This is a genomic window from Streptomyces sp. GbtcB6 (assembly GCF_019091475.1).
Lineage (GTDB): Bacteria > Actinomycetota > Actinomycetes > Streptomycetales > Streptomycetaceae > Streptomyces > Streptomyces hyaluromycini.
The window spans coordinates 424677-481265 of record NZ_JAGXJL010000001.1 but is presented as its reverse complement, the minus strand read 5'-3'; the positions used below and the strand labels follow the sequence as shown (position 1 = coordinate 481265).

53 protein-coding genes and 1 riboswitch (2 of these 54 running past the window's edge) are annotated in these 56589 nt (G+C 70.8%); of the genes, 35 read left to right on the top strand and 18 right to left on the bottom strand.

Going from position 1 to position 56589, the window contains the following annotated elements; all coding sequences use genetic code 11:
• The 3 genes from KVT45_RS02205 to KVT45_RS02195 all read right to left on the bottom strand — a co-directional run.
• Positions 1 to 462, bottom strand: the 5' portion of a protein-coding gene (locus KVT45_RS02205) for a S1C family serine protease (protein ID WP_217544707.1). 618 nt of this gene lie to the left of the window's left edge; 462 of the gene's 1080 nt are visible here — the first part of the coding sequence; the start codon lies at positions 460 to 462; its stop codon lies off the left edge, out of view.
• Between the two features lie 75 nt (positions 463 to 537).
• Complete coding sequence (locus KVT45_RS02200; RefSeq protein ID WP_217544706.1) at positions 538 to 1239, bottom strand: bifunctional 2-polyprenyl-6-hydroxyphenol methylase/3-demethylubiquinol 3-O-methyltransferase UbiG; 702 nt, start codon at positions 1237 to 1239, stop codon at positions 538 to 540.
• Positions 1240 to 1322: 83 nt separating this feature from the next.
• Entirely contained in the window at positions 1323 to 1997 is a 675-nt protein-coding gene (locus KVT45_RS02195; protein ID WP_217544705.1) for a DUF3043 domain-containing protein, read from the bottom strand.
• Between the two features lie 199 nt (positions 1998 to 2196).
• Here KVT45_RS02195 and KVT45_RS02190 point away from each other — a divergent pair, with 199 nt between their 5' ends.
• The 5 genes from KVT45_RS02190 (at position 2197) to KVT45_RS02170 (ending at position 7913) form a co-directional block, all read left to right on the top strand.
• Positions 2197 to 2988, top strand: a complete 792-nt coding sequence (locus KVT45_RS02190) for a PspA/IM30 family protein (RefSeq protein ID WP_217544703.1) — start codon at positions 2197 to 2199, stop codon at positions 2986 to 2988.
• Positions 2989 to 3016: 28 nt separating this feature from the next.
• Positions 3017 to 3295 carry a hypothetical protein gene (locus KVT45_RS02185; protein ID WP_089101626.1) on the top strand — a complete coding sequence of 93 codons (279 nt, stop codon included), beginning with the start codon at positions 3017 to 3019 and terminating at the stop codon, positions 3293 to 3295.
• 98 nt (positions 3296 to 3393) lie between these two features.
• The gene (locus KVT45_RS02180; RefSeq protein ID WP_217544702.1) at positions 3394 to 4650 is read left to right on the top strand and encodes a sensor histidine kinase; all 1257 of its coding nucleotides are present in this window, start codon (positions 3394 to 3396) and stop codon (positions 4648 to 4650) included.
• Positions 4647 to 5330 (top strand): response regulator transcription factor, encoded by a 684-nt coding sequence (locus KVT45_RS02175; protein ID WP_217544700.1) that lies wholly within the window; start codon positions 4647 to 4649, stop codon positions 5328 to 5330. The genes KVT45_RS02180 and KVT45_RS02175 overlap by 4 nt, the downstream gene beginning before the upstream one ends.
• A gap of 357 nt (positions 5331 to 5687) precedes the next feature.
• Positions 5688 to 7913: a protein kinase gene (locus tag KVT45_RS02170; RefSeq protein ID WP_217544698.1), complete on the top strand. Its 2226-nt coding sequence runs from the start codon at positions 5688 to 5690 to the stop codon at positions 7911 to 7913.
• 22 nt (positions 7914 to 7935) lie between these two features.
• Here the strand turns inward: KVT45_RS02170 and nadA are convergent, their stop codons facing one another.
• Positions 7936 to 9120: a quinolinate synthase NadA gene (gene nadA / locus KVT45_RS02165; RefSeq protein ID WP_217544696.1), complete on the bottom strand. Its 1185-nt coding sequence runs from the start codon at positions 9118 to 9120 to the stop codon at positions 7936 to 7938.
• Positions 9121 to 9443: 323 nt separating this feature from the next.
• On the opposite strand from nadA, the gene KVT45_RS02160 reads away from it, so the two are divergent.
• A complete protein-coding gene (locus tag KVT45_RS02160; RefSeq protein ID WP_107906994.1) occupies positions 9444 to 9800 on the top strand; it encodes an iron-sulfur cluster assembly accessory protein in 357 nt (118 codons plus the stop codon).
• Here the strand turns inward: KVT45_RS02160 and KVT45_RS02155 are convergent.
• Positions 9793 to 11646, bottom strand: coding sequence for a hypothetical protein (locus KVT45_RS02155; protein WP_308310618.1), 1854 nt, complete (start codon positions 11644 to 11646; stop codon positions 9793 to 9795). The two genes, KVT45_RS02160 and KVT45_RS02155, sit on opposite strands and share 8 nt — an antisense overlap.
• Positions 11647 to 11750: 104 nt before the next feature.
• Entirely contained in the window at positions 11751 to 11960 is a 210-nt protein-coding gene (locus KVT45_RS02150; protein WP_217544694.1) for a hypothetical protein, read from the bottom strand.
• A gap of 133 nt (positions 11961 to 12093) precedes the next feature.
• Here KVT45_RS02150 and KVT45_RS02145 point away from each other — a divergent pair, with 133 nt between their 5' ends.
• Positions 12094 to 13068, top strand: a complete 975-nt coding sequence (locus KVT45_RS02145) for a carbohydrate kinase family protein (protein ID WP_217544692.1) — start codon at positions 12094 to 12096, stop codon at positions 13066 to 13068.
• 87 nt (positions 13069 to 13155) lie between these two features.
• Here KVT45_RS02145 and KVT45_RS02140 read toward each other — a convergent pair whose 3' ends face one another.
• On the bottom strand, positions 13156 to 14532 hold the full coding sequence (locus KVT45_RS02140; protein WP_217544690.1) for a cysteine desulfurase/sulfurtransferase TusA family protein: 1377 nt from the start codon (positions 14530 to 14532) through the stop codon (positions 13156 to 13158).
• Positions 14533 to 14856: 324 nt separating this feature from the next.
• On the opposite strand from KVT45_RS02140, the gene coxB reads away from it, so the two are divergent.
• The 4 genes from coxB to KVT45_RS02120 all read left to right on the top strand — a co-directional run bounded on the left by coxB (position 14857) and on the right by KVT45_RS02120 (position 19359).
• Positions 14857 to 15819: a cytochrome c oxidase subunit II gene (gene coxB / locus KVT45_RS02135; protein ID WP_217544688.1), complete on the top strand. Its 963-nt coding sequence runs from the start codon at positions 14857 to 14859 to the stop codon at positions 15817 to 15819.
• Positions 15816 to 17549, top strand: a complete 1734-nt coding sequence (gene ctaD, locus KVT45_RS02130; protein WP_217544686.1) for a cytochrome c oxidase subunit I — start codon at positions 15816 to 15818, stop codon at positions 17547 to 17549. Before coxB ends, ctaD begins: the two co-directional genes overlap by 4 nt.
• Positions 17546 to 17944, top strand: a complete 399-nt coding sequence (locus tag KVT45_RS02125) for a cytochrome c oxidase subunit 4 (protein ID WP_217544685.1) — start codon at positions 17546 to 17548, stop codon at positions 17942 to 17944. Before ctaD ends, KVT45_RS02125 begins: the two co-directional genes overlap by 4 nt.
• Positions 17945 to 18096: 152 nt before the next feature.
• Positions 18097 to 19359 (top strand): Ig-like domain-containing protein, encoded by a 1263-nt coding sequence (locus KVT45_RS02120; RefSeq protein WP_217544683.1) that lies wholly within the window; start codon positions 18097 to 18099, stop codon positions 19357 to 19359.
• A 98-nt stretch (positions 19360 to 19457) separates the two neighbouring features.
• On the opposite strand, the gene KVT45_RS02115 is transcribed toward KVT45_RS02120, so the two are convergent.
• Positions 19458 to 19859 carry a hypothetical protein gene (locus KVT45_RS02115; protein WP_217544681.1) on the bottom strand — a complete coding sequence of 134 codons (402 nt, stop codon included), beginning with the start codon at positions 19857 to 19859 and terminating at the stop codon, positions 19458 to 19460.
• Positions 19860 to 20037: 178 nt separating this feature from the next.
• On the opposite strand from KVT45_RS02115, the gene KVT45_RS02110 reads away from it, so the two are divergent.
• The 6 genes from KVT45_RS02110 to KVT45_RS02085 all read left to right on the top strand — a co-directional run bounded on the left by KVT45_RS02110 (position 20038) and on the right by KVT45_RS02085 (position 27308).
• Positions 20038 to 20658, top strand: coding sequence for a heme-copper oxidase subunit III (locus KVT45_RS02110; RefSeq protein ID WP_217544679.1), 621 nt, complete (start codon positions 20038 to 20040; stop codon positions 20656 to 20658).
• Positions 20659 to 20735: 77 nt separating this feature from the next.
• Positions 20736 to 21548, top strand: coding sequence for a cytochrome c (locus KVT45_RS02105; RefSeq protein ID WP_217544677.1), 813 nt, complete (start codon positions 20736 to 20738; stop codon positions 21546 to 21548).
• Complete coding sequence (locus KVT45_RS02100; RefSeq protein WP_217544675.1) at positions 21545 to 22603, top strand: ubiquinol-cytochrome c reductase iron-sulfur subunit; 1059 nt, start codon at positions 21545 to 21547, stop codon at positions 22601 to 22603. Before KVT45_RS02105 ends, KVT45_RS02100 begins: the two co-directional genes overlap by 4 nt.
• Positions 22600 to 24237: a ubiquinol-cytochrome c reductase cytochrome b subunit gene (locus KVT45_RS02095; protein ID WP_217544673.1), complete on the top strand. Its 1638-nt coding sequence runs from the start codon at positions 22600 to 22602 to the stop codon at positions 24235 to 24237. Before KVT45_RS02100 ends, KVT45_RS02095 begins: the two co-directional genes overlap by 4 nt.
• Positions 24238 to 24369: 132 nt before the next feature.
• Positions 24370 to 25434: an anthranilate phosphoribosyltransferase gene (trpD, locus tag KVT45_RS02090; protein ID WP_217544671.1), complete on the top strand. Its 1065-nt coding sequence runs from the start codon at positions 24370 to 24372 to the stop codon at positions 25432 to 25434.
• A gap of 224 nt (positions 25435 to 25658) precedes the next feature.
• Positions 25659 to 25775, top strand: a riboswitch (SAM riboswitch).
• Positions 25776 to 25946: 171 nt separating this feature from the next.
• Positions 25947 to 27308, top strand: coding sequence for an aminotransferase class V-fold PLP-dependent enzyme (locus tag KVT45_RS02085; protein ID WP_217544669.1), 1362 nt, complete (start codon positions 25947 to 25949; stop codon positions 27306 to 27308).
• Between the two features lie 134 nt (positions 27309 to 27442).
• On the opposite strand, the gene KVT45_RS02080 is transcribed toward KVT45_RS02085, so the two are convergent.
• On the bottom strand, positions 27443 to 27724 hold the full coding sequence (locus tag KVT45_RS02080) for an Lrp/AsnC family transcriptional regulator (RefSeq protein ID WP_217544667.1): 282 nt from the start codon (positions 27722 to 27724) through the stop codon (positions 27443 to 27445).
• Entirely contained in the window at positions 27721 to 28464 is a 744-nt protein-coding gene (locus KVT45_RS02075; RefSeq protein ID WP_217544873.1) for a rhomboid family intramembrane serine protease, read from the bottom strand. The genes KVT45_RS02080 and KVT45_RS02075 overlap by 4 nt, the downstream gene beginning before the upstream one ends.
• Before the next feature lie 153 nt (positions 28465 to 28617).
• Here KVT45_RS02075 and KVT45_RS02070 point away from each other — a divergent pair, with 153 nt between their 5' ends.
• The 5 genes from KVT45_RS02070 to KVT45_RS02050 all read left to right on the top strand — a co-directional run bounded on the left by KVT45_RS02070 (position 28618) and on the right by KVT45_RS02050 (position 33996).
• Positions 28618 to 28857, top strand: coding sequence for a hypothetical protein (locus KVT45_RS02070; RefSeq protein WP_189947664.1), 240 nt, complete (start codon positions 28618 to 28620; stop codon positions 28855 to 28857).
• A 40-nt stretch (positions 28858 to 28897) separates the two neighbouring features.
• Positions 28898 to 30241: an NYN domain-containing protein gene (locus KVT45_RS02065; RefSeq protein WP_217544666.1), complete on the top strand. Its 1344-nt coding sequence runs from the start codon at positions 28898 to 28900 to the stop codon at positions 30239 to 30241.
• A gap of 210 nt (positions 30242 to 30451) precedes the next feature.
• Positions 30452 to 31486, top strand: a complete 1035-nt coding sequence (locus KVT45_RS02060) for a C40 family peptidase (RefSeq protein WP_217544664.1) — start codon at positions 30452 to 30454, stop codon at positions 31484 to 31486.
• Between the two features lie 263 nt (positions 31487 to 31749).
• The gene (locus KVT45_RS02055) at positions 31750 to 32769 is read left to right on the top strand and encodes an NlpC/P60 family protein (protein WP_217544662.1); all 1020 of its coding nucleotides are present in this window, start codon (positions 31750 to 31752) and stop codon (positions 32767 to 32769) included.
• 30 nt (positions 32770 to 32799) lie between these two features.
• Entirely contained in the window at positions 32800 to 33996 is a 1197-nt protein-coding gene (locus tag KVT45_RS02050) for a hypothetical protein (protein WP_308310617.1), read from the top strand.
• Here the strand turns inward: KVT45_RS02050 and KVT45_RS02045 are convergent.
• Positions 33981 to 34514 carry a PadR family transcriptional regulator gene (locus KVT45_RS02045; protein ID WP_217544660.1) on the bottom strand — a complete coding sequence of 178 codons (534 nt, stop codon included), beginning with the start codon at positions 34512 to 34514 and terminating at the stop codon, positions 33981 to 33983. The two genes, KVT45_RS02050 and KVT45_RS02045, sit on opposite strands and share 16 nt — an antisense overlap.
• A 91-nt stretch (positions 34515 to 34605) precedes the next feature.
• On the opposite strand from KVT45_RS02045, the gene KVT45_RS02040 reads away from it, so the two are divergent.
• Positions 34606 to 35919 carry an MATE family efflux transporter gene (locus KVT45_RS02040; RefSeq protein WP_217544871.1) on the top strand — a complete coding sequence of 438 codons (1314 nt, stop codon included), beginning with the start codon at positions 34606 to 34608 and terminating at the stop codon, positions 35917 to 35919.
• Here KVT45_RS02040 and KVT45_RS02035 read toward each other — a convergent pair.
• Positions 35880 to 37115 (bottom strand): glycosyltransferase 87 family protein, encoded by a 1236-nt coding sequence (locus tag KVT45_RS02035; protein ID WP_217544658.1) that lies wholly within the window; start codon positions 37113 to 37115, stop codon positions 35880 to 35882. The genes KVT45_RS02040 and KVT45_RS02035 overlap by 40 nt on opposite strands.
• A gap of 114 nt (positions 37116 to 37229) precedes the next feature.
• Between KVT45_RS02035 and KVT45_RS02030 the strand changes: the two genes are divergently transcribed.
• Positions 37230 to 38372, top strand: a complete 1143-nt coding sequence (locus KVT45_RS02030; RefSeq protein WP_217544656.1) for a glycosyltransferase family 4 protein — start codon at positions 37230 to 37232, stop codon at positions 38370 to 38372.
• Between the two features lie 414 nt (positions 38373 to 38786).
• Positions 38787 to 40370 carry a GMC oxidoreductase gene (locus tag KVT45_RS02025; protein ID WP_217544870.1) on the top strand — a complete coding sequence of 528 codons (1584 nt, stop codon included), beginning with the start codon at positions 38787 to 38789 and terminating at the stop codon, positions 40368 to 40370.
• Positions 40371 to 40398: 28 nt separating this feature from the next.
• Here KVT45_RS02025 and KVT45_RS02020 read toward each other — a convergent pair whose 3' ends face one another.
• Positions 40399 to 42195, bottom strand: coding sequence for a long-chain fatty acid--CoA ligase (locus tag KVT45_RS02020; protein WP_217544654.1), 1797 nt, complete (start codon positions 42193 to 42195; stop codon positions 40399 to 40401).
• A 316-nt stretch (positions 42196 to 42511) separates the two neighbouring features.
• Here KVT45_RS02020 and KVT45_RS02015 point away from each other — a divergent pair, with 316 nt between their 5' ends.
• The 6 genes from KVT45_RS02015 to KVT45_RS01990 all read left to right on the top strand — a co-directional run bounded on the left by KVT45_RS02015 (position 42512) and on the right by KVT45_RS01990 (position 47817).
• Positions 42512 to 43309: a metallophosphoesterase gene (locus KVT45_RS02015; protein WP_217544652.1), complete on the top strand. Its 798-nt coding sequence runs from the start codon at positions 42512 to 42514 to the stop codon at positions 43307 to 43309.
• Positions 43310 to 43430: 121 nt separating this feature from the next.
• The gene (locus KVT45_RS02010; protein WP_217544650.1) at positions 43431 to 43874 is read left to right on the top strand and encodes an SRPBCC family protein; all 444 of its coding nucleotides are present in this window, start codon (positions 43431 to 43433) and stop codon (positions 43872 to 43874) included.
• A 246-nt stretch (positions 43875 to 44120) separates the two neighbouring features.
• Positions 44121 to 45275, top strand: a complete 1155-nt coding sequence (locus KVT45_RS02005) for an ArsA family ATPase (protein WP_217544648.1) — start codon at positions 44121 to 44123, stop codon at positions 45273 to 45275.
• A 63-nt stretch (positions 45276 to 45338) separates the two neighbouring features.
• Complete coding sequence (locus KVT45_RS02000; protein ID WP_217544647.1) at positions 45339 to 45800, top strand: DUF5304 domain-containing protein; 462 nt, start codon at positions 45339 to 45341, stop codon at positions 45798 to 45800.
• 134 nt (positions 45801 to 45934) lie between these two features.
• Positions 45935 to 46888, top strand: a complete 954-nt coding sequence (locus tag KVT45_RS01995; protein WP_217544645.1) for an ROK family glucokinase — start codon at positions 45935 to 45937, stop codon at positions 46886 to 46888.
• Positions 46889 to 47067: 179 nt separating this feature from the next.
• Complete coding sequence (locus tag KVT45_RS01990) at positions 47068 to 47817, top strand: endonuclease/exonuclease/phosphatase family protein (RefSeq protein WP_217544643.1); 750 nt, start codon at positions 47068 to 47070, stop codon at positions 47815 to 47817.
• 219 nt (positions 47818 to 48036) lie between these two features.
• On the opposite strand, the gene KVT45_RS01985 is transcribed toward KVT45_RS01990, so the two are convergent.
• From KVT45_RS01985 to KVT45_RS01970, 4 genes are all read right to left on the bottom strand, one after another.
• Positions 48037 to 49041: a CU044_5270 family protein gene (locus tag KVT45_RS01985; RefSeq protein ID WP_308310616.1), complete on the bottom strand. Its 1005-nt coding sequence runs from the start codon at positions 49039 to 49041 to the stop codon at positions 48037 to 48039.
• Positions 49034 to 49657 (bottom strand): RNA polymerase sigma factor, encoded by a 624-nt coding sequence (locus KVT45_RS01980; protein WP_217544641.1) that lies wholly within the window; start codon positions 49655 to 49657, stop codon positions 49034 to 49036. Before KVT45_RS01980 ends, KVT45_RS01985 begins: the two co-directional genes overlap by 8 nt.
• A gap of 184 nt (positions 49658 to 49841) precedes the next feature.
• A complete protein-coding gene (locus tag KVT45_RS01975) occupies positions 49842 to 50432 on the bottom strand; it encodes a hypothetical protein (RefSeq protein ID WP_217544639.1) in 591 nt (196 codons plus the stop codon).
• A complete protein-coding gene (locus tag KVT45_RS01970) occupies positions 50425 to 51204 on the bottom strand; it encodes a carboxylesterase (protein WP_217544637.1) in 780 nt (259 codons plus the stop codon). The genes KVT45_RS01975 and KVT45_RS01970 overlap by 8 nt, the downstream gene beginning before the upstream one ends.
• 199 nt (positions 51205 to 51403) lie before the next feature.
• On the opposite strand from KVT45_RS01970, the gene KVT45_RS01965 reads away from it, so the two are divergent.
• From KVT45_RS01965 to KVT45_RS01950, 4 genes are all read left to right on the top strand, one after another.
• A complete protein-coding gene (locus tag KVT45_RS01965; RefSeq protein ID WP_254646136.1) occupies positions 51404 to 52126 on the top strand; it encodes a 1-acyl-sn-glycerol-3-phosphate acyltransferase in 723 nt (240 codons plus the stop codon).
• Positions 52127 to 52179: 53 nt separating this feature from the next.
• On the top strand, positions 52180 to 53394 hold the full coding sequence (gene macS, locus KVT45_RS57595) for a MacS family sensor histidine kinase (RefSeq protein WP_217544634.1): 1215 nt from the start codon (positions 52180 to 52182) through the stop codon (positions 53392 to 53394).
• A complete protein-coding gene (locus tag KVT45_RS01955) occupies positions 53391 to 54053 on the top strand; it encodes a response regulator transcription factor (RefSeq protein ID WP_217544632.1) in 663 nt (220 codons plus the stop codon). The genes macS and KVT45_RS01955 overlap by 4 nt, the downstream gene beginning before the upstream one ends.
• 150 nt (positions 54054 to 54203) lie before the next feature.
• Positions 54204 to 55232, top strand: coding sequence for a 6-phosphofructokinase (locus tag KVT45_RS01950; RefSeq protein WP_217544630.1), 1029 nt, complete (start codon positions 54204 to 54206; stop codon positions 55230 to 55232).
• Between the two features lie 62 nt (positions 55233 to 55294).
• On the opposite strand, the gene KVT45_RS01945 is transcribed toward KVT45_RS01950, so the two are convergent.
• Positions 55295 to 56589 carry the 3' portion of an anthranilate synthase family protein gene (locus KVT45_RS01945; RefSeq protein WP_217544628.1) on the bottom strand. Its footprint extends 586 nt past the window's final position, so the window shows 1295 of its 1881 coding nt (coding positions 587-1881); its start codon lies beyond the right edge, outside the window; its stop codon occupies positions 55295 to 55297.

Genomic DNA, 56589 nt, shown 5'->3' with positions numbered 1-56589 from the left:
GACCTGGACCTTCTCGGTGTCCCCGAAGGCGGCCGCCCGCAGCCCGTCCGGGACCTTGTCGAGCCTGATGACCGCCAGGTCCTGCTGGGGGTAGGAGTACACCAGCGTCGCGGTGAGCGGTTCCTCCGTGTTGGCGGTCGTCACCTTGAACCTCTTCTCGTTCCCCACGACGTGCGCGTTGGTGACGATGTGTCCGTTGCCGTCGTAGACCACACCCGAGCCCAGGTCGCTGCTGGCCTGGATCTGCACGACCGACGGCAGGACGTCCTTGATGACCTTCTGGTACCGGTTCTGCAGATCGGTCGCCGCCATGGGGACGGCCGTCACCGGGGCGGCCCGGCCGGCCGAGGTGTCCCCGGCCGCGTCGCTCCCGAAGGCGGAACATCCGGAGACGAGAGCGAGGCAGCAGCAGCCGAGCACGGCGGCCGTACGGCGGGTCCGGCGAGCAGGGGAAGCGTCCATGCACCGAGTCTCGCCGTGGCGGTGACGCTCCGGCTCGCGCTGCTGGCCCGAACGAGGAGCGGCACCGGCCGAAGGTCAGCCGCGCACCCCGCACAGGTGCAGCAGCGCCGCGACCGCCCGGTACGGATCCGTCCGCCCGGCCCGCTCCTCCACCGCCAGCAGCGTCCGAATGTCGGGCGGTGCCCCGGCGTCGTCCGCGGCCGTGTCCGTGAACACCCGTACGCCGTACCAGGACTGCAGCGGGGCGCCGATCCCGGCGAGGGCGGCGGTGAGGGTGGCCAGCCGGTCGGCCCGGACGTCCAGGCCCAGCCGGTTGCGATAGGAGACGGTGTCGAAGGCGCCCAGGGCGCCCGCCCAGTCGCCGCTCAGCCCCGGCCGCATGGCCAGCGCGTCGGCGTTGCGCACCAGCAGCGACAGCAGCCCGCCCGGGGCCAGCATCCGGGCCAGCCCGGCGAGCAGCGCGTCCGGCTCCTCGACGTACATCAGCACCCCGTGGCACAGGACCACGTCGAAGCTGCCCGGCAGGAAGTGGACACCCGTGTCCCGCCCGTCCCCCTCGACGATCCGCACCCGTTCGCGGATGCCCTCCGGCTCACCGGCCAGGGCCTCCCGTGCGGCCGCGACCATCGTCGGTTCCCGCTCGACACCGGTCACCTGATGACCGGCCCGGGCCAGCCGCAGCGCCTGCGTGCCCTGGCCCATGCCCACGTCGAGCACGCGCAGCCGCTGCCCGACCGGGAACCGCCCGGCTATCTGCTCGTCGAGCTGGCGGGCCACCAGCTCCTGTCGTACGACATCACGCAGCCCGCCCAGCTTGGTCAGCCAGGCCTTCGCCGCACCCCCGGAGAAAGGCTCTGTGCTCAGGGCCGCTCTCCGCGCTTGACCTGCGGCTTGGGCAGCCGGAGCCGGCGCATCTGGAGAGAGCGGAACAGACCGTAGGTGACGGCGCCCTTGCGGTTCTGGTCCGGGAAGCGCTCGGCGAGGCGCTTGCGCAGCCGGAAGCCGCTGACGGCCGCGTCGAGCACGATGAGCACGATCACGACCAGCCACAGCAGCAGCGCGATGTTCTTGATCGCCGCGTTGTTGACCACACTCATGACCAGGATGACCACGGCCAGCGGCAGGAAGAACTCCGCCACGTTGATGCGCGAGTCGATCCAGTCGCGGGCGAACCTGCGGACCGGGCCCTTGTCACGGGCCGGCAGGTACCGCTCGTCGCCGGTGGCCAGCGCCTGGCGCTGCCGCTCCATGGCGGTGCGCCGCTCGTCGCGCTGACGCTTGGCGGCGTCCTTGCGCGTGATCGGCGTGTTGGCCACACTGCGCCGCTGGGTCTGGGCCTCACTGCGCTTGGGCGTGGGCCTGCCCTTGGGGGCCTGCGGGTCACGGGTCTGCTTGGAGTCGGTCACGCCCGCCTTGTCGGCGGTGGCCTTCTCATCCTTGGCACGGCTACGGAACACAAAACCCAAGGGTACGGGGTGGTGGGGTGTGGGCCCTAGTCCGGCGGGGAACGATCCCGCAACGCCAGACGTCTCCATGGGGGACAGAGGGGACGTTGCAGACGGTTCGCTCAGGGGGACACCTACTACCTGTGCCGGAGCGGAGCAGTCCGTAGTCGTCCTTGGGGATGAGCGCATCGGTCCCCGAACAGTGCGGTAATGGAGGCAGGGCCCGTACTGTGGGTTCTGTCGCAGGATCTGTGAGCTGGAGTCCGTCAGAAGGGGGCGCGCGAAGCCCATGAGCGGTGTCATGAAGCGTATGGGGATGATCTTCCGCGCGAAGGCGAACAAGGCCCTGGACAGGGCCGAGGACCCGCGCGAGACCCTCGACTACTCGTACCAGAAGCAGCTCGAACTGCTTCAGAAGGTGCGCCGCGGGGTGGCCGACGTCGCCACCTCCCGCAAGCGCCTCGAACTCCAGCTGAACCAGCTCCAGCAGCAGTCCACCAAGCTGGAGGACCAGGGCCGCAAGGCGCTCGCCCTCGGCCGCGAGGACCTCGCCCGCGAGGCGCTCTCCCGCCGCGCCGCCCTCCAGCAGCAGGTCACCGACCTGGAGACGCAGCACGCCACCCTTCAGGGCGAGGAGGAGAAGCTCACCCTCGCGGCCCAGCGCCTGCAGGCCAAGGTGGACGCCTTCCGCACCAAGAAGGAGACCATCAAGGCCACCTACACCGCCGCCCAGGCCCAGACCCGCATCGGCGAGGCCTTCACCGGCATCTCCGAGGAGATGGGCGACGTCGGCCTCGCCATCCAGCGCGCCGAGGACAAGACGCAGCAGCTCCAGGCCCGCGCCGGCGCCATCGACGAACTGCTCGCCTCCGGCGCCCTCGACGACCCGACCGGCACGGCCAAGGACGACATCGCCGCCGAGCTGGACCGCCTCTCCGGTGGTACGGATGTGGAGCTGGAGCTGCAGCGCATGAAGGCCGAGCTCGCCGGCGGTTCGCCCCAGCAGGCGATCGAGGGCGGCACCGGCCAGGGCCAGCAGGCGCAGCAGCCGCAGGACACCCCGCGCTTCGACAAGCAGTAGCCGACGCCTGGAGGGCGACATGGCCGACATGGTCGTGAGGATCATGGGGGAGGGCCAGGTGAGGCTGGCCGACAGCCACCTCACCGAACTGAACAAGCTGGACGACGAGCTCCTCGCGGAGACGGAGTCCGGCGACGAGGCAGCCTTCCGCCACACCCTGGGCGCCCTCCTGGACAAGGTCCGGGAACTGGGCGCCCCGCTCCCGGACGACGCCCTGGAACCCTCCGACCTGATCCTCCCGTCCCCGGACGCGACCCTGGAGGAGGTCAGGGCACTGCTGAGGGACGACGGTCTCATTCCGGGCTGACGGTTGGAAAACAGCCCGTCCGGCGTTCGAGGACGAGGCCGTTCAGGCCGAAGCGGGGGTCTGGGGGCGGCAGCCCCCAGAGACGTACTGTTCACACTGTGAGCCCATTCGAGAGAGCCCGCTGCAGAGCCGGCGCCCATCCACTCGCCGTGGACGCGGTCATCGCCGCGGGCGCCCTCGTCTGCATGGTCGTGAGCTCTTTCGCCGCCCCGCACGGCACGCACGGCGTCGCCTGGGGCATCCGCACCCCGGAACCCCTCAGCCTGCTCCTGATGACGCTCGCCGCCGCGGCCCTGGTCTTCCGCCGGCAGGCCCCGAAGACCGTCCTGGCCGTCACCGGCGCCGCCTCCGTCGTGGAGTGCGTCACCGGCGACCCCCGCGCCCCCGTCGCGATGGCGGCCGTGATCGCCCTGTTCACCGTCGCCGTCACCACCGACCGCCGCACCACCCTGCGGGCCGGCCTGCTCACCATGACCGTGCTGACCACCGCCGCGATGGCCGCGGGCCCCCTGCCGTGGTACGCCCAGGAGAACCTCGCGATCTTCGCCTGGACCGGCATCGGCGCCACCGCCGGGGACGCGGTCCGCAGCAGAAAGGCCGTCGTCCAGGCCATCCGCGAGCGTGCCGAGCGCGCCGAGCGGACCCGGGAGGAGGAGGCCCGCCGCCGGGTCGCCGAGGAGCGCCTGCGGATCGCCCGTGACCTGCACGACGTCGTCGCCCACCACATCGCCCTGGTCAATGTGCAGGCCGGGGTCGCCGCGCACGTCATGGACAAGCGGCCCGACCAGGCCAAGGAGGCCCTCGCCCACGTCCGCGAGGCCAGCCGCTCCGCGCTGAACGAACTGCGTGCCACCGTCGGCCTGCTCCGCCAGTCCGGCGACCCCGAGGCGCCGACCGAGCCCGCCCCCGGCCTGCACCTCCTGGAAGAGCTCGCCGACACCTTCCGCAACGCCGGCCTCCAGGTCGAGGTCGCCCGCGCGGACCAGGGCACCACCCCGCCCGCTGCCGTCGACCTGGCCGCCTACCGGATCATCCAGGAGGCCCTGACCAACGTGCAGAAGCACGCCGGACCCGACGCCAAGGCCGAGGTGAGCGTCGTACGCGTCGGACCGCACATCGAGGTCACCGTCCTCGACAACGGCTCCGGCGAGGACACCGCCCCCGAGGCCGGCGGCGGCCACGGCCTGCTCGGCATGCGCGAGCGCGTCACCGCCCTGCGCGGCACCCTCACCACCGGCCCCCGCTACGGCGGCGGCTTCCGCGTCCATGCGATCCTGCCGGTCAAGACCGACACCGACGACCGTACGAGCGGTCGTACGAAGGACCGTTCGGCCGCCCTGGGGGATTCCGTATGACGATCCGTGTCCTGCTCGCCGACGACCAGGCACTGCTGCGCAGCGCGTTCCGGGTGCTCGTCGACTCCGAGCCCGACATGGAGGTGGTCGGCGAGGCCTCCGACGGCGCCGAGGCGGTGCGGCTCGCCAAGGAGCGGGAGGTCGACGTCGTCCTGATGGACATCCGGATGCCGGGCACCGACGGACTGGCCGCCACCCGGCTCATCGGCGCCGACCCCTCCCTCGCCCACGTCCGCGTCGTGATCCTCACGACCTTCGAGGTCGACGACTACGTCGTCCAGGCGCTGCGCGCGGGCGCCTCCGGCTTCCTGGGCAAGGGCAGCGAACCCGAGGAACTCCTGAGCGCCATCCGCCTCGCCGCCGGCGGCGAGGCGCTGCTCTCCCCGACGGCCACCAAAGGCCTGATCGCCCGCTTCCTCGCCCAGGGCGACCTCGGTGACGACGGCCGCGACCCGGCCCGCACCGATCGGCTCGACGCGCTCACCTCACGGGAGCGCGAGGTCCTGGTCCAGGTCGCCGGCGGGCACTCCAACGACGAGATCGCCGAACGCCTGGAGGTCAGCCCGCTGACCGTGAAGACCCACGTCAACCGGGCCATGGCCAAGCTGGGCGCCCGGGACCGGGCGCAACTCGTGGTGATCGCGTACGAGTCGGGGCTGGTGCGCCCCAGGACGGACTGACCCCCACCCGGGTCTCCTACTCCAGGAGCAGGACCGGGGCGCGGAATGGCTACCGGGGGGCCGACCCGGAATGGCCAGGGGACCGACAGAGCAGAACCCGCGGACGGGCCAGAGTCGTCGTGGGCGGCACGCCGCCGCCCTGCCGCTACCGGAGAGGGACCCGGGAAGCGGGCGGCGAGGACGGGCCGGGGTTCCGCGGAGTCCGCCCCGGCGCCCGAGGAGCCGCAGCACGCGGCCATGTGACGGTCCCGCGAACGGCGGCCGGTTCCCGGAACACCTCCGGGAACCGGCCGCCCGTGCCTGGCCGTTCCGTATGCTGACGCCGCGAACTGCCGGTCGGCGAAGGGGAGTTTGGGAGTGCCGCTGCACAAGGACGACCCGCGGTCCCTCGGCGGCTACAAGCTGGCCGACCGGCTGGGGGCCGGCGGGATGGGCATCGTCTACCGGGGCCGGTCGCGCTCCGGGCGCGAGGTCGCCGTCAAGGTGGTGCACGCCCAGTACGCCGAGGACCCCGTCTTCCGGGCCCGGTTCCGGCAGGAGATCGAGTCCGCCCGCCGGGTGAGCGGTGCCTTCACCGCCCCCGTCCTGGACGCCGACCCGGACGCGGCGACGCCCTGGATGGCCACCCAGTACGTGCCCGGCCCCTCTCTCGCCGCCCGCATCCGGTCCCAGGGCGCGCTCCGCGTCACCGAACTCCGGCCGCTGGCCCTCGGTTTGGTGGAGGCGCTGCGGGACATCCACCGGGCCGGGGTGGTGCACCGCGACCTGAAACCGGCCAACGTCCTGATCGCCGAGGACGGCCCCCGCGTCATCGACTTCGGCATCTCCCGGGCCGCCGAGAACCACAACACCCTCACCGAGACCGGGCAGATGGTCGGCACGCCGCCGTTCATGTCCCCGGAACAGTTCACGGACGCCCGTACCGTCGGCCCCGCCTCCGACGTCTTCTCGCTCGGGGCGCTGCTGGTGTACTGCGTCACCGGACGCGGCCCCTTCGACGCCGACAGCCCCTATCTGACCGGCTACCGGGTGGTCCACAACCAGCCCGTCCTGGACGGGGTCACCGGCCCGCTGCGCACGGTCCTGGAGCGCTGCCTGGCCAAGGACCCCGCCGACCGGCCCGGACTCGACGACCTGGCCCGGGAGTTCGCGGCGGCCCTGCCGGAGCCGGAGTCCGCCGAACCGCAGACGATGACCCTGCGCCTGCCCTCCGCGCGGCCCGGCCATGCCCCGGCCCCCCAAGTCACCACCCCGCCGGTCACCGGCCGCCGCCCCCGTCGGCGCACCCCCCGCCTGCTGCTGGCCGCGGCCGTGGTGACCGCCCTGGCCCTGACCGGCTACTCCCTGCTGGGCCCCTGGAACGGCGACAGCGAGGCACGCACCGGCTCCTCGGCGTCCCCCGGATCCCGCTGGGGCACCCTCCCCACCGGCTGGAAGCCCTGGCAGACAACGGTGTCCGCGACCGCCGAGCACGGGGTGAAGAAGGCACCGGGCTACGAGGGCGACACCTCGCCCTCCTGCGTGTCGGACGGCTCATCCGTCTACTGCGGCGGCACCTCCCTGCTCCCGACCCGGGTCGACGCCACCACCGGCCGGACCCTCTGGCGCTCCGGCATAGCGCCCGCGGGCGTACCGGCCGACCGCTTCATCACGACCGTCCTCGGCGTGGACGGCGGCCTGGTCCTCGTCGAACTCCAGATCACCGACGGCGGCGGCCTGGGAAAGGCCCAGTCCGTCCTCGCGCTCGACGCCGCGGGCGGCACCGAGGTGTGGTCCCACGCGGTACGCACCGACAGCCTGGGCTCGGCCTACGGGGACGGGGTGACCCTGACCCAGGAGGGCGACGGCTCCACGGTCACCGTCCGCTCGGCGTCGGACGGCACCGTGCGCGGGACCGTGCCGGTGCCCGCCGGCTACCTCTGCTCGCCGCTCGCCGCGGACGGCTACCCCTACGTGGAGTGCAGCGACCAGGACGGCTCGAACGCCACGAAGTTCTTCGTCATCGACCCCGGCACCGGATCGGCCCGCACCCTGAACTCGCCCGCCCGGACGGGCAGTTTCGTCGGCACGCTCTCCGGACAGCTGCTCTTCCTGGAGTCGGACGACCAGGACGTCGACAACGGCCCCGACCTGATCTACACCCGCATCGTCCGCGTCGACCCCGACGCCGGCACGATCACCGTGACAAAACTGCCCGAGCACTACCGGGGCGGGCTGCCCACCCTGGCCCACGGCACGCTCTACCTCGCCACCTCCAGCGGCCTGGTCACCGCCTTCTCCCCGACGACGGGCGCCCGGCTGTGGAACAGCCACACCACCCTGGAGTCGCCGGGCCAGGCCTCGGTGGACGCGCAGGGGCGCACGGTGTACATGGCAGGCATGAGCGGACGGGTGGTCGCGCTCGACGCGGCGAAGGGCACCGTCCTGTGGGAGTCCTCCGCCCGCGCCGAGGTACTCGGCAACAGCGGCCTGCTGCCGACCGTCTGGTTCAACCGCGGCGCCCTGGTCCTGTCGACCTCAGACGGCACGATCTTCACGCTCGACCCGGCGCACCCCGAGCGCAAAGCGGTCGACTCGGGGTGACACACGGGCCGTACGGCTACGGCTACGGCAGCGCCAGCATCCGCTCCAGGGCCAGCTTGGCGAACGCCTCCGTCTCCTTGTCGACCTCGATGCGGTTGACCAGGTTGCCCTCGGCCAGCGACTCCAGGGTCCAGACCAGATGGGGGAGGTCGATGCGGTTCATGGTGGAGCAGAAGCAGACCGTCTTGTCGAGGAAGACGATCTCCTTGTCCTCGGAGGCGAACCGGTTCGCCAGGCGGCGGACCAGGTTCAGCTCCGTGCCGATCGCCCACTTGGAGCCGGCCGGGGCGGCCTCCAGGGCCTTGATGATGTACTCCGTCGAACCGACGTAGTCCGCCGCCGACACGACCTCGTGCCTGCACTCGGGGTGGACGAGGACGTTCACGCCGGGGATGCGCTCGCGGACGTCGTTCACCGAGTCCAGCGAGAAGCGGCCGTGGACCGAGCAGTGGCCGCGCCACAGGATCATCTTGGCGTCGCGCAACTGCTCCGCGGTGAGGCCGCCGTTGGGCTTGTGGGGGTTGTAGAGGACGCAGTCGTCCAGGGACATGCCCATGTCCCGGACGGCGGTGTTGCGGCCCAGGTGCTGGTCAGGGAGGAACAGGACCTTCTCGCCCTGCTCGAAGGCCCACTCCAGGGCGCGCTGCGCGTTCGACGAGGTGCAGATGGTGCCGCCGTGCTTGCCCGTGAACGCCTTGATGTCCGCGGACGAGTTCATGTACGAGACGGGCACCACCTGCTCGGCTATCCCGGCCTCGGTCAGCACGTCCCAGCACTCGGCGACCTGCTCGGCCGTCGCCATGTCGGCCATGGAGCAGCCGGCCGCGAGGTCGGGAAGGACCACCTTCTGGTCGTCCGAGGTCAGGATGTCGGCGGACTCGGCCATGAAGTGCACACCGCAGAACACGATGTACTCGGCCTCCGGGCGGGCGGCCGCGTCCCGGGCCAGCTTGAAGGAGTCGCCCGTGACATCGGCGAACTGGATGACCTCGTCGCGCTGGTAGTGGTGGCCGAGCACGAAGACCTTGTCGCCGAGCTTCTCCTTGGCCGCGCGGGCCCGCGCGACGAGGTCCGGGTCGGACGGGGAGGGCAGGTCGCCGGGACATTCGACGCCCCGCTCGCTCTTCGGGTCGGCCTCACGGCCGAGCAGCAGCAGGGCGAGCGGAGTCGGCTGTACGTCGAGCTCCGTGGTCTGGGCGGTGGTCACGACACGCACCCTTTCTACTTTTCGTCGTTCTGACGCTATCTATCATAACTGCTTCACGTCACTTTGACGATGGCCATAGCGTCGATGTGACATGAATCCCGGCGCCGAACGGGAGAGTGGCCGGCGGGTGGACGCGGGGTGGTCGCCCCGTGTGCAGGTCGCCGTGGGTGACGTCGGCGACCGCTGTGCGTGACTTCGGGCGTGTGCGAGCATGAAGACGTAGGAAAAACGCGAGAACGCGTGTGCCGGGCCGGAATGAATCAGCGGACCCGCCGGTTGCACTCGTCGGCAAGCAGTCTCCGTACAACCCGGGAGAGATGTAGATGTCCGTATCGGACGAGACCAGCACCGCCACCGACGGCATCGTTCTGAGCGACGCCGCCGCGGCCAAGGTCAAGGCCCTGCTGGACCAGGAAGGCCGTGACGACCTCGCCCTGCGTGTCGCCGTCCAGCCCGGTGGCTGCTCCGGCCTGCGCTACCAGCTCTTCTTCGACGAGCGTTCCCTCGACGGCGACGTCGTCAAGGACTTCGGCGGTGTCAAGGTCGTCACCGACCGCATGAGCGCCCCGTACCTGGGCGGCGCGTCGATCGACTTCGTCGACACCATCGAGAAGCAGGGCTTCACGATCGACAACCCGAACGCGACCGGTTCCTGCGCCTGCGGCGACTCCTTCAGCTGAGCCGACAGGTACAACGGAACGAAGGCGGGGGGCCCCCACCCGGAGGGGCCCCCGCCCTCCTGGGGGGTCCGCCCCCCTGCGGGGTCAGGGGCACCCCCCCCAGGAGGGCCCTGCCGTCCGTCCCGACCACCTTCCGGCCGTCCAGCGGCGCGTCCAGATGCACCGTCCGGTGGTACTGCTTGGCGATCATGACGCAGATCTTGTCCGGCCAGGGCGTCGCGGTCACCTTCACCACCACCTGCTCCGCGCTCTCGTCCGCCGTGGCCTTGTAGTCGGCGCACACCCCGCCGGTGAAGGCGACGATCAGATCACGGCCGTCGACCCTGTACCCGTCCACCTTCACGTCCTTCGTGCTCCCCGCCGAGGCGCCGGCGCTCGCCGAGGGCGTCGGCGAGGAGGCGGAGACCAGGTACGCCGGGTCCACCGCCGGATAGGTGACGGTGTACGCGTCCGCCGCCCCGCGCACCTGGAACAGCCAGGACGGCACCAGCGCCTGCCGGCCGGCGACGGACTGCGCGGCAAGGCCGAACACCGCCTTCTCGATCACGGCCGAGGACGCGGACGGCGTCGAAGCGGCGCACGGCTGCTCCAGCCGGTCCTTCAGCGGTACGGGACTGGCACAGCCGCCGACGCCCATCCGGTGGTCGGAGCGCGGCGCCGCGTTCATCAGGCCCAGCGTCTTCGCGGCGCTCAGCACCGGATACGTGTCGCCCTTCGCCGGCGTCGCGAGCATCCCGTTGCCGCCGACCACCTCGCCCTGCTTGCTGACGGTCAGCCCGGTCGTCCAGCCGTACGTCGGCAGCCCGCCGACCACCGGATCGGCGTTCACCACCCGCTGGGCGCCCATGACCTGGCTCGCGTCGAGCTTCGCGGCGTCCTGGCCGAGCGCCTTCAGCACCGGCGCCGCCGCCTTCTCGGCGTCGGCGACGCTCAACGGGTCACCGGCCGGCGCCACCGGGTCCTGCGCGCACAACAGGCCCCTCTTGCAGTTGTCGGTGCCCGGGGCGTAGCGGCTGTACGTCCAGATGCCCGGGGCGGCCCGGTTCACCTGGAGACTCCCGCCGGAGCCGTCGTTGTCGGTGCCGACCTTCCAGACCTGGCCCTCGGCCACCGGGGTCCCCTCGACCCCGAGCGCCTTCGCCAGCGCGGCGACCCGGTCCTTGGAGACCTCACCGGAGGGCTGGTACACGGTGGCCGAGCCGGGGCCGGCGGGAAGCGTCCCGCTCGCCTTGTAGGTCACGCCGTAGGGGTCGGGCTCGCCCGGGGCTATGCCGTTGCCGCCGGAGGAGTAGCCGTCCAGGGCGAGGGGCGGGGGCGTGGCACCGCCGGACGCGCCTGTGTCCGTACCGCCGGATCCGGATCCGGATCCGGTGTTCGCGGCGAGGAAGGCACCGCCGCCGCCGATCAGGAGGACGGCTGCGGCCACGGAGGCGATGACGAGGGCGGGGGAGCGGCGGCGGGTGGCGAGGTCATCGACCCCGGCTTCGATGTCGGCCGCGGCTTCGGCCTCGGGCGTCTCGGGCGCAGGGGGAGCGTCGGGGGCCTCGGCGGCAGGGGCCACGTCCGGCTCGGGGGCCTCCTCCGGCTCGGGAGCCGCATCGGGCTCGGCGGCGTCCTCCGGCTCGGCGGCCACTTCCGGGGCGGGCGCCTCCTCCGGCTCCGGAACCTCTTCCACGGCGCCCTCGGCGGACTCCGCGACGGGCTCCGCGGCGGCCTGTGCGTCGGCCTCCGCGGCCTCGGCCGTTTCCGCAGTCTTCGGCGACTCCGTGGCCTGCCGGGCCTCGGGGGACTCCCCGGTGCCGCCCGCGGCCGCGTCGTCGTCGTTCTCGGGTCGCTCGGTCTTCACCGCATCGCTCCTTGCCGTGTCGTATCCCGCCTCCCCTTCACGGGGGACGGCGATGGGACGCGGGAGGGGAGCGCGCGGTTCCCTGGGAACGCGCCGGGCGAGACTCAGTCGCCGTAGTCGGACATCGCGTCCAGCAGCCTGGCGGACTTCTTCGGCACGGTCACCCCGTGGATGAGTGACGGCGGCACGGGACGGGCATCGCTGTGATCAGGAACCGTCCAGTGCGGAGCCATCCGGGCGCAGTCCCCGCGCAGCGACGCGAGGTCGCCGTCGAGGTCGGCCGGAGCGGGGGCGTTGACCTTGAGGTTCGTCATGACGGAACCGTAAGCACGTCGGGCGCCGCGAAGAAAGATCTACTATCGGGTAGTTTTGGCACCTTCAGGGTGCCCCCGCCGACCCGGTAGCGTTAACTGTCAATCACGCCTCCCCCTCAGGAGAGTCCCAGCCGTGCGCATCGCAGTCACCGGCTCCATCGCCACCGATCACCTCATGACCTTCCCCGGCCGCTTCGCCGACCAGCTGGTCGCGGACCAGCTGCACACGGTCTCGCTGTCCTTCCTGGTCGACAACCTGGACGTACGACGGGGCGGCGTCGGCGCGAACATCGCGTTCGGCATGGGACAGCTCGGCACCCGGCCGATCCTGGTCGGCGCGGCGGGCTTCGACTTCGACGAGTACCGGGCCTGGCTCGACCGGCACGGCGTCGACACGGACTCCGTCCGCATCTCCGAGACCCTGCACACCGCGCGTTTCGTGTGCACGACCGACGCCGACCACAACCAGATCGGCTCCTTCTACACGGGTGCGATGAGCGAGGCCCGGCTGATCGAGCTGAAGACGGTGGCCGACCGGGTGGGCGGCCTCGACCTGGTCCTGATCGGCGCGGACGACCCGGAGGGCATGCTCCGCCACACGGAGGAGTGCCGGACCCGGTCCATCCCCTTCGCCGCCGACTTCTCCCAGCAGATCGCCCGGATGAACGGCGACGAGATCCGGATACTGCTGGAGGGCGCGACGTACCTCTTCTCGAACGAGTACGAGAAGGGGCTCATCGAGACGAAGACCGGCTGGAGCGACGAGGAGATCCTCGCGAAGGTCGGCCACCGGGTCACGACGCTCGGCGCGCGCGGGGTCCGCATCGAGCGGGTCGGCGAGGAGACCATCGAGGTCGGCTGCCCCGACGAGGAGCGCAAGGCCGACCCGACGGGTGTCGGCGACGCGTTCCGCGCCGGGTTCCTGTCCGGGCTCGCGTGGGGGGTCTCGCTGGAGCGGGCGGCTCAGGTGGGCTGCATGCTGGCGACGCTCGTCATCGAGACGGTGGGGACGCAGGAGTACCAGCTGCGGCGGGGGCACTTCATGGAGCGGTTCACCAAGGCGTACGGGGACGAGGCCGCCGAAGAGGTTCGGGGTTATCTGGTCTGAGTTTCGGGTGCGGCTGCGTGGGGGCTGGTCGCGCCCACGCGGCGGCAGCCGCAGATCGACACAGCCCCGCGCCCCCGAAGGGGGCGCTCAGCTGACCCGGCGGACCAAGTACGCCGTTCCCTTCTCTTCCTTCTCTGCACCCAGGTACTCCTGGCCCCGCATCTCGCACCACGCAGGGATGTCCAGGCGTGCCGCCTCGTCGTCCGACAGGACCCGGACCGTGCCGCCCACCGGCACGGTGCCGATGACCTTCGCCAACTCGATGACCGGGATCGGGCACCGCTTCCCGAGCGAGTCGACGACCGTCACCTCGGACCGGACCGCCGTTGTCGGCATCGGGGCGCCCAGCTTCTCCCGCACCGTGGCCACCACCCCCGGCAGCACCTCCAGGAAACGGTCGACATCCGCCTCCGTCGCCCCCGTCGGCAGGGACACCCGTACGTTCCCCTCGCTCAGCACTCCCATCGCCTTGAGCACATGGCTCGGCGTCAGGGTGCTGCTCGTGCAGGACGATCCGGACGACACGGAGAAGCCCTCCCGGTCGAGCTCGTGGAGCAGTGTCTCCCCGTCGACATAGAGACAGGAGAAGGTGACGATCCCGGGCAGCCGCAGCTCCGCCTCGCCCACCACCTCCACGTCCGGTACCGACTCCGGTACCCGCGCCCGGATCCGCGCCGTCAGTTCCCGTAGCCGTACGGCCTCCTGCTCGGCCTCCGCCCGTACGGCCCGCAGCGACGCGGCGGCCGCGACGATCGCCGGCAGGTTCTCGAAGCCGGGCGCCCGGCCCGACTCCCGCTCGTCGACGGCTCCTTGGGCGGCGAACCGGACCCCCTTGCGTACGACCAGCAGCCCGACCCCGCTCGGCCCGCCCCATTTGTGCGCGCTCGCCGTCAGCAACGACCAGTCGCCCTCGACCCGCCCCCACCCCAGCGACTGCGCCGCGTCCACCAGCAACGGCACCCCGGCCGCCCGGCACACCTCGGCCACCGCCGCCACCGGCTGCACGGTGCCCACTTCGTGGTTGGCCGACTGGAGGCACGCGAGCGCGGTGTCGGGGCGGAGAGCGGAGGCGTACGACTCCACCTCCACGGCTCCCGTCCGCTCCACCGCCACCCGGGTCACCTGTCCGCCCTCCGCCTCGAACACCTCGGCCGAATGGAGTACCGAGGAGTGTTCGACGGCTGACACGATCAGGTGACGTCCGACGCGACGACGACCGGCCAACGCCCCGGCGACGCCCGTGTGGACGGCCTTCGTGCCCGATGGAGTGAACGTCAGCTCGTCCGGCCGACAGCCGACGGCCTCGGCGGCCGCCTCCCGGGCGGCATCCAACAGCATCCGAGCCTTTCGCCCCTCCCGGTACAGCCGAGAGGGATCGGCCCACCCGTCGTCGAGTGATGCCAACAACGCCTGGCGGGCAACAGGATGGAGCGGGGCAGCGGACGCAGCGTCAAAGTAGGACACACGGCAACGTTAAAGCGCTCCTAAGGACAGCCGACCAAGGGGCGCGGGCTGTACCTATATGCGGCTCCGCCGCGCGGGCGCGACAAGCCACAACGCACCCGCACCCGCAACGCAAACCCCACCAACCCGAGCTATTAGGCGCCCATTCCCACCCCTACGGAGTGACCCGCGGCGCGTATGCCCCCCTCCCCGCGACCCCCTGAATCGCGTCGGCTAGGGTTTGGTCCGCATAAACATCCAAACCCCTGCCCGACGCAGGGCGGCGACCGACCAGCGAGAAGGCCGCAGCCGACCGCGCGGGCGAGACTCTCGGGAAGGCGCTACGTGAGTCCCAACGGCTCCGACCGCTCGCCGCGGCGCCCGATGCGGCGGAAGCTGCTGCAGGCAATGACCGCGGGCCTGGTCCTTGCGACCGCTACCGGTTGCACATACAAGGACTTCCCCCGCCTTGGTATGCCCACCCCGACCACGGAAGAGGCTCCGCGGATCCTCTCCCTGTGGCAGGGCTCCTGGGCCGCCGCGCTCGCCGTCGGCGTGCTGGTGTGGGGTCTGATCATCTGGAGCGCCATCTTCCACCGGCGCAGCCGCACCAAGATCGAGGTCCCGGCCCAGACCCGGTACAACATGCCGATCGAGGCCCTGTACACGGTGGTGCCGCTCATCATCGTCTCGGTGCTGTTCTACTTCACGGCCCGCGACGAGACGAAGCTGCTCAGCCTCACCGACAAGAAGCCGGACGTCACGGTCAACGTGGTCGGCTTCCAGTGGAGCTGGGGCTTCAACTACATCACGCCCGTCGACGGTGTCTCCGGCGACGCGAAGACCGACGCGAACCTGGCTGCCATTCCGGACCGGTTCAAGAAGGACTTCCCGGCGGCCGCCGGCGGTGTCTACGACGTCGGTACGCCCGGCACGAAGAACCCGCAGACCGGCAACCCCGGTCCGACGCTCTGGCTCCCTGAGGGCGAGACCGTCCGCTTCGTCCTCACCTCGCGTGACGTCATCCACTCCTTCTGGGTGGTGCCGTTCCTGATGAAGATGGACGTCATCCCGGGCCACACCAACGCGTTCCAGGTGACTCCCAACCAGGAGGGCACCTTCCTCGGCAAGTGTGCCGAGCTCTGCGGCGTCGACCACTCCCGGATGCTGTTCAACGTGAAGGTCGTCTCGCCCGAGCGTTACCAGCAGCACCTCAAGGACCTCGCCAAGAAGGGGCAGACCGGTTACATTCCCGCCGGCATCGCGCAGACGAGCCACGAGAAGAACCGGGAGACGAACAACCTGTGAGCATCCTCAACGAACCCCAGGGTGCCGCGGCAGCTGAAGGCTCTTACGCAGATGAGCTGCCGGTCAGGCGCAAGCAGCCCGGCAACGTGGTCGTCAAGTGGCTCACCACCACCGACCACAAGACCATCGGAACGCTGTATCTGGTCACGTCGTTCGCGTTCTTCCTGATCGGCGGTGTGATGGCGCTGCTGATGCGCGCCGAGCTCGCTCGCCCCGGTCTGCAGATCATGTCGAACGAGCAGTTCAACCAGGCGTTCACGATGCACGGCACGATCATGCTGCTGATGTTCGCGACGCCGCTGTTCGCCGGCTTCACGAACTGGATCATGCCGCTCCAGATCGGCGCTCCGGACGTGGCCTTCCCGCGGCTGAACATGTTCGCCTACTGGCTCTACCTGTTCGGCTCGACCATCGCGGTCGGCGGCTTCCTCACCCCGCAGGGTGCGGCCGACTTCGGCTGGTTCGCCTACTCGCCGCTGTCGGACGCGGTCCGCTCGCCGGGCATCGGCGCCGACATGTGGATCATGGGTCTGGCCTTCTCCGGCTTCGGCACCATCCTCGGTGCGGTCAACTTCATCACCACGATCATCTGCATGCGTGCGCCCGGCATGACCATGTTCCGGATGCCGATCTTCGTGTGGAACGTGCTGCTGACCGCCGTGCTGGTCCTGCTCGCCTTCCCCGTCCTCGCCGCCGCGCTGTTCGCGCTGGAGGCGGATCGGAAATTCGGGGCACATGTCTTCGACGCTGCAAACGGCGGAGCGCTGCTCTGGCAACACCTCTTCTGGTTCTTCGGCCATCCAGAGGTGTACATCATCGCGCTGCCGTTCTTCGGCATCATCTCCGAGGTCATCCCGGTCTTCTCCCGCAAGCCGATGTTCGGCTACATGGGTCTGATCGCGGCCACCATCTCGATCGCCGGTCTGTCCGTGACGGTGTGGGCCCACCACATGTACGTCACCGGAGGCGTGCTCCTCCCGTTCTTCTCCTTCATGACCTTCCTGATCGCGGTCCCGACCGGTGTGAAGTTCTTCAACTGGATCGGCACCATGTGGAAGGGATCGCTGTCCTTCGAGACACCGATGCTCTGGGCCACCGGCTTCCTGATCACCTTCACCTTCGGTGGTCTGACCGGTGTCATCCTGGCCTCGCCGCCGATGGACTTCCACGTCTCCGACTCGTACTTCGTGGTGGCCCACTTCCACTACGTGGTGTTCGGCACGGTCGTCTTCGCGATGTTCTCCGGCTTCCACTTCTGGTGGCCGAAGATGACGGGCAAGATGCTCGACGAGCGGCTCGGCAAGATCACCTTCTGGACGCTGTTCATCGGCTTCCACGGCACGTTCCTGGTGCAGCACTGGCTGGGCGCCGAGGGCATGCCGCGTCGTTACGCCGACTACCTGGCGGCCGACGGCTTCACCACCCTGAACACGATCTCGACGATCAGCTCCTTCCTGCTCGGCCTGTCGATCCTGCCGTTCCTCTACAACGTGTGGAAGACGGCCAAGTACGGCAAGCCGGTCGGCGTCGACGACCCGTGGGGCTACGGCCGTTCGCTGGAGTGGGCGACCTCCTGCCCGCCCCCGCGGCACAACTTCGTCACCCTGCCGCGGATCCGCAGCGAATCCCCGGCCTTCGACCTGCACCACCCTGAGATCGCCGCCCTGGAGCAGCTGGAGCACGGCCACGCCGTCGCCGCTGTCACGGGCAGCAAGGAGGCCGGCAAGTGAAGATCCAGGGCTGGATGTTCGTGTGGCTGAGCGTCTTCGTCCTCGCCATGGCCGGTGTCTATGGCGTGTGGTCGAAGGAGGCTGCCGGTACCACGGCGCTCTTCATGGCCTTCGGCCTGTGCCTCATGATCGGCTTCTACCTGACCTTCACGGCCTCCCGGGTGGACGCCGGTGCTCAGGACAACAAGGAAGCCGACGTCGCGGACGACGCCGGTGAGATCGGCTTCTTCAGCCCGCACAGCTGGCAGCCGCTCGCCCTCGGCGTCGGTGGCGCGCTGGCCTTCCTCGGTGTCGCCGTCGGCTGGTGGCTGCTGTACTTCGCGGCGCCCATCATCATGATCGGTCTCTTCGGCTGGGTGTTCGAGTACTACCACGGTGAGAACCGCACCCAGTAAGCACGCGCCGAGCGCACCGGGAGCCCGGACCCTCTGTCAGGAGGGTCCGGGCTCCCGCCGTTTCCGGCCCGCTCCCGCCTTCGGCGCACTGTCCGTCCCCCGTCCGGACTACCTGCCGCGCCGGTCCGGAAAACATCTCATAGTGTGACAATATGAGTCACTCTCCGTGCGCCCGTACCGTCGTCAGCTGCACCCTGCTGGTGATCGCCCTCGGTGTGGGCGTCACCGCCTGCGGTTCGGACGGCAACCCCCTCGCGGACAAGCCGTACGACGCGGCGGACCAGATCTCCTTCAACACCCCCACCGGTGCGGGGAAGCGGGCCGACCCCGACAAGCCCCTGGAGGTCGTCGCCAAGAGCGACGAGGACCGCATCACGGACGTCACGGCCGAGGACGCCACCGGTCGCCGTGTGGCGGGCGAACTCGACGCCGACGGCCACCGCTGGCACAGCACCTCCCCGCTGGCCGCCAACGCCCATTACACGGTCCAGATCAGTACCGAGGACGAGGACGGCGCGCAGGGCCGCAAGGTCCTCACCTTCGACACCAGCGTGCCCACCACCCGGCAGCGGCTGAAGGTCACCTTCGGCCCGAAGGCGGGCGAGTACGGCGTGGGCCAGCCGGTCACCGCCCAACTCGACCACGAGATCAAGGACAAGGCCCAGCGCGCCATCGTCGAGCGCGCCCTCAGGGTCGACTCCGTCCCGGCCGTGCAGGGCTCCTGGTACTGGGTGAGCGACAAGGAACTCCACTACCGGCCCAAGGACTACTGGCCCGCCCACGCCACCGTCCAGGTGCACAGCAACCTGGACGGCGTCAGGATCAGCGACCGCCTGTGGGGAGGCGCGGCCAAGCCCCTCAACCTCACCATCGGCGACAAGCTCCTCGCCATCACGGACGCCGCCGCCCACCAGCTGACGGTCTACAAGAACGACAAGGAGATCAACCAGATCCCCGTCACGACCGGCAAGACGGGCTACGAGACCCGCAACGGCGTCAAGGTCGTCCTGGAGAAGCAGTACTTCGTACGCATGCGCGGCACCACGGTCGGCATCGCCGAGGGCACCTCGGACTCGTACGACCTGCCGGTCTACTACGCCACCCGGGTGACCTGGTCGGGCGAGTACGTCCACGCCGCGCCCTGGTCGGTGGGCTCCCAGGGCTACGAGAACGTCAGTCACGGCTGCACCGGCATGAACACCTCGAACGCCGAGTGGTTCTTCGACACCTTCCACCCGGGTGACCTGGTGAAGGTCGTCAACTCCAACGGCAAGGAGATGGAGAACTTCGGCAACGGCTTCGGCGACTGGAACATCGCCTGGAAGGACTGGCGCAAGGGCAGCGCCCTCACCAACGGCACCCCGGACGGCCCGAAGCCGGAGGACGCGGCGAGAGTGCAGCCGGCCGCATTTTGAAACGCCCCCAGCGGCAAGCGCCCCGTAAGGGGCGCGGGGAACTGCGCGACCAGCCACACACGGCCCGCACTCGCGCACTCAGCCCGCGCCCCGCCCCACTAGGCGCTCAGCAGCCTCTTCTGCCGCAACAGCGAAGCAAGAGCCGAGGCGAACTCCACCGGCTCCACAGGCAGCGTCACAGCCGCGTCCGCCCGGCTCCACGTGGCCAGCCACGCATCCTGCGGCCGCCCGATCAGCACCAGCGCCGGCGGGCAGTTGAACACCTCGTCCTTGATCTGCCGGCACAACCCCATGCCCCCCAGCGGCACCGCCTCGCCGTCCAGGACGCACACGTCGATCCCGCCCTTGTCCAGCTCGGCGACGACCGCCTCGGGCGTCGCGCACTCCACGAACTCGACGAACGGCACATCGGGAGCCGGCCGCCGGCCGGCGGCCAGCCGTACCTGCTCGCGGGTGTTGGAGTCGTCGCTGTAGACCAGCACCGTGGCGGTCGGCTGCATTGTTCCTCCGAGACGTCAGCGTCGTACGGACAGGACCGATGCGCCGGATGCTACTCCCCTGAACACCTCGTCAACACCTGTTGGAACACCGCTTCGATGGGCCATCCGGGCAGTACACACGCTGCGGACACCCCGAACGGCACCCCCCGGAGTGAGCGCGAGATAAGCGACCGACATAATGTCGGTCGTGGCGACAGCAACGACAGTAGAAACCGGGCACGCGCACCCGTCGGTCAACAGGCCGAACCTCACCAGCGTCGGAACCATCATCTGGCTGAGTTCCGAGCTGATGTTCTTCGCGGCCCTCTTCGCGATGTACTTCACCCTGCGATCGGTGACCGGCGAGGCTCACTGGAAGGAGATGGCGAGCCATCTCAATCTTCCGTTCGCCGCGACCAACACCACGATCCTGGTGCTCTCCTCCCTCACCTGCCAGCTCGGCGTGTTCGCCGCCGAGCGCGGGGACGTGAAGAAGCTCCGGGGCTGGTTCATCGTCACCTTCATCATGGGTGCGATCTTCATCGGCGGTCAGATCTACGAGTACACGAACCTGGTCAGGGAGGACGGGATCTCCCTCTCCTCCGACCCGTACGGTTCGGTGTTCTACCTGACCACCGGCTTCCACGGCATGCACGTGACGGGCGGTCTCATCGCCTTCCTGTTCGTCCTGGGGCGCACCTACGCGGCGAAGAGGTTCACGCACGAGCAGGCGACCGCGGCCATCGTCGTGTCCTACTACTGGCACTTCGTCGACGTCGTCTGGATCGGCCTCTTCGCCACGATCTATCTGATCAAGTAGCCGGGCCGGCACCACGCGCCGTAGAAGCGCACTTTCCAGAAGCATCGACGCAGAAGATCCTGACACCGGGGTAATCCGTGAAAAAGCTCTCCGCACGACGACGCCATCCGCTGGCGGCGGTCGTCGTCCTACTCCTCGCGCTGGCATGCACAGGGGGGCTGTACGCCGCGTTCGCACCCGCGGGCAAGGCGCAGGCCGATGAAACATCTCAGTCCCTGACCATCGAGGAGGGCAAGAAGCTCTACTCGGTCGGCTGCGCCAGCTGCCACGGCACCGGCGGTCAGGGCTCGTCCGACGGCCCCAGCCTGGTGGGCGTGGGCGCCGCGGCCGTCGACTTCCAGGTCGGCACCGGCCGTATGCCGGCCGCCACCTCGCAGGGCCCGCAGGTCGTCGCGAAGAAGAACATCTACACCCAGGCCCAGATCGACCAGCTCGCGGCGTACATCGCCTCGCTGGGCGCCGGTCCCGAGGTCCCCACCTCGGAGCAGTACGGCCCGGACGGTGCCGACATCGCCAAGGGTGGCGAGCTCTTCCGCACCAACTGCGCGCAGTGCCACAACTTCGTGGGCTCGGGCGGTGCGCTGACCAAGGGCAAGTTCGCGCCGAGCCTTGAGGGCGTCGACCCGAAGCACATCTACGAGGCCATGCAGACGGGCCCGCAGAACATGCCGTCCTTCCCCGACACCACGCTGACGGAGAAGAACAAGAAGGACATCATCGCGTACCTGAACGCGGTCAACAGCAGCAACACGGAGAACCCCGGCGGTCTCGACCTGGGCGGCCTCGGGCCGGTCAGCGAGGGTCTGTTCGCGTGGATCTTCGGTCTCGGTGCACTGATCGCGGTCGCCGTCTGGGTCGCCGCTCGGACCGCAAAGGCCAAGAAGTCATGAGTAGCCAAGACATTCCAGAAGAGAACCTGCCCGCTGAGCAGGACCACACGCACGGCGCCGTGAGCGTCGCGGACGAGAAGGACCCGTTCACGGATCCCGGTCTGCCGCCCCACGAGCACCGGATCCAGGACATCGACGAGCGGGCCGCCAAGCGGTCCGAGCGCGTCGTGGCCATGCTGTTCACGGTGTCGATGCTGGCCACGGTCGGCTTCATCGCCTCCTATGTGACGATCCCGAAAGACAAGTCGATCTTCGTCTTCCCGATCGGTCACATCAGCGCGCTGAACTTCGCTCTGGGCCTGACCCTCGGTGCGGCGCTGTTCTGCATCGGCGCGGGCGCGGTCCACTGGGCCCGCACCCTGATGTCCGACGTGGAGGTCGCCGACGAGCGGCACGCCATCTCGGCCCCGCCGGAGGTCAAGGCCAAGGTCCTGGCCGACTTCAAGCAGGGTGCCAAGGAGTCGGCGATCGGCCGGCGCAAGCTGATCCGCACCACCATGTTCGGCGCGCTGACCCTGGTCCCGCTCTCCGGCGTCGTGCTGCTGCGCGACCTCGGCCCGCTGCCCGGCACCTCGCTGCGCCACACGGCGTGGTCGAAGGGCAAGCTGCTCGTCAACATGAACACCAACGAGCCGCTGCGTCCCTCCGACGTCGCCGTCGGCTCGCTGACCTTCGCCAAGCCCGAGGGCGTCGAGGAGTCCCAGGAGGACTTCCAGAACGTGATGGCGAAGGCGGCCCTGATGATCATCCGGCTGCAGCCGGACAACATCAAGGACAAGCGCGAGCTGGAGTGGTCGCACGAGGGGATCGTCGCCTACTCGAAGATCTGCACCCACGTGGGCTGCCCGATCTCGCTGTACGAGCAGCAGACCCACCACGTGCTCTGCCCGTGCCACCAGTCCACCTTCGACCTCTCCGACGGAGCCCGAGTGATCTTCGGCCCGGCCGGTCACGCCCTGCCGCAGCTGCGCATCGGCGTGAGCGAGGAGGGCTACCTCCAGGCGCTCGGCGACTTCGAGGAGCCCGTCGGGCCTGCCTTCTGGGAGCGCGGATGAGCACTACAGAGAACACCGAGTCCCGCGAACGCGGGACGGCGCCGGCCGGCGAGCGTGTCGCCGACTGGGCCGACGGACGGCTCGGGATCTACTCCCTCGCCAAGTCCAACATGCGCAAGATCTTCCCCGACCACTGGTCGTTCATGTTGGGCGAAGTGTGCCTGTACAGCTTCATCATCATCATCCTCACGGGTGTGTATCTGACGCTGTTCTTCCACCCGTCGATGAACGAGGTGGTGTACCACGGCAGCTACGTCCCGCTCCAGGGACAGATGATGTCCGAGGCGTTCAACTCGACCCTGCACATCTCCTTCGACGTGCGCGGTGGTCTGCTCATCCGGCAGATCCACCACTGGGCCGCGCTGATCTTCCTCGCCGGCATGTTCGTGCACATGATGCGCGTGTTCTTCACCGGCGCGTTCCGCAAGCCGCGTGAGATCAACTGGCTGTTCGGCTTCCTGCTGTTCGTCCTGGGCATGTTCACCGGCTTCACCGGTTACTCGCTCCCGGACGACCTGCTCTCCGGCACCGGTGTCCGCTTCACCGAGGGCGCGATCCTGTCCATGCCGATCGTCGGCACGTACATCTCGTTCTTCCTCTTCGGCGGGCAGTTCCCCGGCCACGACTTCGTCGCCCGGTTCTACTCGATCCACATCCTGCTGCTGCCGGGCATCATGCTCGGCCTGGTGGTGGGCCACCTGATCCTGGTCTTCTACCACAAGCACACGCAGTTCGCGGGTCCCGGAAAGTCCGAGAAGAACGTCGTCGGCATGCCGCTGCTGCCGGTCTACATGGCCAAGGCCGGAGGCTTCTTCTTCCTGGTCTTCGGTGTCATCGCGGCCATCGCGGCGACCACCCAGATCAACCCGATCTGGGCCATGGGCCCCTACCGTCCGGACCAGGTGTCCACCGGCGCCCAGCCCGACTGGTACATGGGCTTCGCCGAGGGTCTGATCCGTTACATGCCCGGCTGGGAGATCAACTTCTGGGGCCACACCCTGGTCCTGGGCGTCTTCATCCCGCTGGTCCTGTTCGGGCTGGTGCTGGGCGCGATCGCGCTCTACCCGTTCATCGAGTCCTGGGTCACCGGGGACAAGAGCGAGCACCACATCCTGGACCGCCCGCGCAACGCCCCGACCCGTACCGGGTTCGGCGTCGCCTGGGTGACCGTGTACATGATCGGCCTGATCGGTGGTGGCAACGACCTCATCGCCACCCACTTCCACCTGTCGATCAACGACGTGACCTGGTTCGTCCGGATCTTCTTCTTCGCCGGACCGGTGATCGCGTTCATCGTCACCAAGCGGATCTGCCTCGGCCTGCAGCGCCGGGACCGCGAGAAGGTGCTGCACGGTCGCGAGACCGGCATCATCAAGCGGCTGCCGCACGGTGAGTTCATCGAGGTCCACGAGCCGCTCTCGCAGGAGCAGCTGCACACCCTCACGGCGCACCACCAGTACGAGCCGGCCCAGGTCGGCCCGGCGGTCGACGAGAACGGTGTCGAACGCAAGATCAAGGGGTCCGAGAAGCTCCGCGCCAAGCTGAGCAACGCCTACTACGGCGAGGACAACCAGATCCCGAAGCCGACCGTCGAGGAGTACAAGGAGATCACGAGCGGCCACGGCCACCACTGATCCACCGCGTCGCCACGCCACAGCCGAAGGGCCCTCGTCCGTACACCGGACGGGGGCCCTTCGCGGTGCCCGGAGCTGGATAGGGTAGGCGGTGAGACCTTCATTTCGCGTACGACGATCAGGAGCGGCCTTATGAGCGCTGTGACCCCCGCTGGAGGCGACATCGCGGCGGGCCGTTCCTGGCCCGGGGTACTGAACGCCCTGCTGTACGGCAAGGACCAGAGCGCCGACGCGACGGCCTGGGCGATGGACCAGATCATGCGCGGCCAGGCGACCGACGCCCAGATCGCGGGCTTCGTCGTCGCCCTGCGCGCCAAGGGCGAGACGGTCGAGGAGATCAACGGCCTCGTCCGCACGATGTACGAGCACGCCAACGTCATCGAGGTGCCGGGCCGCACCGTCGACGTCGTCGGGACCGGCGGTGACGGCGCGAAGACGGTGAACATCTCCACGATGTCGGCGCTGGTGGTGGCCGGCACCGGGGCGAAGGTCGTCAAGCACGGCAACCGCGCGGCCTCCTCCGCGTCCGGGGCCTCGGACGTCCTGGAGAAGCTGGGCGTCAATCTCGACCTGACCCCGCAGCGGGTCGCCGAGGTCGCCGAGGAGGCGGGCATCACCTTCTGCTTCGCCATCAAGTTCCATCCGGCGCTGCGTCACGCGGGCGCCGCACGCGGCCAGTTGGGCATCCGCACGGTCTTCAACATCCTCGGCCCGCTGACCAACCCCGCGAAGGTCCGGGCCCAGGCGGTCGGCGTCGCGGACCCGCGCATGGCCCCCGTGGTCGCGGGCGTCTTCGCGGAGCGCGGCAACTCCTCCCTGGTCTTCCGCGGCGACGACGGCCTCGACGAGCTGACGACGACCGCCGCGTCCCATGTCTGGATCGTCCGCGACGGCAAGGTCGCGGAGGAGACCTTCGACCCCCGTGACGTCGGCATCGACCTGGTCCCCGTGGAGGCGCTGCGGGGCGGTGACCCGTCGTACAACGCGGAGGTCGCCCGCAGGCTGCTGGACGGCGAGCAAGGGCCGGTACGGGACGCGGTGCTGCTCAATTCGGCGGCGGCCCTGGTGGCCCTGGACCCCGGCACGGGGACGCTCGCCGAGCAGCTCCGGGCGGGCATGGACAAGGCGGCGGAGTCGATCGACTCGGGCTCGGCCAAGCGGGCGCTGGAGCGCTGGGCGGCGGCGACGAACAGGTAGGCGGCGCGGTCGGCGGGCTGAGGCGGGGCTCGGCGCCGCCGGGCGCCGCCGTCGTGGCTGATCGCCGTTGCGGCGGAGAAGGAGGAAACTCTTCCGCCGCTGCAACGGCGATCAGCCGTACACGGCCCTCTCGGCGGTGCCCAGCCGGCGTGGGCCCCTGCGGGTGTCCCGTCATCCGGACAGGAGTTGCGCGTCCGCGATCACTTCATCTACGTTTCTTGCCAGGTCATGAGTGACAGTCATGAGGCCCCGGCCGACTGTCCGGCAACCCTCCGTCCGTGGCGGGGTGCCCCGGGTGAAGACCAGGCCGTAGGCAGCGAGGTCTACGGCAAGCGCGGACCCCTCGTACACCAGGGGTCCTGGTCGTCGAGGAGTCTTCTGTGAGCAAGCGAATGCGATAGGGCCGCAGAGCCCCGCCTCCGCATCCCCTTTTCCTTTTTCTCCGTGCCGGAGCCGCGGTCGTCCGCGCGCTCGCACGGTGATTCCGGCTTGCCTCTCACGGGAGTTCCGTCATGTCTGTCTCCACCGCTGCCTCCGCCCAGTCGCTTTGTTCCCCGCTGCCCGTTCTGGGTAGGGATGTCATCGTCCCGCTGGTCACCGGCGGCGAGGTCACCTACGCCGCCCTCGACTACGCGGCCAGCGCCCCCGCCCTCCAGCGGGTCTGGGACGACGTGGCGGCGTACGCGCCCTACTACGGCAGCGTCCACCGCGGCGCCGGCTACCTCTCCCAGCTCTCCACGGACCTCTTCGAGAACGCCCGCCGGACCGTCGCCGAGTTCCTCGACTGCCGCCCCGACGACCAGCTGATCTTCACCCGCTCCACCACCGACTCCCTGAACCTGCTCGCCGCCGCCGTCCCCGCCGACTGCCAGGTCTTCGTCTTCGAGACCGAGCACCACGCGAGCCTGCTTCCCTGGAAGGACGCCCGGGTCACCTACCTCAACGCGCCCCGCACCCCGCGGCAGGCCGTCGAGACCCTGGAACGCGCCCTCGCCGACCGCGACCCCTACGGCCCGGCCCTGGTCTGCGTCACCGGCGCCTCCAACGTCACCGGCGAGCTGTGGCCGGTCCGCGAGCTGGCGGCCGCCGCGCACGCGCACGGCGCCCGGATCGTCCTGGACGCCGCCCAGCTGGCCCCGCACCACCCCGTGTCCGTCCGGGACCTGGACGTCGACTGGGTCGCCTTCTCGGGCCACAAGCTGTACGCCCCCTTCGGCTCCGGTGTCCTGGCCGGCCGCGCCGACTGGCTCCGGGCGGCCGACCCCTACCTCGCGGGCGGCGGCGCCAGCCGCAAGGTCACCCGGCGCGAGGACGGGGGAGTGGCCGTGGAGTGGCACGAGAGCGCGGCGCGGCACGAGGCGGGCTCCCCGAACGTCATCGGCGCCTACTCCATCGCCTCCGCCTGCAAGGCGCTCACCGAGGCCGGCTTCGACACTCTGGTCGCCCGCGAGCAGTACCTGATCGAGAAGGTGCGGGCGGGGCTGGCCGAGGTCCCCGAGGTCCGGGTCCTCTCCCTCTTCGGTGACGACGCCCCGCGCGTCGGCGTGATCAGCTTCGTGGTGGACGGCTGGAACAGCTCCCACTTCGCCGCCGCCCTCTCCGCCGAGTACGGCATCGGCGTCCGCGACGGCCTCTTCTGCGCCCACCCGCTGGTCAGGACGCTGCTGGGCTCCGACCCCCAGACCCAGGGCGAGTGCGGGGCGCCGGAGGCGGCACCGGGCGAGAAGTCGCTCAACGCGATCCGGGTGAGCTTCGGCGCGGGGACGCCGGACGAGCATGTCGAGCGTTTCGTGACGGCGGTACGGGAACTGGTGACCGACGGCGCGAAGTGGTCGTACCGCACAGAAGAGGGTCGCTGCGTCCCGGCGGTGTGATCAGCGCCCCGTAAGGGGCGCGGGGAACTGTGTGCTCGGCCCCCACCGGCCCGCAGCCGGGCACGAAGCACCGTGGCCCCCGCGCGGGTCCGTCGTGGCTGGTCGCGCAGTTCCCCGCGCCCCTTACGGGCGCTTCAGCTGTCCAGGCCGATCGCGAACGCCGCCTCCAGGTCGTGCTGGGAGTACGTGCGGAACGCGACGTGGGTGTCCGTGGCCTCCACGCCGGGGATCTTGCTGATGGAGCCGGGGATGACCTCGGCCAGGTCCTCGTGCTGCTTCACCCGGACCATGGCGATCAGGTCGTACGTACCGGTGACGGAGAAGACCTCGCTGACACTGTCCAGCGAGGCGATCCGTTCCGCGATCTCGGGGATCCGGTCCACGCTGGTCTTGATGAGGACGATCGCGGTGATCACGGCTGGTTCTCTCCCTCGGGTGCCGGAGCTCGGGCGGTTCTCACTTTAGTCGTACGGCCGTATCGCACCCACGCGTAGCCGAAGCCGAGTCCGAAGCCGACGAGGTGGGCGAGGTAGGCCACGCCGGGGCCGGAGGGGGCCTCGTTCAGGGCCAGCCACTGCAGGGCCGCCCAGAAGGGGAGGACCACCCAGGCCGGGAAGCGGAGCGGGAGGAAGAAGAGGAAGGGCAGGAGACTGGTCACGCGGGCGCTGGGGAACAGGTACAGGAACGCGCCGAGGACCCCCGAGATCGCCCCGGACGCCCCCACCAGCGACTGCTGGGACGTGGCGTTGGCGGCCGCGTAGCCGAGCAGCGCGAGGTAGCCGCAGCCGATGTAGAAGAGCGTGAACTCCACGCGGCCCATCCGTTCCTCGGTCATCGCCCCGAAGACGAAGAGGAAGAGCATGTTGCCGAGCAGGTGCACCCAGCTGCCGTGGACGAACAGCGCCGTGGCCGGGGTGAGCGCCTCCCGCGCCGGACCGTCGAACACGTCGGCGGGAACCACCCCCCAGCGCCGGAAATACGCCCGCTGCGCGGCCGCCAGGGCCTCCCCGGTGCCGTAGGACGGGGTGAGACCGGAGGCGGGGCCGAGCACGAAGATCAGGCAGCACACGGCGATCAGGGTGTACGTCATGGGCGCGGACGTGCCCCTCAGGCTCCGCAGGGTCCGGGCGGCCGTCGTGTTCCAGTTGCCGATCATGGACATAGAGCATGGCGTAACGGGATGCAGTGGTGCAGATCGCCTCGCCGCCGCAGATGGGGCGGCATCGAGTACCCGCCAGGCCGTAGGGTTACGAGCCACACGCGTCGGGACGGCGCGTCACGGACACTAGAAGGAAGCGAACAAGCCACGATGACGGTTCCCCTGCCGACCGCCACGACGCGGTGGCGCTGCACCCTCTGCGGCAACCTCACGCGCTTCGACGTGACCCGCTCGTCGAAGGTGGTCGAGTACGTGCACCTCGACCTGGCCGGTGAGCCCAGGGTCGAGGAGCGCGAGGTGGTCAGTGAGACCATCGAGTCGGTGCGCTGCCGCTGGTGCAACGCGGTGGACCAGGTGGAACTGGTGGACAGGCCGGGTGCCGACTCCTGATACCGGGAGCCGGCCCCGTACAGGTGATGGGGTGTGACGGATGGTGGAGACCACAGGCGGGGGGCCGGGCGACGGCACCGCCGAGGTGCTTGACCGTCCGTTGCCCGACGGTGTGCGACGGCGGGTCGTCCAGATCGTGTCGGACGGCTTCGGCGGGCTGACCCTCGCCGAACTGCCCGCACAGCTGCGACAGTACGCCCGGTTCGCCCCGAATCGTCGCGCCAAGTTCGCCGGGAACGCGATGGCGGCCGCGCTGGAGACGGACACCCTCTTCCGGCAGCGGATCGGGGAGAAGCTGAGAGAGGCCCAGCCGGAACTGGCCGGCGCCCTGGACTCAGGCTCCCCGCCCCCGGCCGCGGACCCGCTCGACGTGGCGGCCGCGGCCTATGTACTGCGCCCCACGGGCTGGGTGAAGCTGGTGGCGGCGGCCGGCGAGGAGGCCCAGCGGGCCGACGCCGAGCGGGCCGACGAGGAGAGCCGGGCCGAACTGGAGCGGCTGCGCGAGGAGCTGGACCGGGCGCGGGAGCAGACCCGGGCCGAGACGGAGCGGCTGCGCGCCGAGCTGGACGCGGCCAAGAAGGAAGCGGAATCGCTTCATCGCAAGCTGCGGGCCGCACTGAGTGACGTCAAGCGCGGTGAGGCCGCCCTGCGCAAGATGCAGGGCGAGATGGAGGCGGGGCGGACCGAGGGGCAGGCCCAGGTGTCCGCCGCCGAGAGCGAGAGCCGGCGGCTCAAGGCCCGGCTCGGCGAGGTCGAGGCGGCCCTGGAGGCCAGCCGCCGGGCCGCCCGTGAGGGGCGCAGCGTCGAGGACATGCGGCTGCGGCTGCTGCTCGACACCGTCCTCGACGCGGCCCAGGGGCTGCGCCGGGAGCTGGCCCTGCCGCCGGTGTCGATGCGGCCCGCCGAGACCGTGGATGCCGTCGAACCGGGACGAATGACCCCGAAGGACATCGCGGCGCGCGCACTGTCCGAGAACGACCCGGCCATCCTCAACCAGCTGCTCGCCCTTCCCCAGGCGCACTTGGTCGTCGACGGCTACAACGTGACCAAGACCGGCTATCCGCAGATGCCGCTGGAGAAGCAGCGGCTGCGGCTGCTCGGCCAGCTCTCCCAGCTCGCCGCCCAGACCGGCGCCGAGGTCACCTGTGTCTTCGACGGCGCCGAGCTGGCCGCGCCGGTGCTGCTCGCCCCGCCGCGCGGGGTCCGGGTGCTGTTCTCGAAGCCCGGTGTCACCGCGGACGAGTTGATCCGTCAGCTGGTGCGCGCCGAGCCGCCGGGCCGTCCGGTGATCGTCGCCTCGACCGACCGCGAGGTCGCCGACGGGGTCGCGAAGGCGGGTGCCCGTCCGGTGGCTTCTGCGATGCTTCTGAAGCGACTGTCCTGAACGTGCAACCCGCATATGCAATGCCCGAATTGACCGAACCGTCACGCAACGTAGCGTCAATCGCGCATTACTGCTCGTGAGTTATGTGCAAAGAGTGCGTTGCGTGACCACTTTTTTGGCTGCTGGGTTTGAACTGATCACAGGTAGGTCACTAGGGTCTGGGCTCGAACCTCCACACGGGTGATCACTCAAACGAAGGAGCCCGTCTCCGTGGCGTCCCATCGTCGACTGAAGCAGCCGAGTCGTGCGCGCGTGACCGTGCTCACCACCGCGGCCGCCGCCGCTGTAGTCCTCAGCGCCAACGCCGCCAACGCGGCGCCCAGCGAGAAGCTGACCAAGGACGAGGTCAAGGCGAAGGTCGACAAGCTCTACGAGGAGGCCGAGCAGGCCACCGAGAAGCTCGACGGGGCCAAGGACAAGCAGCAGAAGCTGCAGAAGGAAATATCCACGATCCAGGACAACGTGGCCCGTGGTCAGGAAGACCTCAACAAGCTGCGGGACAGCCTCGGTTCGCTGGCCACCGCGCAGTACCGCTCGGGCGGCATCGACCCGTCGGTCCAGCTCTTCCTCTCGTCCGACCCGGACGACTACCTCGACAAGGCGTCCACGCTCGACCAGTTGAGCAGCCAGCAGGTCGAGGCCCTGAAGAAGATTCAGGACAAACAGCGCGAACTCGCCCAGGAGCGGGCAGAGGCCTCCGACAAGCTCAAGGACCTCTCCGCCACCCGCACCGAGCTGGCCAAGCAGAAGTCGGCCGTCCAGGGCAAGCTCGCCGACGCGCAGAAGCTGCTCAACACCCTGACGGCCAAGGAGAAGGCCGCGCTCGACGCCGAGCAGGCCCAGGCCGCCAGCCGCGCCTCCTCGCGCGTGGACCTCGGCAACACGGGCTCCGCCTCCGGCCGGGCCGCCAGCGCTTTCGCCGCCGCCCAGTCCGTGATCGGCTCGCCGTACGTCTACGGCGCCTCCGGCCCGTCCTCCTTCGACTGCTCGGGCCTGACCTCCTGGGCCTATGCCCAGGCCGGCGTCACCATCCCGCGCACCTCCGAGGCACAGGCCAACGCCGGCACCCGCATCTACAGCGCGAGCGACCTCAAGGTCGGCGACCTGGTCATCTTCTACGGCGACTACCACCACGTCGGCCTCTACGCCGGCAACGGCCAGGTGCTGCACGCCCCGCACACCGGCGCCGTCGTGCGCTACGAGGCGATGAGCGACATGACCTTCGAGTTCGGCGTCCGTATCTGACCGCACCGGGTGACGCCGACACCCGTACGGCCGAAGATCAACTTGCTGTGGCGCCCGAACGGGCGAATCCCGGCAACCGGAACTGACTCCACGCCCCGCCGGTGACCTGCGTCAGCGGCGGGGCGTCACGTTTGCGTGGCCGCCGAGGTCTTTGGCCGGGGTGCGGTCGCGCGGCTACTGTCGGGCGCGTTTCCTCCGGCGCCGGGGCACCCCCGTCCCCGCGCCGGGGGAAGCGGTACCTGTCCGCCAGCAGAAGGACCGCCGTGGGGTCTCATCGCCGTCTCGCATCGTCGTCCGGGTTCAACCGGGGCGCCGGTGCCGCTCTCTGCGTGCTGTCGGCCGCGGCCGCCGCGCTCGGTGCCGTACCGGCGAGCGCCGCCCCGCACGCCGACAGCCGCGCCGAGGTGGACCGGCTGTACCAGCAGGCCGAGGAGGCGACCGAGGTCTACGACAAGGCCGACGAGCGGGCCGGCGCGCTGCGCCGCGAGGTGCACGACTCCCAGGACCACATCGCCCGCCAGCAGCAGCGCATCAACATCATGCGGGAGGCGCTCGGTTCGCTGGCCGGCGCCCAGTACCGCTCCGGCGGCATCGACCCCACCGTGGCCCTGCTGTTCTCCGACGACCCCCAGGACTACCTCGACCGGGCCTCCCTCATCGACCGCATCGACATCCGCCGGGCCGGGCAGCTCCGGCAGCTCCGGACGGCGATGCGCGAACTCGCCCAGGAGCGCGACGAGGCCGCCGGGAAACTCGCCGAACTGGAGCGCAGCCGCAGGGCGGTCGCCTCCCACAAGGCCGTCGTGGAGAACAAGCTCGCCAGGGCCCGGCAACTCCTCGACGCGATGCCCGCCGCCGACCGCGCCGCCTTCGAGCACGCATCCCGCGGCGACGGCCGGGCCGACCTGCCCGACCTCTCCGGCGTCGCCGCCCCCGACGGCCGCGCCGCCGCCGCGATCGCCGCCGCCCGCTCCGCCCTCGGCAAGCCGTACGTCTGGGGTGCCAGCGGCCCCTCCGGCTTCGACTGCTCGGGCCTGATGCAGTGGTCGTACGCCCACGCCGGGATCCACCTCCCGCGCACCTCGCAGGAGCAGCGCTACGCCGGCCACCAGGTCCCGCTCTCCCAGGCGCAACCCGGTGACCTGGTCGTCTACCGCTCCGACGCCAGCCATGTGGCCATGTACGTCGGCAACGGCCAGGTCATCCACGCCCCCTACCCGGGTGCCCCGGTCCGCTACGACCCGGTCGGAATGATGCCCGTCTCCTCCGTCACCCGGCCCTGACTTCCGGGCCCCGACCCGTACGATCGGAAAGTGGCTGGTCATGGACGGGCGTGGCGCTCAGGAGCGGTGGGGCTGTGTCTGCTGCTCCTGCCGCTGACCGGATGCGGCGGCGGGCAGTCGTCGACCGGCGCGGCGATGGCCCAGGTGCAGCAGGTCCTGGACCGCCGCGCGGCCGCGGTCCTCGGCCACGACGAGAAGGCGTACGCCGAGACCGGCACCCGGAGCCCGTACGTGAACCTGCGGGCCGTACCGCTCGCCGACTGGAGCTACCGGCTGACCGCCCTCCACCCCGACGGCGCAGGCGCCACCGCCGACGCGCAGCTCAGCTACCGGATACAGGGCTACGACAAGGCGCCGGTGACGACGGACCGTACGCTCACGCTCAGCCGCACCGCCGACGGACAGTGGTATGTCACATACGACAGGCCCGCCAAGAAGTCCGCGCAGCAACTCTGGGACCAGGGCAAGGTCACCGCCCTCAAGAGCACCCACGCCCTCGTCCTCGGCGTCGGCCAGTCCGGGGCCACGCTGCGCGGCTACGCCCGGCTCGCCGACACCGCCGTCCCCGAGGTCTCCAAGGCCTGGGGCACGGACTGGACCCGGCGGGTGGTCCTGCTCGTACCCGGGTCGCTGAACGGGATGGCAGGCCTGCTGGGCGCCCCCGCCTCCAACTACCGGGGCATCGCCGCCGTCACCACCGGCGAGGCGGGCGGCTCGGGCCAGACGCCCGCGGACCGGGTCATCCTCAACCCGGAGGCGTACGCCGGCCTCGGCTCGGTCGGCAGGCAGGTCGTCCTCACCCACGAGACGACCCATGTGGCCACCCGTGCCCACACCACGGCCGCCACCCCGCTCTGGCTCTCCGAGGGCTACGCCGACTGGATCGGCTACCTCGACACCGGCCGCACGCCCACCGCGGCCGCACCGGAACTCGCCCGCGCCGTCGAGGCCGGGGACGTCCCCGAAGACCTCCCGGCGGACAAGGACTTCGGCTTCACCGACGACCCCACCAAGCTGGCCCAGGCCTACGAGGGCGGCTGGCTGGCCTGCCGGATGATCGCCGGCCACTGGGGCGAGGAGAAGCTCGGCGCCTTCTACCGGGCCGTCGGCGCGCACAAGGAGCGGGCGGGCGCCGTCGAGGACGCGCTGAAGACCGAACTCGGGACGACCCTGCCGGACTTCACCGCCCGCTGGCGTGACTACCTGACGTCTCAGCTCGGCGACTGAGCCAGCCGCTCGATCGCCTCCGTCAGCCACGCCCGCTCGGCCGCGCCGGTCGCCCGCGCGACCCGCAGCATCCCCTCCCGGAACAGGTCCCCGCTCTCCTCCGCCCGCACCGGCTCGCCGTCCCGGTAGAAGAAGCTCGACGGGGTCTCCAGGAAGTCCAGTCGGCGGCGCAGCACGGCCGCCTGCTCCGCCCGGTCCGGGAGGTGGCGCAGGAAGGCCAGGACCGTGTTGAAGCGGACGTGGTCGGTGATCTCCGCCTGTTTCGGGTGGCGCAGCCGGTCGAGCAGGTCCGCCCGGCCCTGCTCGGTCAGCGACAGCACCCGGCGCGGGGCCGCGCCCGCGCCCTCCTCGGTGCGCTGGTCGAGCCGGCCGGCGGCGACCAGCCGGGCGATCGCCGGATAGAGCGCGCCGTCGCTGACCGGGCGGACATGCCCGCTCAGCGCCTTGATCCGCTCCTTCAGCTCGTAGCCGTGCAAGGGCTCCTCGGCGAGGAAGCCCAGGATCGACAGTTCCAGCACGCTGCATTCCTCCTTGCGGGCGTCGCGACCCTCATGTTACCTCTATTCGAGATACCTCGATCAGAGGTATGCCGTCATGAGGGGGAACACCGTGAACGCCCACCGCAGGCAGCTCGTCTCACTCGCCCGCCCCGTCTACGTCTCGCTGCTCGCCTCCGTCGCCGCCGGGATCATCAACACCGTCTGGGTCTCCCGGCTCGGCTCCGCCGCAGTGGCCGCCGTCGCCGTCGCCACCAACGCCGAGAACGTGCTGCTCGGCGTCGCCCTGGTCTTCGCCTCCGGTACGACCGTGCTCGTCGCGCACGCCAGAGGGGCCCGGGACCCCGGCGCGGTACGGGCCGCCGTACGCGGCGGCTGGGCGCTGTGCGGCCTGGTCACCCCGGTGGTCGTGGCCGGCGGGCTGCTGCTGCGCGAGCCCCTGGCCCGGCTGGTCCTCGGCGGCCCGGGCCCGGCCCTGTCCCTCGCCACCGCCTACTTCGCGATCTCCCTGCCGGGCATGACCGTCTTCTTCGCCCAGCAACTGGTCGACGGCATCCTCAAGGGCACCGGCGACACCCGCACACCGATGCGCCTGGCCCTGCTGGCCAACGCCCTGATCCTGGTCTGCGACCCGTTCCTCATCCACCTGTACGGCGTCCGGGGCGCCGCCGCCTCGACCGTGCTGTGCCGCTGCGTGGCCCTGGGAGCGGGACTGCGGGCCCTGCGCCGCAACGCCCTGCTGCGGAAGGCCGCGCAGGCGCCGGCCGCCGAACCGGTACCGGCCGCCCTGCGCCGGACCCTGTGCACCGGGCTGCCCATGTCCGCCGACTTCACCGTCCGGCAGGGCGGCGCGCTGGCGCTGGTGGCGATCGTGGCCCGGCTCGGGGTGCCGGCGGTGGCCGCGTACTCCCTCGCCTACAAGGTCATGTACGTGGCGACGATGGCCTTCTACGCGGTGCGCCAGGCGGCCTCGATCCACACCGCGCACACCCGGGGCGAAGGGCACTGCCTCCGGAAGGAGATCGGGCCGCAGGCGGTGCTGGTGTCGGGGGCGCTCGGACTGGCCGCCGCCGTCCTGCTCGCCGCGACCGCGCCCTGGATCATGGCGGCCTTCGGCGCCGGGCCCGCCGTCGCCCACCAGGGCGTGCTGTTCCTGCGCTGCGTCGGGCCGTATCTGCTCCTGATGGCCGGGTTCATCGCGCTCGGCGGGGTCTTCGAGGGCAGTGGCGGGGCACCGGCGCTGCTGCGGGTGACCCTGCTGGGCACGGCCGTGCAACTGCCGCTCGCGCACGCCCTGTCCGGGCTCGGGCTGCCCGGGATCTGCCTGGCGCTGGCCCTCGCCATGGGGGTGCAGTGCGCGGCCGTCGCGCGGCTGCTGTCCCGGAGTCAGGAGGAGACCGGGGTCTCCTTCGTGCGGGTGGCCTGAGACGGGAAGGGGGCGACGGCGGTCTCGGTCACCGTGGCGCGCCACAGCACGCGGGCCGCCGTGACTGTCGCCGCGAGCAGGAGGCCGTTGCGCAGGACCAGCAGGGTGATGCCGTACCAGTCGCTCACCACGACGTGCGAGAAGCCGACCGGGAACTCCAGGACCGTCACGAAGGTCGCCAGGAGGAGCAGCACCGCGGGCAGGGTCATGCGGCTGGCGTGGAAGCAGAGGCAGACGGCGGCCAGGCCCACCAGCCACACCATGTACTGCGGGCTGATCACCCGGCTGGTGACGGTGAACATCAGGACGGCGGTGAAGGCCGCGTCCGCGAGCGTGTGGGACCGGAAGCGGATCGCCGACAGCCGCCACAGCAGCAGCCAGCCGAACGCGAGCGCGGTGAGCAGCAGGGCCGCCGTGCTCACCGCCTTCACGTCCGGGCCGAGGAACTCGATCGAGCCGTAGTTGAGCAGCACCTCGCCGTGCCAGCCGAAGTGCCGGGCGATGTGGAAGACCAGCGCGCCCAGGGACTCCACCTCGGTGCCCCGGTCCCGCTGGAAGGTCAGGAAGGCGAACGCGCCCGGCATGGCCACCGCGAACAGCGCGCCGACCGCGCCCGCCGTGACCGCCGCCGACGCCCAGGCCCGCCGCCGTACGGCACCCACGAGCAGCAGCGCCGGCCATACCTTGACCATCGCGCCGAAACCGGCGAGGGCGCCCATGATCCGGGGGTGCCGGGCCCCGGCGAGCAGCGCGGCGACGGCGACGGCGGTGACCATCAGGTCGTAGCGGGAGTAGACGGTCGGGCCGAGCAGCGGCACGCCGAGCACCCAGACCGAGGCGCCGCGCAGGGTCCGGCCGGGGCGCAGGCCGGCGTAGAGGAGGAGGGCCAGGACCACCAGGTCGGCCAGGCAGGCCAGTACGAAGAAGGCGGTCGGGTAGTCCAGGAAGGGCAGCAGCGCGGGGGAGAGGATCGCCAGGGCGGCCGCGGGCGGGTACTGCCAGGTGACGTCGTCCAGAGGAAACGTTCCGTGCCGCAGGACCTCGTACCAGCCCTGGTAGATGACGGACACGTCGGTGGTGACGTCCGCGCCGGGGAACACGAACACCTTCAGGACGAACAGCAGCAGCACCAGCCGGGTGGCACCCCAGGTGACCAGCAGCAACACCAGGGCACGCCGCACGCCCGTCCTGTCCACCTGAGCCCCTGTCCGTCGGCATCGCCGTGTCGCGTGGGCCACATGATCTCCCGACGTCCTGTGCGGGGGCCATGAAGCACGGCCGAACGCCCTGTGCAGGTATGGTCTGCGGCGATGCACAAGACGCTCATCGTGACCAATGACTTCCCGCCCCGGCCGGGCGGCATCCAGGCCTTTCTGCACAACATGGCCCTGCGGCTGGACCCCGAGCGGCTCGTCGTCTACGCGTCCACGTGGAAGCGCGGCCGGGAGGGTGCCGAGGCCACCGCCGCGTTCGACGCGGAGCAGCCCTTCACCGTCGTACGCGACCGTACGACGATGCTGCTGCCGACGCCCGGGGCGACCCGGACGGCGGTCGGGCTGCTGCGGGAGCACGGGTGCACGTCCGTGTGGTTCGGGGCGGCGGCTCCGCTCGGGCTGATGGCGCCGGCGTTGCGGAAGGCCGGGGCGCAGCGGCTGGTCGCCACGACCCACGGGCACGAGGCCGGCTGGGCGCAGCTGCCCGCGGCCCGGCAGCTGCTCGGGCGGATCGGGGACGCGACCGACACGATCACCTATCTCGGCGAGTACACGCGGTCCCGGATCGCGACCGCGCTGAGCGCCGGGGCGGCGGAGCGGATGGTGCAGTTGCCGCCGGGGGTGGACGAGAAGACCTTCCACCCCGGTTCCGGGGGCGCCGAGGTGCGGGCCCGGCTGGGGCTGAGCGAGCGGCCGGTGGTCGTGTGCGTGTCGCGGCTGGTGCCGCGCAAGGGGCAGGACACGCTGATCCTCGCGATGCCGCTGATCCTGGCCGCCGAGCCGGACGCGGTGCTGCTGATCGTGGGCGGCGGGCCGTACGAGAAGGAGCTGCGGCGGCTGGTGCGGGAGACCGGGGTCGAGGCGTCGGTGCGGTTCACGGGGGCGGTGCCGTGGGCCGAGCTGCCCGCGCACTTCGGCGCGGGTGACGTGTTCGCGATGCCGTGCCGGACCCGGCGGGGCGGGCTGGACGTGGAGGGGCTCGGGATCGTGTACCTGGAGGCCTCGGCGACCGGGCTGCCGGTCGTCGCCGGGGACTCGGGCGGGGCGCCGGACGCGGTGCTTGACGGGGAGACCGGGTGGGTGGTGCGAGGCGGGTCCCCCGAGGAGGCCGCCGAGCGGATCGTGGCGCTCCTGGGGGACTCCGAACTGCGTCAGCGGATGGGGGAGCGGGGGCGGCGGTGGGTTGAGGAGAAGTGGCGGTGGGATCTCCTTGCGGACAAGCTCAAGGCGTTGCTCTAGAGGATGCGCCGTCGTTCGGCTGCGGGCCGTTGGGGGCTGGTCGCGCAGTTCCCCGCGCCCCTAAAGGGGCGCTGACGCGACCGGTACCTCACATTGATCGAGGAGTTCGCGCTGCCGTGGGGCCGCGAGGAAGGCCGCCAGGAGCGTTGCACAGCACCTCCCAGGCCGCCTCCGCCGCCGGGTCCAGCAGTTGCAGCAGGACGTCGGACGGCGCTGCCGGGTTCGCCGTGACACCTCGCAGCCGGGCTTCCCTCATCCTGCGGTGCTCCCCTTTCACCGACCGGGAAAAGTCTGTTCCAAAACGCTCGGGCCAACTCTGCCGCAGGCCTAGGCGGAACCGGAAAATCCGCACATGCTGCGCGCATGACAGCAAAACTGATGCAGCGTCAGCTGACCAGACGTCACATCCTGGGCATGATCGCCCTCCAGACCGCCGCCGCGGCCGGTCTCACCCGTGTCGGTCTCCAGTCGGCGCAGGCCGCCGAGGAAGCGGCCGACGTCGACAACGCCCCGGCCATCGTGGTCGGTTCCGGGTACGGCGGGGCCGTGGCCGCGCTCCGGCTCGGGCAGGCCGGGATCCGGACCGTCATGATCGAGATGGGCCAGCTGTGGAACACGGCCGGCTCCGACGGCAAGATCTTCTGTTCCACCGCCGCCCCGGACAAGCGGTCCATGTGGTTCAAGACCCGCACGGAGGCCCCGCTCGCCTCCTTCCTCTGGCTGGACGTCGTCAACAAGGACATCACCGCCTATCCGGGAGTGCTCGACCGGGTGCACTACGACAACATGTCCGTGTACGTCGGGCGCGGTGTCGGGGGCGGGTCGCTGGTCAACGGGGGGATGGCGGTCACCCCGCTCCAGTCGTACTTCGCCGAGCAGTTCCCGACCGTGGACGCGAGCGCGATGTACAACACGTACTTCCCGCGCGCCCGCACCATGCTGGGCGTCAACACCGTCGACGCCACCTGGTTCGAGTCGACCGAGTGGTACCAGTTCACCCGGACGTCCCGGAAGGCCGCCGCCAACACCGGGCTCAAGACCACCTTCGTACCGAACGTCTACGACTTCGGCTACATGCAGCAGGAGGCTGCCGGCACCGCCACCAAGTCCGCGCTCGCCCAGGAGGTCATCTACGGCAACAACTACGGCAAGAAGAGCCTCGACAAGACCTACCTCGCCGCCGCCCTCGGCACCGGCAACGTCACCATCCACACCCTGGAGAAGGTGAAGGCCGTCACGCGGGCGAGCGACGGGTCGTACGTGCTCAGCGTCGACCGGATCGACACGACCGGGGCCGTCGTCGAGAGCAAGCAGTACAGCTGTACCTATCTGTTCCTGGGCGGCGGGAGTCTCGGGACCACCGAGCTGCTCGTCCGGGCCCGGGACACCGGTGCGCTGCCCGCGCTCAACTCCAGTGTGGGGGGCGGCTGGAGCACCAACGGCAACACCATGCTCGGGCGGGCCAACCACATCTGGGACACCACCGGCGCCAACCAGGCGACCATGCCGGTCATGGGCATCGACGACTGGGCCAACACCGACAACCCGGTCTTCGCCGAGATCGCCCCGCTGCCCATCGGGTTCGAGACCTGGGTGAGCCTCTACCTGGCGATCACCAAGAACCCCCAACGGGCGTCCTTCACCTACGACTCCGCGAGCGGCGGGGTGAAGCTGGGCTGGACCGCGGCCCAGAGCGCGGTCTCGGTCGCCATGGCCAAGAAACTGTTCGACCGGATCAACGCGGCCAACGCGACGATCTACCGGTACGACCTGTTCGGCTCGGCGAGCAAGGTCTTCGCGGACGACTTCTGCTACCACCCGCTGGGCGGCTGCGTACTGGGGCAGGCGACCGACGACTACGGGAGGGTGAAGGGGTACTCCAAGCTGTACGTCACGGACGGCTCGCTGGTGCCCGGGAACATCGGCGTGAACCCGTTCGTCACCATCACCGCGCTCGCCGAGCGGACGATGGAACGGGTTCTCGCCGAGGACTTCTGAGCACCGGGAGGATGTCCCGAGTACCCCTCTACTTCTGGTAGATGGCCTCGATCTCGTCCGCGTAGTCCTTCGCCACCACGTTGCGCTTGAGCTTCAGGGACGGCGTCAGGTGGCCCGACTCCTCCGAGAACTGGGAGGACAGAATGCGGAACTTCCGCACCGATTCCGCCTTCGACACCGCGGCGTTGCCGTCGTCGACAGCGGCCTGGATCGCCGCGATCAGATCCGGGTCGTCACGCAGCGACGCCGCGGTGGCACCCGCCGGCTTACCGTGGTCGGCCGCCCAGCGGCCCAGGAACTCGTCGTCGATGGTGATCAGCGCGCCCACGAACGGCCGCCCGTCGCCGACGACCATGCACTCCGCGACCAGCGCGTGCGCGCGGATGCGGTCCTCGATCACGGCCGGGGCGACGTTCTTGCCGCCCGCGGTGACGATGATCTCCTTCTTGCGGCCGGTGATCCTGAGGTAGCCGTCCTCGTCCAGGGTGCCGATGTCCCCGGTGTGGAACCAGCCGTCGGCCAGCGCCTCGGCGGTCGCGGCCGGGTTGTTCCAGTACTCCTTGAACAGGTGCTCGCCGTGCAGCAGCACCTCCCCGTCGTCCGCGATGCGGATCACCGAGCCGGGCAGCGGCTGCCCGACCGTACCGATCTTCTGCCGGTCCCAGGGGTTGAACGCGGTCGCGGCACAGGACTCGGTCAGGCCGTAGCCCTCCAGGACCGTGAAGCCGATGCCGCGGAAGAAGTGGCCCAGGCGCTCGCCAAGGGGGGCGCCGCCGGAGATGGCGTACTCGCCCTTGCCGCCGAGCACGGCGCGCAGCTTGCTGTAGACGAGCTTGTCGAAGGTCTTGTGCTTGATCTTCAGGCCGAGGGACGGGCCCGGCGGGGTGTCCAGCGCCTTGCTGTACGCGATCGCGGTGTCCGCGGCCTTGTCGAAGATCTTGCCCTTGCCGTCCGCCTGCGCCTTGGCGCGCGCCGAGTTGTAGACCTTCTCGAAGACGCGCGGGACGCCGAGGATCAGCGTCGGCCGGAACGCGGCCAGTTCGTCGGTGAGGTTCTTGATGTCCGGGACGCAGCCCAGCTTGATCGGCGCCATCATCGGGGCGATCTGGACGAGCCGGCCGAAGACGTGTGCGAGCGGGAGGAAGAGGAGGACCGAACACTCACCGGTGCGGAAGAGGGGGCGCAGGCGCTCCACGATGTTGCCGCACTCGGCGAAGAAGCTGCGGTGGGTGAGGACACAGCCCTTGGGGCGCCCGGTCGTACCGCTCGTGTAGACGATGGTCGCCGGGTCGTCCGCCTTCGCCTGCGAGCTGCGCTCGTCGACGGTGGCGTCGGTGACGCCCTGGCCGAGCCGGCCCAGCTCCTCCAGCGCACCGGCCTCGATCTGCCAGACGTGCTTGAGGGCGGGCAGTGCCTCGCGCACCGACTCGACGGCGGCCGCGTGGTTGTCGAGTTCGACGACGCAGGCGGTCGCGCCGGAGTCACTGAGGATCCACTGCACCTGCTCGGGCGAGCTGGTCTCGTACACCGGCACGGTGACCGCGCCGGCGCTCCAGATCGCGAAGTCGAGGAGCGTCCACTCGTAGCGGGTGCGGGACATCAGGGCGACCCGGTCGCCCGGCTGGATGCCGGAGGCGATGAGGCCCTTCGCGGCCGCGTGCACCTCGGCCAGGAAGGCGGTGGCGGTCACGTCCTGCCAGACACCGCCGACCTTGCGGGCCATGACGGCTACGTCGGGATGCTGCGCGGCGTTTCTGCGGACGATGTCGGTCAGATTGCCGTCCGCGGGGACCTCGTACAAAGCCGGAAGGCTGAACTCGCGCAAGACTGCTGCTCCTCATAGGGCGCCGACGCCACGACGTTGTGCGATGCGACGGTGCGGTCCAAGGCTCGGGCAGGTGCTCAGGGCTTCGCCACGGGCTGGAAGATCCGTTGGTTGAAATCCTGAGCACGACTGGACTGCCCGGACGTTACCCGCCGGTATGGCTTCTTCGACAGGGGGGTCCGGCGAGATGTTCGGTGCGTCACACAGGTTGGTGTTCCTTCGCGTACGGTAGTCCACGGCCTTAGTGACTGACCAGTAACCGGCGGCTCGGCCATTGCCTGTTCACGTTTGCCGCACAGGCCTACGCTTGATCACCATGGCAGCGACACCCTCCGGCGTCCCGAGGACCCGCGTCCACGTGGTCAGCGACGTGCACGGCAACGCCCGTGACCTGGCCCGGGCCGGCGACGGCGCCGACGCCCTGATCTGTCTCGGCGACCTCGTCCTCTTCCTCGACTACGCCGACCACTCCCGCGGCATCTTCCCCGACCTGTTCGGCGTCGAGAACGCCGACCGCATCGTCGAACTCCGCACCGCCCGCCGCTTCGAGGAGGCGCGGGAGCTCGGCGCCCGGCTGTGGGGCGGGATCGGCACGGACCGGGCGACGGCGATCGAGAAGGCGGTGCGCAAGCAGTACGCCGAGATGTTCGCGGCGTTCCCGGCACCGACGTACGCGACGTACGGCAACGTCGACATGCCGCCGCTGTGGCGGGAGTACGCCGGGCCGGGCACGACGGTGCTGGACGGCGAGCGGGTGGAGATCGGGGGGTGGGTCTTCGGCTTCGTCGGCGGCGGGCTGCGGACCCCGATGCGCACCCCCTACGAGATCTCCGACGAGGAGTACGCGGCGAAGATCGAGGCGGTCGGCGAGGTCGACGTGCTCTGCACGCACATCCCGCCGGAGGTGCCGGAGTTGGTGTACGACACGGTGGCGCGCCGTTTCGAACGGGGCAGCCGGGCCCTGCTGGACGCCATCCGCCGCACCCGCCCCCGGTATTCGCTCTTCGGACATGTCCACCAGCCGCTGGTGAAGCGGATGCGGATCGGAGCCACCGAGTGCGTGAACGTCGGGCACTTCGCGGGTACGGGACGGCCCTGGGCGCTGGAATGGTGACGACCCCGGACAGGGGGTGAAGTCGGCTGGTCGGGCGCGCGGTAGCCTTCACGCTGCATACGCGTGCGCACGCGTGTGCAGCGACCTCTCTTACCGGCCCGCATCTGGAGGAGCCACGGCGATGGCGGAACACACCAGCTCGAGCATCACGATCGAGGCGGCCCCGGCCGACGTGATGGCGGTGATCGCCGACTTCGCCCGTTACCCGGACTGGACCGGCGAAGTGAAGGAGTCGGAGGTTCTGAAGACCGACGCCCGGGGCCGTGCCGAGCAGGTGCGCCTGGTCATGGACGCCGGTGCGATCAAGGACGACCAGGTCCTCGGCTACACGTGGACCGGCGACAACGAGGTCTCCTGGACGCTGGTGAAGTCCCAGATGCTGCGCTCCCTGGACGGCTCGTACCTCCTGAAGCCGGCGGGCGCGGGTTCGACCGAGGTCACGTACTCGCTGACCGTGGACGTCAAGATCCCGATGCTCGGCATGATCAAGCGCAAGGCGGAGAAGGTCATCATCGACCGGGCGCTGGCGGGGCTGAAGAAGAGGGTGGAGTCGGGGGAGAAGTGAGGTAGGGCCGCGCCGTAGGGGTACGCGTAGGGTCCCGGGCGCGGGTGAGTGGGGGCTGGTCGCGCAGTTCCCCGCGCCCCTTAGGGGGCGCTGCAGCCGCCGCTTCCATCCAGCTCAGCCGCGGGCAGTCGTGCCGCTGGGGCGGCACGGGTGGGCGCGGGCGGCACCCTGCCAGCGCCGGTAAGTGACACCCCCTGCGCCCGCTGTAGCGGGGGCTCACCTGGACGTCCGTTACGGTTCACCCTCATGCGCACCATCCTGATCACCGGCCCGGGCGGCAGCGGCCGTACGACCGTCGCCGCGGCCACCGCCCTGCGCGCCTCGGCCGAGGGCACCCCCACCCTCGTTCTCAGCGCCGACCGCACGGACACCCTCGGCGCCGCCCTGGGTGTGGTGACAGGACCGGAGCCCACCCGCGTCACCCCCACCCTCGCCGCCTGGCGCCCCGACGCCGCCGCCCGCTTCCGCGAGGACCTCACCGCCTTCCAGACCCGCGCCGCGAACGTCCTCGACCTCCTGGGCGCCTCCCGCCTGGACGCCGAGGAGCTCACCCCTCTGCCCGGCGCCGAGGAACTGTCCTTCCTCCGGGCCCTGCGCGACGCCGCCCTCTCCGAGCGGTACGAGCTGCTCGTCGTGGACCTCCCGCCCGCCCCGCAGGCGCTCGCCCTCCTCGCCCTCCCCGAGGAGCTCCGCCGGTACCTGCGCCGCCTGCTCCCGCCCGAGCGGCAGGCGGCCCGCGCCCTGCGCCCGGTCCTCGGCCGCCTGGCCGGCGTGCCCATGCCCGCGGACTGGCTGTACGAGACGGCAGCCCGCTGGGACGTCGAGCTGGCCGCCGTGGAGGCCGTCCTCGCCGACCGCGACACCGCCGTACGCCTGGTCGCCGAACCCGGACCGGCCGGCGCCGACGCCGTCCGCACCGCCCGCCTCGGCCTCGCCCTGCGCGGACTGCCCGCCGCGACCCTGCTCGCCAACCGCGTGCTGCCCGAGGCCACGCCCCTGCACACCCTCGTCGCCCAGCAGCGCAAGACCCTCGCGGAGTGGTCGGAGGCGTACGAGGTCAAGGCCGTCGCCCACCTGGGGCACGACCCGCGCGGCACCGACGACCTCGCCGCGCTCGCCGTGCCCGGTGTCAACACCGCGCCCACCCCGGTCGAGTGGCCCGTCGCCGACCGGATCGAGGAGGACGGCGTCCTCGTCTGGCACATCCCGCTGCCCGGCGCGATACGGGACGACCTCGACCTCGTCCGGCGCGGCGACGAGGTGGTGATCACCGTGGGCGGCTTCCGCCGGATCGTCGCCCTGCCGTCGGCCCTGCGCCGCTGCACCGTCGCCGGGGCCGGACTGCGCGACGGCGAGCTGCGGCTGCGCTTCGCACCGGACCCGGAGCTGTGGCCGCGCTGACGGTGAAACCGGTACGCCCGTTCGGGTAACGTCGTAGAGACGAACCGTAGGCAGGAGTCCGTCATGAGCGAAGAGCGCCCCGCAGCCGACGCCTCCGAGGCCGCGGACGAGGTACGGGCGACGGACGACGACGCCTGGGCCACCGCCTGCGCCGAGGACCTGCAGGCGGAGAAGGCCCGCCGCCGCGCCCAGTACGGCCCGCCGCCCGGGTCGGCCGCCGAGGAACTGCGCAAACTCGTCGACGCCGTCGCCGACAAGCTCTCCGGCATCCAGACCCCGCTGCTCGGGGCGGTCGCCGGACCGGCCGCCCAGCAGGTGGTCCGGCAGGTCGTCCAGCAGGCGAAGAACGTCGTCGAGCCCGTCATAGAGCGCAACCCGGACGTCTTCGACCACCTGGCCGCGGCCGGCGGCGAACTCCTCGCCGCCTACCGCTCCGCGGTCCAGGCCCAGGAGACCCGCTGGACCGCCGGCAAGCACGACCCGGGCGACGACGACGGCCCCGGTGAACGCATCGACCTGGACTGACAGCCCCGTCGATTCCCTCCGTCCCGCGTCCCCTACCGCCGGCCGGTCCGCTCACCGGACGGACGACGAGAACCCGACGGCAGGGCCTCGGGTACGGTTGGCCGTAGCGGGGCTCGACCGAAACTGAGGGATTCATGGGACTCACCATCGGCGTCGACATCGGCGGCACGAAGATCGCGGCCGGCGTGGTCGATGAGGAAGGCAACATCCTCTCGACCCACAAGGTGCCGACCCCGGGCACGCCCGAGGGCATCGTGGACGCCATTGCTTCCGCCGTAGAGGGTGCGCGCGCCGGGCACGAGATCGTCGGCGTGGGCATCGGCGCCGCCGGTTACGTGAACCGGCAGCGTTCCACGGTCTACTTCGCGCCCAACATCGACTGGCGCCAGGAGCCGTTGAAGGAGGAGGTCGAGGCCCGCGTCGGCCTCCCCGTGGTCGTGGAGAACGACGCGAACGCCGCCGCCTGGGGCGAGTACAAGTTCGGCGCCGGCAAGGGCCACCGCAACGTCATCTGCATCACGCTCGGCACCGGCCTCGGCGGCGGCATCATCATCGGCAACAAGCTGCGCCGCGGGCACTTCGGCGTCGCCGCCGAGTTCGGGCACATCCGGATGGTCCCGGACGGACTGCTGTGCGGCTGCGGCTCGCAGGGCTGCTGGGAGCAGTACGCCTCGGGCCGCGCCCTGGTCCGCTACGCCAAGCAGCGCGCCAACGCCACCCCCGAGCACGCCGAGATCCTGCTTGGCCTCGGTGACGGCACCCCCGAGGGCATCGAGGGCAAGCACATCTCCATGGCCGCCCGGCAGGGCGACCCGGTCGCCGTCGACTCCTACCGCGAGCTCGCCCGCTGGGCCGGCGCCGGCCTCGCCGACCTGGCCTCCCTCTTCGACCCCTCCGCGTTCATCGTCGGCGGCGGCCTCTCGGACGAGGGCGAGCTGGTCCTCGACCCGATCCGCAAGTCCTACAAGCGCTGGCTGGTAGGCGGCAACTGGCGCCCGGTCGCCGACGTCATCGCGGCCCAGCTGGGCAACGAGGCGGGCCTGGTGGGCGCGGCCGACCTGGCGAGAGAGCCCGACCCCATCATGTAATCACCCTGGATTCTCGGGATGCGGCAACCGCAACTCCCTAGGGGCGCGAGGCGGTAGTCGATATGCGGCTACCGCCACGCGGGCGTGACAAGCCACCCACAACCGGCAGTCGCGCACAAACCTCGCGCCCCGAGCCATTGGGTGCGCGGCCCTTTCCATCGCCGCGTACATTGATCCACATGGCGTCGCTCCCCAACTCCCACACAGAGCCCGACGGTTCCGCCGTCATCCGCGTCCTCAGCTACAACATCCGCTCCATGCGGGACGACACCGACGCCCTCGCCCGCGTCATCAGAGCCTGCGCCCCCGACCTGGTCCTGATCCAGGAAGCCCCCCGCTTCTTCCGCTGGCGCAAGAAACTCGCCCGGCTGGCCTCGGCCTGCGACCTGGTGATCCTCACCGGGGGCGGCACGGCAGCCGGCCCGGCGATCCTCTGCGACCTCCGCGCCACCGTCGAGCGCACCGAGGACGTCCTCCTCCCCCTCACCCCCGGCCTGCACCGCCGCGGCCTCGCGACCGCCGTCGTCCGGTTCGGCGCCGCCCGCCTCGGCGTCACCAGCTTCCACCTCAGCCTCCAGCAGGACGAGCGCTACGAACAGGGCGGCCTGCTCCTCGACCGGGTCGCCGGCATGGGCGTGGCGCACGCCATCGCCGGCGGCGACCTCAACGACCGCCCCGACGGCCGCACCTTCCGCCGGCTGGCCGACGCCTTCCAGGACTGCCGTACCACCGCTCCCTGGGGCGGCGAGTTCACCTCCTGGTCCACCGACCCCCACCAGCGCATCGACGCCATCTTCGCGACCAAGGGCATCGAGGTGCTCGGCTGCGGCGTCCCCGAGGATCTGCCCGGCGTAGCCCGGGCAGACCTCGCACGGGCAACGGACCACTTGCCCGTGCTGGCCGCCCTCAGGGTCCCCGCCGTCTCCTAGGCCCTGTCGTTTGGATCATCCCGGCGTCGCGGGGCCTGGCACGCCCATCTGCGGCGTTGTCGTCACTCGCCGACGTCCCCCAGCCTTCGGCCGGGAGGTGCCCCCACCGCGTCGACTCCCTCCTCCGCCTTGCAGCTGTACGCACCAGGCCCCGCTCGGGTCGGTCGAAAGGTGCCGCACCTCATAGCCAGGCTGATCCAAACGACAGGGCCTAGCCGTCTACGGCCGCTGCTTCACCTTGTCCACGACGGCCCAGCTGTCGAGATACGAGAGCTGGGTGTACGTCTTCATGGCCGCGCCGTCGCCCGAGGTGCGCACGTCGCGGAAGCCGAGGAACCGGTACGTCACGGGGTCGAAGATGAAGTAGCCGCCGAAGCCCGCCGAGCCCTTCGGGAGCGTCGGGTCGTCGTACGTGATGGCCACTCCGGTGCGCCCCTTCGCATCCTTCTGGCCCGGCACGACCTTCACCCCCGGCACCATGCCGAGCGCCTCGTACGCGGCCGGACGCAGCCCCTCCGGCATCACCGGGACCAGCTTCAGCAGCCCGGCGAGGCTGAAGTGGATCTCCGACCACTCCTCGTCGCCGAGGCCGTCGAGCGAGCTCGTCCTGCCGCCGAACTCGTTCGCGATCGACAGGATCAGCTGCTCGGGGTCGGTCGGCAGCTTCCGCAGCGTGCCCCAGTCCTGCGGCGGCCAGACGTGTTCGCCCTTCTTCAGCGGCGGCGACCACCAGCCCTTGCCGATCTCCATCGTCCAGCCCCGCTGGGAGCCGTCCACCGAGCGCCAGTTCTCGTCGGTGTAGCTCCTCGTGGCACCGGTCTTCTGGTTCGTCTCCTTGATGATCTCCTTGGTGTAGATGAACTGGTCGTCGCGCGGGCTGGCCGTCCGCTCGTGCTTGCGCTCGTACGCGGCGGCCCCCTTGAGCACCGTCTGCGCGCTCACGTTCCGCATGGCGGGCGCGCTGGTGGCCGGCGGTTCCGCCGCGCGGTGGGTCCGGGCGCCGTCGTCGTCCCGTACGGCGACCAGTACGCCGGCGGCGACCGCGGCGGCCAGCCCGGCCGTCAGGGCGATGCGCAGGACGGGCCGGCGGGGCCGTACGCGCACAGCGCTGCCGTCCATCGCCGCGCTCAGGCGGGCCCGCACCCGCTGCCTGGTCTCCTCGTCGAGCGGCGGAGCCCCCATGTCGAAGTCCCTCAGTTCACGCAGTTCGTCGATGTCACGCACGGGCGTCCGCCTCCCGGAAAGCCGTCGGATCGGTTCCGCCCAGTGCCTCGCGCAGTCTGCCGCGGGCCCGGTGCAGCCGTGATCTGATGGTGCCGACCGGCACCCCGAGCGCCTCGGCGGCCTCCTCGTAGTCGAGGCCGGCCCACGCCACCAGCAGGACGACATCGCGGTGCCGGGCGGACAATCCGCCCAGCGCTGCCGCCAGTTGCCGACGCACCCCCGTGGCGCCGGCCCTGTCGACCGCCCGATCCGCGACCGGTTCCTCGTGCTCCACCGGCTCCGGCAGCCGGGACAGCGCCCGGAACCGGCGTGCCTCGGCCCGGCGGTGCCGGCCCACGAGGTTGGTCGCTATGCCGAACAGCCACGGGCGGGCGTCGGCTCGTTCGAGGTCGTACGTGTGGCGTCGCTGGAAGGCGGTGACGAAGGTCTCCGCCATCAGATCCTCCGCCGCCTCCGGACCCAGCCGCCTGGCCGCGTAACGGTGCACGGCGTCGGCGTACCGGTCGAAGAGCACGGCGAACTGCTCGGGCTCGTCCCGGGACCGCGCGATCACCCGGGCGTCGCTGTCCTCGCGCTCCCTGTCGCGGGTACCGGTGCCCGGTGGTCCTACGGTCATCGGGGCTCCTTTCCGTTCGTCCGAACGCCTCGAAGGCTTGGGCTTGGTGGTTCACCTCTCCTTCGCCGGTCGACGGAAGCGAGTTCCCTTTTTCGCGTTCCCTCTTTCGGGGCAGGGGTTGAGCCCGCACACACGAGGGCCCGTCCGGAGTCACTCCGGACGGGCCCTCGTGTGTGCGGGTCGGTCAGACGACGGCTCCCCGCCCGGGGTCGCCGTCCTCGTCGTCGTCGGTCTTCATCCTGGTCACCAGCGTGACGAACCCGCCGAGGAAGCCGCCGATGCCCAGCGTCGCCAGCCACCAGGTCATGTCCCAGCCCAGCAGCACCGCGAGCAGCAGCAGGACCGGTCCGCCCACCACGCCCAGCCAGGCGAACTTGGCCGTGGTGTCGGTCTCCGGCAGCGGCGGCGGCTCGGGCGGCACGAAGTGCCCGTCGTCGTCCTCGTCGAAGTCGTCCTCGGACGCCTCCGGCGCCGAGTAGTCACGCGGGCCGACCCCGGGCGCGAAGGAGACGGAACCGCCCAGCGGCCGCACGGGCCGCGGCTCCTCGGCCGCCCCGGCCGCGGTCCCGGCAGCCTCGGCGCCCGCCTCGGTCTCGTCCTCGTCGGTCGCAGGCAGCGCGAGATCCTGCACCGGCTTGTAGGGCTTCGTGCCCGGTGGGTCCGGCGGCTCGTCGCCGTACCCCGCGACGATCGCCGCCCAGGCGGCCGCCTCGTCGAAGGGCACCCCCGTCTCGTCCGGCTCGCGGTCCTCGCGGTCGGAGTCGTGCTCAGCCAACTGCGGCCGTCCCTTCCTTGCCGACACTGGGTGCGAGCCGGCCGATGAAGGCAAGGCTCTCCTCGAAGATCCGGTCCGCGTCATGGTCCAACGTCGCCACGTGGTAACTCTGTTCCAGCACGACCTCCGTTACGTCCGTGGACGACACCCGGCTCAGGATCCGGGCGGAATCCACCGCCGGAACCACATGGTCCCGGGTGCTGCGCAGGAGCAGCAGCGGCTGGGTCACCTGCGGCAGCTCCTTGTCCACCTGGCGGAAGAAGTTCCGCAGCGAGTGCGCGCAGTGCAGCGGCACCCGGTCGTACCCCGTCTCCGCGGCGCCCGGCTTGGCGATGTCGCTGGCGATGCCCTTCGTCGTGCGGACGAGATGCCGGGCCACCGGAAGGGCGTACGCCGACAGGCCGTGCACCTTGTTCGCCGGGTTGACGATCACCACGCCGTCCACACCCGTACCGTTCCTGGCGGCCAGCCGCAGCGCCAGCGTGCCGCCCATGGACAGGCCCGCCACGAACACCTGGGAGCAGCGCTCGCGCAGCAGCCGCAGCTCGCGGTCCACCTCCGCGTACCAGTCCTGCCAGCCGGTGACCTGCATGTCCTCCCAGCGGGTGCCGTGCCCGGGCAGCAGGGGCAGCGACACGCTCAGGCCGTGTGCCGCATGGTGCTCCGCCCAGGGGCGCAGCGACTGGGGCGAGCCGGTGAAACCGTGGCAGAGGAGGACGCCGACCTCCCCGCCGTCATGGCGGTACGGCTCGGCTCCGGGGAGAACCGGCACCTTCGGTCTCCATTTCGTTGGAGTTCGTTCGATTTCGTTCGAGGGGGCGGAACTGTGAGAGCCATGGACGACGACTCCGGTTGTCCTTCACCGTACGCGACGGCACTGACACCGACCAGGGTCGTCGGGCCCATTCCCGGCGCTCCGGGTTAAGGTCTGTTCGACGGAAACAGGAGGCACTCGGTTGTTGTACGGCGCGATGAAGGTCGCTATCGGGGGACCGCTGAAGGTCACCTTCAGGCCCTGGGTGGAGGGCCTGGAGAACGTCCCGGCCGAGGGCCCGGCGATCCTGGCGAGTAACCACCTGTCCTTCTCCGACTCGTTCTTCCTGCCCGCGGTGCTGGACCGCAAGGTCACCTTCATCGCGAAGGCCGAGTACTTCACCACGCCCGGCGTGAAGGGCCGCCTCACGGCCGCCTTCTTCAAGGGCGTCGGCCAGCTCCCCGTGGACCGCTCCGGCGCGCGCGGCGCCGGCGAGGCCGCGGTGCAGAGCGGTATAGACGTGCTGGAGCGCGGCGAGCTGTTCGGCATCTACCCGGAGGGCACCCGCTCGCCCGACGGCCGCCTGTACCGGGGCAAGCCCGGCGGCCTCGCGCGCGTGGCGCTCGCGACCGGCGCCCCGGTCCTCCCGGTCGCCATGATCGACACGGAGAAGATCCAGCCGCCTGGGCAGGTGATGCCCAAGCTGATGCGGCCGGGCATCCGGATCGGCAAGCCGCTGGACTTCAGCCGTTACCAGGGCATGGAGCACGACCGGTTCGTGCTGCGCGCGGTGACCGACGAGGTCATGTACGAGATCATGAAGCTTTCCGGCCAGGAGTACGTGGACATCTACGCGACGGCCGCCAAGCGGCAGATCGCGGAGGCCGCCAAGGCCGAGAGGGACGCGGCGAAGGCCGAGAAGAAGGCCGCCGAGTCCTAGACCGGCGGCAGGGGGGACTGGCAGCCGGGGGACTGGCAGGGGGACTGGGGGACATGAGCAAGCGGGAACGCGTCATACGGATGTCGGTCGAGCAGCCCCTGTGGCGTGCCCTCACCGGCTACCGCGTGCTGACCCTGCTGTACGCGATCGGCCTGTTCGCCTCGGCCTACGACGAGTACGACCGCGCGGGCGTCGCCATCGCCTACTACGCCGTCCTGACCGTCTGGACCCTGGCGACCCTGCCCCGCGTGCAGAGCGCGGCGGCCTGCACCAAGCGCTTCCTCGCCGTCGACCTCGCCATCGCGCTCACCGGCATCGTGCTGACCCCCTGGGTGGTCACCCAGGAGCACATCGACCGGGGCGGCCCGACCCTGCCGTCGATATGGACTGCCGGCTCGGTCCTCGCCTTCGCCCTCAAGGGCGGCTGGCGCTGGGCCGCGTTCGCCTCCACGCCGGTCGCCGCCGCCAACCTGGTCGAGCGCGGCCACCCGGCCCGCGACACCGTCCACAACGTCATCCTGGTCTGGGTCGCCTCCATCGCCATCGGGTACGTCGTCGAGGTCGCCCGGGCCTCCGAGCGCACCCTCGCCCGCGCCCTGGAGATCGAGGCGGCGACCCGGGAGCGGGAGCGGCTGGCCCGGGACATCCACGACGGCGTGCTCCAGGTGCTCGCCATGGTGCAGCGGCGCGGCGCGGACCTCGGCGGCGACGCGGCCGACCTGGGCCGGCTGGCCGGGGAGCAGGAGGTGGCGCTGCGGACGCTGGTCTCCGGCGGGCTGGTGCCGCTCTCGCGGGTCTCGGAGGACGAGGCCCAGGGCGCGGTCGTACGCCTGGTCGAGGAGCCGGACGACATCGGGCCCGTCGACCTGCGCACGCTGCTCGCGCGGTACGCCGGATCCCGGGTGAGCCTCGCCGAGCCCGGCGCGCCGGTGGAGCTGCCGCCGGGCGCCGCACGCGAGCTGGCCGCGGCCGTCGGTGCCGCCCTGGACAATGTGCGCAGGCACGCGGGGGACGGGGCGCGGGCTTGGATCCTGGTCGAGGACGAGCCCGGCGAGGTCGTGGTCACCGTACGGGACGACGGCCCCGGCATCCCGGAGGGACGGCTCGCCCAGGCCGAGGGGGAGGGGCGGCTCGGGGTGGCCCAGTCCATCCGGGGGCGGCTGCGCGACCTCGGGGGCAGCGCCGAGCTGGTCTCGGTCCCCGGGCAGGGCACGGAAGTGGAGCTGAAGGTACCGAAGGTCTCCCCGGGGAAGGCGGAGCGGCGATGAGCATCAAGGTCATGGTGGTCGACGACCACCCCATGTGGCGGGACGCGGTCGCCCGGGATCTGGCCGAGTCCGGGTTCGAGGTGGTCGCCACCGCCGGGGACGGCGACCAGGCGGTGCGCCGCGCCAAGGCCGCCGGGCCCGACGTCCTCGTCCTGGACCTCAACCTGCCGGCCAAGCCGGGTGTCCAGGTCTGCAAGGAACTCGTCGGCCACAACCCGGCGTTGCGGGTCCTGGTCCTCTCGGCGAGCGGGGAGCACGCCGACGTCCTGGAGGCGGTGAAGTCCGGCGCGACCGGCTACCTGCTCAAGTCCGCCTCGACCGAGGAACTCCTCGACGCGGTCCGCCGTACCGCCGTCGGCGACCCGGTGTTCACGCCCGGTCTCGCCGGACTGGTCCTCGGCGAGTACCGCCGCCTGGCCTCCGAGCCGGCCCCGGCCGCGGACGCCGACCGGCCCGACGCGCCCCGGCTCACCGACCGCGAGACCGAGGTGCTGCGGCTGGTCGCCAAGGGCCTGAGCTACAAGCAGATCGCCGAACGCCTGGTCATCTCCCACCGCACGGTCCAGAACCACGTCCAGAACACCCTCGGCAAGCTCCAGCTGCACAACAGGGTGGAGCTGGTGCGGTACGCGATAGAGGCCGGACTCGACGACGACTGAGCCGACGACTGATCTGATCTGATCTTCGGGCAGCGAGTAAACCAACCGCCCGACAATTCACCGGAATTGCCCTTCCGCACCCATCCCTGTGTGAGCTGGATCACCATTAGCGTGAGTCCCACCAGGCAACCGCGGCGAAGGGACATTTCCATGCGGGTCGGAGTACTGACCGGAGGCGGCGACTGCCCCGGGCTCAACGCCGTCATCCGGGGCATCGTCCGCAAGGGCGTGCAGGAGTACGGCTATGACTTCGTCGGCTTCCGGGACGGCTGGCGCGGACCCCTCGAAGGCGACACCGTCCGCCTCGACATCCCCGCCGTTCGCGGCATCCTGCCCCGCGGCGGCACCATCCTCGGCTCCTCGCGGACCAATCCGCTCAAGCAGGAGAACGGCATCCGCCGGATCAAGGACAACCTCGCCAAGCTGGAGGTCGACGCGCTGATCGCGATCGGCGGCGAGGACACCCTCGGCGTCGCCGCCCGCCTCACCGACGAGTACGGCGTGCCCGTCGTCGGCGTACCGAAGACCATCGACAACGACCTGTCCGCCACCGACTACACCTTCGGCTTCGACACCGCGGTCGGCATCGCCACCGAGGCCATCGACCGGCTGCACACCACCGCCGAGTCCCACATGCGGGTCCTGGTCTGCGAGGTGATGGGCCGGCACGCCGGTTGGATCGCCATCCACTCCGGCCTCGCCGGCGGCGCCAACGTCATCCTCATCCCCGAGCAGCGCTTCGACGTCGACCAGGTGTGCGCCTGGGTCACCTCCCGCTTCAAGGCGTCGTACGCCCCGATCGTGGTCGTCGCCGAGGGTGCCATGCCGAAGGACGGCGACGTCGTCCTCAAGGACGGGTCCCTGGACTCCTTCGGGCACGTCCGGCTGTCCGGGGTGGGCGAGTGGCTGGCCAAGGAGATCGAGAGGCGCACCGGCAAGGAGGCGCGGACCACCGTCCTCGGGCACATCCAGCGCGGCGGCACGCCCAGCGCCTTCGACCGCTGGCTGGCCACCCGCTTCGGCCTGCACGCCGTCGACGCCGTCCGCGACGGGGACTTCGGCAAGATGGTCGCGCTGCGCGGCACCGACATCGTCCGGGTACCGATCGCGGAGGCCACGGCCAAGCTGAAGACCGTCGACCTGAAGCTGTACGAGGAGGTCGGGGTGTTCTTCGGCTGAGTCCGACTCCGGGCGGGCCCGCACCCCGACAGGGCCGGGCCCGCCCGGAACGGCGTCCCGGACTACCGGGCCGGCCGGCCCTCGGAGAACGTGCCGGTACCGCGCAGCTGGCCGATCAGCTCCCGCACCACGGCGGCCCCGTTCAGCGTGAGGACCGACTCGGGGTGGAACTGCACCCCGGCGAAGCCGCTTCCCCGTACCGCGTGCACCTCGTCGTTCGCCGCCCGGCTCACCTCGATGCCGTGCGCCGCCAGCTCCCGCGCCGCCTCCTCGTCGCAGCGGGCCACGAAGCTGTTGTAGAAGCCGACCGTCTCCGGGCGCCCGAACAGGTCCACGGTCGCCTGCGCCCCCTGGTAGGGGACCTCCTTGCGGACGATGTCCAGCCCCAGCTCCGCCGCGATCAGCTCGTGGCCGAGACAGACGCCCAGCACCCCGTGCCGGTGCTCCCGGAGCACGGTCGCCGTCAGCTCCCGCAGGAACCGCATCTTCGGATCGTCCAGGTCGGACGGGTCACCGGGCCCCGGGCCGAGCACGACCGGCCCCTCGTGCGCGAGCACGGCCGCCCGCAGCCCCGGCTCGTCGTACCGCCGGACGGTGACGTCCAGCCCGCCGGCCCGCAGCACATGCGCGAGCATCGCCGTGAACGTGTCCTCGGCGTCCACCACGAGAGCGTGCCCGGCCAGTTCCCCGGACCGCTCCTGCATCCGCAGCCAGAACGGCGCCAGTGCGGCCCGCCGCCCGTCCAGCGCGGCCCGCACCCGGGGGTCGTCGGCCAGCCGGGGGCCCGTCTGCTCGGCACGCGGCCGTGACGGCCGTACCCCAAGGGCAGCCAGCACTCCGGCTGCCTTCGCGTGCGTCTCCGCGACCTCGCCCGCCGGGTCCGAGCCGCGCACCAGGGTGGCGCCGACGGGGACCCGCAGCCGCCCCTCGGCGTCGATGTCGGCGGTGCGGATCAGGATGGGGGAGTCGAGGGTCTGGGCGCCGCCGGAATCACGCCCCAGCAGCGCCAGCGCCCCCGCGTAGTAGCCTCGCCCGCCCACCTCGTGCCGCTCGATCACCCGGCAGGCGTTCTGCACCGGGGACCCTGTCACGGTCGCCGCGAACATGGTCTCCTTCAGGACCTCCCGCACGTCCAGCGAGGACCGGCCGCGCAGCTCGTACTCGGTGTGCGCGAGGTGTGCCATCTCCTTGAGCCGCGGCCCGACGACCACACCGCCCATGTCCCCCACCGTGCACATCATCTTGAGCTCCTCGTCGACGACCATCGACAGCTCCTCGATCTCCTTGCCGTCGGCGAGGAAGCCGAGCAGGTGCTCGGGTGTGGGGCCCTCGGCGGGATAGCGGTACGTGCCGCTGA

What these genes read in the sequence shown, in the direction of transcription:
- KVT45_RS02195 (WP_217544705.1), bottom strand. Translation starts at nt 1,997, where the DNA reads ATGGAGACGTCTGGCGTTGCGGGATCGTTCCCCGCCGGACTAGGGCCC.
- KVT45_RS02190 (WP_217544703.1), top strand. Translation starts at nt 2,197, where the DNA reads ATGAGCGGTGTCATGAAGCGTATGGGGATGATCTTCCGCGCGAAGGCG.
- KVT45_RS02185 (WP_089101626.1), top strand. Translation starts at nt 3,017, where the DNA reads ATGGTCGTGAGGATCATGGGGGAGGGCCAGGTGAGGCTGGCCGACAGC.
- KVT45_RS02175 (WP_217544700.1), top strand. Translation starts at nt 4,647, where the DNA reads ATGACGATCCGTGTCCTGCTCGCCGACGACCAGGCACTGCTGCGCAGC.
- KVT45_RS02160 (WP_107906994.1), top strand. Translation starts at nt 9,444, where the DNA reads ATGTCCGTATCGGACGAGACCAGCACCGCCACCGACGGCATCGTTCTG.
- KVT45_RS02150 (WP_217544694.1), bottom strand. Translation starts at nt 11,960, where the DNA reads ATGACGAACCTCAAGGTCAACGCCCCCGCTCCGGCCGACCTCGACGGC.
- KVT45_RS02120 (WP_217544683.1), top strand. Translation starts at nt 18,097, where the DNA reads ATGAGTCACTCTCCGTGCGCCCGTACCGTCGTCAGCTGCACCCTGCTG.
- KVT45_RS02115 (WP_217544681.1), bottom strand. Translation starts at nt 19,859, where the DNA reads ATGCAGCCGACCGCCACGGTGCTGGTCTACAGCGACGACTCCAACACC.
- KVT45_RS02110 (WP_217544679.1), top strand. Translation starts at nt 20,038, where the DNA reads ATGTCGGTCGTGGCGACAGCAACGACAGTAGAAACCGGGCACGCGCAC.
- KVT45_RS02100 (WP_217544675.1), top strand. Translation starts at nt 21,545, where the DNA reads ATGAGTAGCCAAGACATTCCAGAAGAGAACCTGCCCGCTGAGCAGGAC.
- KVT45_RS02095 (WP_217544673.1), top strand. Translation starts at nt 22,600, where the DNA reads ATGAGCACTACAGAGAACACCGAGTCCCGCGAACGCGGGACGGCGCCG.
- trpD (WP_217544671.1), top strand. Translation starts at nt 24,370, where the DNA reads ATGAGCGCTGTGACCCCCGCTGGAGGCGACATCGCGGCGGGCCGTTCC.
- KVT45_RS02085 (WP_217544669.1), top strand. Translation starts at nt 25,947, where the DNA reads ATGTCTGTCTCCACCGCTGCCTCCGCCCAGTCGCTTTGTTCCCCGCTG.
- KVT45_RS02075 (WP_217544873.1), bottom strand. Translation starts at nt 28,464, where the DNA reads ATGATCGGCAACTGGAACACGACGGCCGCCCGGACCCTGCGGAGCCTG.
- KVT45_RS02070 (WP_189947664.1), top strand. Translation starts at nt 28,618, where the DNA reads ATGACGGTTCCCCTGCCGACCGCCACGACGCGGTGGCGCTGCACCCTC.
- KVT45_RS02065 (WP_217544666.1), top strand. Translation starts at nt 28,898, where the DNA reads ATGGTGGAGACCACAGGCGGGGGGCCGGGCGACGGCACCGCCGAGGTG.
- KVT45_RS02030 (WP_217544656.1), top strand. Translation starts at nt 37,230, where the DNA reads ATGCACAAGACGCTCATCGTGACCAATGACTTCCCGCCCCGGCCGGGC.
- KVT45_RS02025 (WP_217544870.1), top strand. Translation starts at nt 38,787, where the DNA reads ATGATCGCCCTCCAGACCGCCGCCGCGGCCGGTCTCACCCGTGTCGGT.
- KVT45_RS02015 (WP_217544652.1), top strand. Translation starts at nt 42,512, where the DNA reads ATGGCAGCGACACCCTCCGGCGTCCCGAGGACCCGCGTCCACGTGGTC.
- KVT45_RS02010 (WP_217544650.1), top strand. Translation starts at nt 43,431, where the DNA reads ATGGCGGAACACACCAGCTCGAGCATCACGATCGAGGCGGCCCCGGCC.
- KVT45_RS02005 (WP_217544648.1), top strand. Translation starts at nt 44,121, where the DNA reads ATGCGCACCATCCTGATCACCGGCCCGGGCGGCAGCGGCCGTACGACC.
- KVT45_RS02000 (WP_217544647.1), top strand. Translation starts at nt 45,339, where the DNA reads ATGAGCGAAGAGCGCCCCGCAGCCGACGCCTCCGAGGCCGCGGACGAG.
- KVT45_RS01995 (WP_217544645.1), top strand. Translation starts at nt 45,935, where the DNA reads ATGGGACTCACCATCGGCGTCGACATCGGCGGCACGAAGATCGCGGCC.
- KVT45_RS01990 (WP_217544643.1), top strand. Translation starts at nt 47,068, where the DNA reads ATGGCGTCGCTCCCCAACTCCCACACAGAGCCCGACGGTTCCGCCGTC.
- KVT45_RS01980 (WP_217544641.1), bottom strand. Translation starts at nt 49,657, where the DNA reads ATGACCGTAGGACCACCGGGCACCGGTACCCGCGACAGGGAGCGCGAG.
- KVT45_RS01965 (WP_254646136.1), top strand. Translation starts at nt 51,404, where the DNA reads ATGAAGGTCGCTATCGGGGGACCGCTGAAGGTCACCTTCAGGCCCTGG.
- macS (WP_217544634.1), top strand. Translation starts at nt 52,180, where the DNA reads ATGAGCAAGCGGGAACGCGTCATACGGATGTCGGTCGAGCAGCCCCTG.
- KVT45_RS01955 (WP_217544632.1), top strand. Translation starts at nt 53,391, where the DNA reads ATGAGCATCAAGGTCATGGTGGTCGACGACCACCCCATGTGGCGGGAC.
- KVT45_RS01950 (WP_217544630.1), top strand. Translation starts at nt 54,204, where the DNA reads ATGCGGGTCGGAGTACTGACCGGAGGCGGCGACTGCCCCGGGCTCAAC.